Annotated in this window: 50 protein-coding genes and 1 riboswitch (1 of these 51 only partly in view); of the genes, 35 read left to right on the top strand and 15 right to left on the bottom strand. The window is 45.9% G+C overall.

The window, feature by feature from the left end; genetic code table 11:
* The first annotated feature begins 206 nt into the window (after positions 1-206).
* The 4 genes from G3570_RS02320 (at position 207) to G3570_RS02305 (ending at position 4,588) form a co-directional block, all read left to right on the top strand.
* A complete protein-coding gene (locus G3570_RS02320; RefSeq protein WP_165138765.1) occupies positions 207-1,013 on the top strand; it encodes a pyruvate, water dikinase regulatory protein in 807 nt (268 codons plus the stop codon).
* Between the two features lie 92 nt (positions 1,014-1,105).
* Positions 1,106-1,795: a class I SAM-dependent methyltransferase gene (locus G3570_RS02315; protein ID WP_165138763.1), complete on the top strand. Its 690-nt coding sequence runs from the start codon at positions 1,106-1,108 to the stop codon at positions 1,793-1,795.
* A 150-nt stretch (positions 1,796-1,945) separates the two neighbouring features.
* The gene (locus G3570_RS02310) at positions 1,946-2,347 is read left to right on the top strand and encodes a hypothetical protein (RefSeq protein ID WP_165138761.1); all 402 of its coding nucleotides are present in this window, start codon (positions 1,946-1,948) and stop codon (positions 2,345-2,347) included.
* A gap of 102 nt (positions 2,348-2,449) precedes the next feature.
* Positions 2,450-4,588, top strand: a complete 2,139-nt coding sequence (locus G3570_RS02305) for a prolyl oligopeptidase family serine peptidase (protein WP_165138759.1) — start codon at positions 2,450-2,452, stop codon at positions 4,586-4,588.
* 133 nt (positions 4,589-4,721) lie between these two features.
* Here G3570_RS02305 and G3570_RS02300 read toward each other — a convergent pair whose 3' ends face one another.
* Entirely contained in the window at positions 4,722-5,114 is a 393-nt protein-coding gene (locus tag G3570_RS02300; protein WP_165138757.1) for a MotA/TolQ/ExbB proton channel family protein, read from the bottom strand.
* A gap of 146 nt (positions 5,115-5,260) precedes the next feature.
* Here G3570_RS02300 and G3570_RS02295 point away from each other — a divergent pair, with 146 nt between their 5' ends.
* The 5 genes from G3570_RS02295 to G3570_RS02275 all read left to right on the top strand — a co-directional run bounded on the left by G3570_RS02295 (position 5,261) and on the right by G3570_RS02275 (position 10,359).
* A complete protein-coding gene (locus G3570_RS02295; RefSeq protein ID WP_165138755.1) occupies positions 5,261-6,025 on the top strand; it encodes a LytR/AlgR family response regulator transcription factor in 765 nt (254 codons plus the stop codon).
* A 588-nt stretch (positions 6,026-6,613) separates the two neighbouring features.
* Positions 6,614-7,960 carry an OmpP1/FadL family transporter gene (locus tag G3570_RS02290; RefSeq protein ID WP_165138753.1) on the top strand — a complete coding sequence of 449 codons (1,347 nt, stop codon included), beginning with the start codon at positions 6,614-6,616 and terminating at the stop codon, positions 7,958-7,960.
* Between the two features lie 252 nt (positions 7,961-8,212).
* Positions 8,213-9,472, top strand: coding sequence for a type III sulfide quinone reductase, selenoprotein subtype (gene sqr, locus G3570_RS02285; RefSeq protein WP_165138751.1), 1,260 nt, complete (start codon positions 8,213-8,215; stop codon positions 9,470-9,472).
* A 34-nt stretch (positions 9,473-9,506) separates the two neighbouring features.
* On the top strand, positions 9,507-9,824 hold the full coding sequence (locus G3570_RS02280; RefSeq protein WP_165138749.1) for a TusE/DsrC/DsvC family sulfur relay protein: 318 nt from the start codon (positions 9,507-9,509) through the stop codon (positions 9,822-9,824).
* A gap of 19 nt (positions 9,825-9,843) precedes the next feature.
* Positions 9,844-10,359, top strand: coding sequence for a DsrE/DsrF/DrsH-like family protein (locus G3570_RS02275; RefSeq protein ID WP_165138747.1), 516 nt, complete (start codon positions 9,844-9,846; stop codon positions 10,357-10,359).
* Positions 10,360-10,750: 391 nt separating this feature from the next.
* Here the strand turns inward: G3570_RS02275 and G3570_RS02270 are convergent, their stop codons facing one another.
* Positions 10,751-11,281 (bottom strand): NlpC/P60 family protein, encoded by a 531-nt coding sequence (locus G3570_RS02270; protein WP_165138745.1) that lies wholly within the window; start codon positions 11,279-11,281, stop codon positions 10,751-10,753.
* Between the two features lie 94 nt (positions 11,282-11,375).
* Between G3570_RS02270 and G3570_RS02265 the strand changes: the two genes are divergently transcribed.
* From G3570_RS02265 to G3570_RS16460, 7 genes are all read left to right on the top strand, one after another.
* Positions 11,376-12,104 carry a pyridoxine 5'-phosphate synthase gene (locus G3570_RS02265; RefSeq protein WP_165138743.1) on the top strand — a complete coding sequence of 243 codons (729 nt, stop codon included), beginning with the start codon at positions 11,376-11,378 and terminating at the stop codon, positions 12,102-12,104.
* Between the two features lie 32 nt (positions 12,105-12,136).
* A complete protein-coding gene (era, locus tag G3570_RS02260; RefSeq protein ID WP_165138741.1) occupies positions 12,137-13,024 on the top strand; it encodes a GTPase Era in 888 nt (295 codons plus the stop codon).
* A 117-nt stretch (positions 13,025-13,141) separates the two neighbouring features.
* Positions 13,142-14,821, top strand: coding sequence for a M1 family metallopeptidase (locus tag G3570_RS02255; RefSeq protein ID WP_249066596.1), 1,680 nt, complete (start codon positions 13,142-13,144; stop codon positions 14,819-14,821).
* A gap of 236 nt (positions 14,822-15,057) precedes the next feature.
* Positions 15,058-15,179, top strand: a riboswitch (SAM riboswitch).
* Positions 15,180-15,361: 182 nt separating this feature from the next.
* A complete protein-coding gene (locus tag G3570_RS02250; RefSeq protein WP_165138737.1) occupies positions 15,362-16,690 on the top strand; it encodes an O-acetylhomoserine aminocarboxypropyltransferase/cysteine synthase family protein in 1,329 nt (442 codons plus the stop codon).
* A 61-nt stretch (positions 16,691-16,751) separates the two neighbouring features.
* Positions 16,752-17,792, top strand: coding sequence for a homoserine O-acetyltransferase MetX (gene metX / locus G3570_RS02245; protein WP_165138735.1), 1,041 nt, complete (start codon positions 16,752-16,754; stop codon positions 17,790-17,792).
* A gap of 13 nt (positions 17,793-17,805) precedes the next feature.
* Positions 17,806-20,211 (top strand): aspartate kinase, encoded by a 2,406-nt coding sequence (locus tag G3570_RS02240; protein ID WP_165138733.1) that lies wholly within the window; start codon positions 17,806-17,808, stop codon positions 20,209-20,211.
* Between the two features lie 373 nt (positions 20,212-20,584).
* Complete coding sequence (locus G3570_RS16460) at positions 20,585-20,719, top strand: hypothetical protein (protein WP_282958213.1); 135 nt, start codon at positions 20,585-20,587, stop codon at positions 20,717-20,719.
* 233 nt (positions 20,720-20,952) lie between these two features.
* On the opposite strand, the gene G3570_RS02235 is transcribed toward G3570_RS16460, so the two are convergent.
* Together G3570_RS02235 and G3570_RS02230 are read right to left on the bottom strand one after the other, a co-directional pair.
* Positions 20,953-21,984, bottom strand: a complete 1,032-nt coding sequence (locus G3570_RS02235) for a serine hydrolase domain-containing protein (RefSeq protein WP_165138731.1) — start codon at positions 21,982-21,984, stop codon at positions 20,953-20,955.
* 503 nt (positions 21,985-22,487) lie between these two features.
* Positions 22,488-23,357 (bottom strand): GIY-YIG nuclease family protein, encoded by an 870-nt coding sequence (locus tag G3570_RS02230; protein ID WP_165138729.1) that lies wholly within the window; start codon positions 23,355-23,357, stop codon positions 22,488-22,490.
* Positions 23,358-23,900: 543 nt separating this feature from the next.
* Here G3570_RS02230 and mraZ point away from each other — a divergent pair.
* The 15 genes from mraZ to ftsZ all read left to right on the top strand — a co-directional run bounded on the left by mraZ (position 23,901) and on the right by ftsZ (position 39,597).
* Positions 23,901-24,368, top strand: a complete 468-nt coding sequence (mraZ, locus tag G3570_RS02225) for a division/cell wall cluster transcriptional repressor MraZ (RefSeq protein WP_165138727.1) — start codon at positions 23,901-23,903, stop codon at positions 24,366-24,368.
* A complete protein-coding gene (gene rsmH / locus G3570_RS02220; RefSeq protein WP_165138725.1) occupies positions 24,355-25,296 on the top strand; it encodes a 16S rRNA (cytosine(1402)-N(4))-methyltransferase RsmH in 942 nt (313 codons plus the stop codon). Before mraZ ends, rsmH begins: the two co-directional genes overlap by 14 nt.
* Positions 25,293-25,736: a hypothetical protein gene (locus tag G3570_RS02215; protein ID WP_165138723.1), complete on the top strand. Its 444-nt coding sequence runs from the start codon at positions 25,293-25,295 to the stop codon at positions 25,734-25,736. Before rsmH ends, G3570_RS02215 begins: the two co-directional genes overlap by 4 nt.
* Positions 25,733-27,886: a peptidoglycan D,D-transpeptidase FtsI family protein gene (locus G3570_RS02210; RefSeq protein ID WP_249066593.1), complete on the top strand. Its 2,154-nt coding sequence runs from the start codon at positions 25,733-25,735 to the stop codon at positions 27,884-27,886. Before G3570_RS02215 ends, G3570_RS02210 begins: the two co-directional genes overlap by 4 nt.
* A 115-nt stretch (positions 27,887-28,001) precedes the next feature.
* Positions 28,002-29,489, top strand: a complete 1,488-nt coding sequence (locus G3570_RS02205) for a UDP-N-acetylmuramoyl-L-alanyl-D-glutamate--2,6-diaminopimelate ligase (RefSeq protein WP_165138721.1) — start codon at positions 28,002-28,004, stop codon at positions 29,487-29,489.
* Positions 29,489-30,625 (top strand): phospho-N-acetylmuramoyl-pentapeptide-transferase, encoded by a 1,137-nt coding sequence (mraY, locus tag G3570_RS02200; protein ID WP_165138719.1) that lies wholly within the window; start codon positions 29,489-29,491, stop codon positions 30,623-30,625. Before G3570_RS02205 ends, mraY begins: the two co-directional genes overlap by 1 nt.
* Complete coding sequence (locus tag G3570_RS16330) at positions 30,622-31,443, top strand: Mur ligase family protein (RefSeq protein WP_249066592.1); 822 nt, start codon at positions 30,622-30,624, stop codon at positions 31,441-31,443. Before mraY ends, G3570_RS16330 begins: the two co-directional genes overlap by 4 nt.
* The gene (gene murD / locus G3570_RS16325; protein ID WP_249066590.1) at positions 31,371-31,982 is read left to right on the top strand and encodes a UDP-N-acetylmuramoyl-L-alanine--D-glutamate ligase; all 612 of its coding nucleotides are present in this window, start codon (positions 31,371-31,373) and stop codon (positions 31,980-31,982) included. Before G3570_RS16330 ends, murD begins: the two co-directional genes overlap by 73 nt.
* 189 nt (positions 31,983-32,171) lie before the next feature.
* Positions 32,172-33,323: an FtsW/RodA/SpoVE family cell cycle protein gene (locus tag G3570_RS02190; protein WP_249066588.1), complete on the top strand. Its 1,152-nt coding sequence runs from the start codon at positions 32,172-32,174 to the stop codon at positions 33,321-33,323.
* Positions 33,324-33,369: 46 nt separating this feature from the next.
* Positions 33,370-34,482: an undecaprenyldiphospho-muramoylpentapeptide beta-N-acetylglucosaminyltransferase gene (gene murG, locus G3570_RS02185; protein WP_165138715.1), complete on the top strand. Its 1,113-nt coding sequence runs from the start codon at positions 33,370-33,372 to the stop codon at positions 34,480-34,482.
* 6 nt (positions 34,483-34,488) lie between these two features.
* Complete coding sequence (gene murC, locus G3570_RS02180; RefSeq protein ID WP_249066585.1) at positions 34,489-35,907, top strand: UDP-N-acetylmuramate--L-alanine ligase; 1,419 nt, start codon at positions 34,489-34,491, stop codon at positions 35,905-35,907.
* Between the two features lie 41 nt (positions 35,908-35,948).
* Positions 35,949-36,713, top strand: a complete 765-nt coding sequence (locus G3570_RS02175; RefSeq protein ID WP_165138713.1) for a cell division protein FtsQ/DivIB — start codon at positions 35,949-35,951, stop codon at positions 36,711-36,713.
* 18 nt (positions 36,714-36,731) lie between these two features.
* Complete coding sequence (gene ftsA / locus G3570_RS02170; protein ID WP_346267198.1) at positions 36,732-38,012, top strand: cell division protein FtsA; 1,281 nt, start codon at positions 36,732-36,734, stop codon at positions 38,010-38,012.
* A 29-nt stretch (positions 38,013-38,041) separates the two neighbouring features.
* A complete protein-coding gene (locus G3570_RS02165) occupies positions 38,042-38,254 on the top strand; it encodes a hypothetical protein (RefSeq protein ID WP_165138711.1) in 213 nt (70 codons plus the stop codon).
* Positions 38,255-38,259: 5 nt separating this feature from the next.
* Entirely contained in the window at positions 38,260-39,597 is a 1,338-nt protein-coding gene (ftsZ, locus tag G3570_RS02160; protein WP_249066583.1) for a cell division protein FtsZ, read from the top strand.
* A 1,339-nt stretch (positions 39,598-40,936) separates the two neighbouring features.
* On the opposite strand, the gene G3570_RS02155 is transcribed toward ftsZ, so the two are convergent.
* From G3570_RS02155 to G3570_RS02145, 3 genes are all read right to left on the bottom strand, one after another.
* Entirely contained in the window at positions 40,937-42,541 is a 1,605-nt protein-coding gene (locus G3570_RS02155; protein ID WP_165138709.1) for a sensor histidine kinase, read from the bottom strand.
* 307 nt (positions 42,542-42,848) lie between these two features.
* Complete coding sequence (locus G3570_RS02150; protein ID WP_249066581.1) at positions 42,849-43,661, bottom strand: sulfite exporter TauE/SafE family protein; 813 nt, start codon at positions 43,659-43,661, stop codon at positions 42,849-42,851.
* Positions 43,662-43,748: 87 nt separating this feature from the next.
* Entirely contained in the window at positions 43,749-44,528 is a 780-nt protein-coding gene (locus tag G3570_RS02145) for a PhzF family phenazine biosynthesis protein (RefSeq protein ID WP_165138707.1), read from the bottom strand.
* 206 nt (positions 44,529-44,734) lie between these two features.
* Between G3570_RS02145 and G3570_RS02140 the strand changes: the two genes are divergently transcribed.
* Positions 44,735-47,134 (top strand): endonuclease MutS2, encoded by a 2,400-nt coding sequence (locus G3570_RS02140; RefSeq protein WP_165138705.1) that lies wholly within the window; start codon positions 44,735-44,737, stop codon positions 47,132-47,134.
* A 36-nt stretch (positions 47,135-47,170) separates the two neighbouring features.
* Here the strand turns inward: G3570_RS02140 and G3570_RS02135 are convergent, their stop codons facing one another.
* The 3 genes from G3570_RS02135 to G3570_RS02125 are packed head-to-tail and all read right to left on the bottom strand — an operon-like array spanning position 47,171 to position 49,472.
* Positions 47,171-47,905: a uroporphyrinogen-III synthase gene (locus G3570_RS02135; protein ID WP_165138703.1), complete on the bottom strand. Its 735-nt coding sequence runs from the start codon at positions 47,903-47,905 to the stop codon at positions 47,171-47,173.
* A gap of 34 nt (positions 47,906-47,939) precedes the next feature.
* Positions 47,940-49,094 carry a BamA/TamA family outer membrane protein gene (locus tag G3570_RS02130; protein ID WP_165138701.1) on the bottom strand — a complete coding sequence of 385 codons (1,155 nt, stop codon included), beginning with the start codon at positions 49,092-49,094 and terminating at the stop codon, positions 47,940-47,942.
* Complete coding sequence (locus G3570_RS02125; protein ID WP_165138699.1) at positions 49,095-49,472, bottom strand: carboxymuconolactone decarboxylase family protein; 378 nt, start codon at positions 49,470-49,472, stop codon at positions 49,095-49,097.
* 289 nt (positions 49,473-49,761) lie between these two features.
* Here G3570_RS02125 and G3570_RS02120 point away from each other — a divergent pair, with 289 nt between their 5' ends.
* Positions 49,762-51,276, top strand: coding sequence for a hypothetical protein (locus tag G3570_RS02120; protein WP_165138697.1), 1,515 nt, complete (start codon positions 49,762-49,764; stop codon positions 51,274-51,276).
* Positions 51,277-51,278: 2 nt separating this feature from the next.
* Here G3570_RS02120 and G3570_RS02115 read toward each other — a convergent pair whose 3' ends face one another.
* From G3570_RS02115 to G3570_RS02095, 5 genes are all read right to left on the bottom strand, one after another.
* Positions 51,279-52,247, bottom strand: coding sequence for an FAD:protein FMN transferase (locus G3570_RS02115; RefSeq protein ID WP_165138695.1), 969 nt, complete (start codon positions 52,245-52,247; stop codon positions 51,279-51,281).
* Between the two features lie 10 nt (positions 52,248-52,257).
* Positions 52,258-52,758 carry a hypothetical protein gene (locus G3570_RS02110; protein ID WP_165138693.1) on the bottom strand — a complete coding sequence of 167 codons (501 nt, stop codon included), beginning with the start codon at positions 52,756-52,758 and terminating at the stop codon, positions 52,258-52,260.
* A complete protein-coding gene (locus tag G3570_RS02105) occupies positions 52,758-53,318 on the bottom strand; it encodes an FMN-binding protein (RefSeq protein WP_165138691.1) in 561 nt (186 codons plus the stop codon). Before G3570_RS02105 ends, G3570_RS02110 begins: the two co-directional genes overlap by 1 nt.
* 56 nt (positions 53,319-53,374) lie before the next feature.
* Positions 53,375-54,496 carry a TonB-dependent receptor gene (locus G3570_RS02100; RefSeq protein ID WP_165138689.1) on the bottom strand — a complete coding sequence of 374 codons (1,122 nt, stop codon included), beginning with the start codon at positions 54,494-54,496 and terminating at the stop codon, positions 53,375-53,377.
* 163 nt (positions 54,497-54,659) lie between these two features.
* On the bottom strand, positions 54,660-55,724 hold the full coding sequence (locus G3570_RS02095; RefSeq protein WP_165138687.1) for an iron ABC transporter substrate-binding protein: 1,065 nt from the start codon (positions 55,722-55,724) through the stop codon (positions 54,660-54,662).
* A 128-nt stretch (positions 55,725-55,852) separates the two neighbouring features.
* Here G3570_RS02095 and hemG point away from each other — a divergent pair, with 128 nt between their 5' ends.
* Together hemG and pruA are read left to right on the top strand one after the other, a co-directional pair.
* Positions 55,853-57,208: a protoporphyrinogen oxidase gene (gene hemG, locus G3570_RS02090; RefSeq protein WP_165138685.1), complete on the top strand. Its 1,356-nt coding sequence runs from the start codon at positions 55,853-55,855 to the stop codon at positions 57,206-57,208.
* Positions 57,209-57,322: 114 nt separating this feature from the next.
* Positions 57,323-57,671 carry the beginning of an L-glutamate gamma-semialdehyde dehydrogenase gene (gene pruA, locus G3570_RS02085; protein ID WP_165138683.1) on the top strand. The gene runs 1,283 nt beyond the window's last position, so 349 of the gene's 1,632 nt are visible here — the first part of the coding sequence; it begins with the start codon at positions 57,323-57,325; its stop codon lies off the right edge, out of view.

The raw sequence follows: 57,671 nt of genomic DNA, 5'->3' as shown, positions 1-57,671 counted from the left end.
GCTTCTCTGTGACTCTCAGTGGTATAACCGTTACGCTTACAATTTGCCGTCTTAATACCAAACAGCCATTAGCCTCATTAACTTTGCAGTTATGCCGGGGTCTTGTAAATTGCATATGAGGCTCTATAAACCCGCAGACTTCAGGACGTGTTAGGGACGATAACCGGGTTGACAAGAGACCCATCTTTAAAACCTCTGAAAATATCATGCCTGAGATATTTGTCATATCGGATGGTACCGGAAGGACCGCTACCCAAATACTGGAGGCGGCGCTGACCCAGTTCGACCGTGTAAAGGCGAAGATTAACGTCCGATCAAAGCTGCGCACTAAGGAAGAAGTACTGGGAGTAATTGAAGAAGCCAGAACAGCCAACGGTTTTATTGTTCATACGGTGGTATCCCGCAAGCTGAGGGATTTTATTCTCCGTTCAGGACGCCTTCATTCGGTGGAAACCATAGATCTAATGGGCCCTTTAATGGCCCAGCTCACTGATAAATTTGAAAACCTGCCATCAGAAGAACCGGGGCTATTCCACCAACTGAATCGTGCCTACTTTCAACGTGTAGAGGCTATGGAGTTCGCTTTCCGCCATGACGACGGCCGCCGTATTCACGAAATTGACAAAGCTGAGATTGTATTGATCGGTGTTTCCCGAACATTCAAAACCCCAATCAGTATGTACCTGGCTTTTAAGGGTTGGCTGGTGGCAAATGTACCTATTATTCCGGGTCAGAATCTGCCTTTTGATGCTTCGATTCTTTCGAGTGGAAATATCATCGGCCTTCAGACAGACCCAAAAAGCCTTGTACGGATCCGGCAAACCAGACATACCCATTTCGGCGGAGTCACAAAAGATTATGTTGATTTTGAAAAAGTGCGGATGGAGCTAATGCACGCCAGACAGATATTTGGCAAACATGACGACTGGACAGTTATCAAAGTGACCAACAAACCCATTGAAGAAATTGCCTATGAGATACTGGAAGTTATCAAATCGGGAAAAAGGGAGTAATACTAAATATGACTTACACCTCGTTTCATTTGAAGTTGTCACAAGTACTCTTAAATTACATACCGGATACCCGTTATTAAACCCTGATTAAGATGTCATCAAAGCCTGAGTTCCCATACTATTCGGTTACGAGTACATTACATATTGCAGCAATCCGCCTCCGCACACTCATAGTGAACGGTCTGTGGATCATGTTGATATTCCTCACCGCAACCGGATGTGCACGTGCCCAGAGTTACTCGTCAGATGTGAACTGGCTTATCAAGGTTCTGGATATCAAAGAGGGCTCTCATGTTGCTGACATTGGAGCCGGTGACGGGGGACAAACCCTTGCAATTGCGCGATATATAGGTGAAAAGGGACATATTTTCAGTACTGAGCTTGGAGAAGATTCAGTTGAAGAATTAAGAGAAGAGATTGAAAATTCGGGGATGAATAATATTGACGTGCTGGAAGCTCACAACACCCACACTAACCTGCCTGAAGAGTGTTGCGAAGCTATTTACATGCGCAGGGTCTATCACCATATCACAGACCCGGCCTCCATGAATAAGAGTCTGTACCGGACGTTGAAGCCGGGAGGGAAACTGGCCGTCATTGATTTTGAACCGAGAGGTAGAGAAGCCGAAGCCGGAGGAAGGGCTTCGGGCAGCTCACACGGGGTGACTTTGGAAACCGTTGTGAAGGAGCTTCAGCAGGCAGGTTTTGAGATTCTTAGTCAGGAGCAGCGATCGGGCAGGAATGTATATGTAGTTGCCCAGCGGCCGGAGGAAGCGGGTTAAGGGTATATTACCCTTTATGTTTTACCACTAAGTAACACTAAGTTTATCAAATCCCTTATACCCTATACCTTATACCTCAACCCACCTTGTATCCTATCCCTTCTTTTGCTACCATTGAGTTGAATATCAATAGAGTTGGCTTTATTCATTATGAACAAGCTCCCACCATTCGCACACGGTCTCTTTGATTATCTAACGGTAATCTATTTCTTCGTGGCACCGTCTCTGTTTACACTAACACCTACTGTGGCAACCATCTCCTACCTGCTGGGTGCCGTTCATCTGATGCTGACCCTCTTCACCAATTTTCCCCTTGGAGTAAAGAAAATCATTCCATTTCGGGTTCACGGTTTCATAGAGCTAATCGTTTCAGTACTGCTCATGATCATGCCGCTGCTTATGGGAGAATCAGTCACCTTTTACGACTCCCTATTCTTTATCCTGACCGGGGTAGCGATTTTACTGATCTGGATACTCAGTCGGTATAAGCAGAAACCAAAGCCTCCTATTGAAACAAGTACAGAAAACCCATCGGAAACCGAATCATCCTGAGAGTTTGTAGCGGGCCGATACACCGTATACCCGGTATAGATCTCAACCATTTTTTTACTACATTTTGAAAATGTTTAGCCGTCAAACAAACCTCTCATATCTATGAAGAAGAAAACACTTTCATCCCTCCTGTTGATCTCCCTGCTGTTTATTTACTGCAACCGGCTACCGGGTCCCTCAGGTGTCGATATCCAGTATCCCGAAACCAAAAAGGTAGATACTGTTGACACCTATTTCGGAACGGAAGTAGCCGACCCTTATCGCTGGCTGGAAGACGATAACAGTGCCGAAACGGAAGCATGGGTTGAGGCCCAGAATGAAGTGACCTATTCCTACCTGGAAGAGATCCCCTTCCGCGATCAAGTTGAAGAGCGAGTAAAAGCGCTATTCGATTACCAGCGAGTCACCGCACCAAACAGGCACGGCGATTACTATTATTATTATAAGAACGACGGGCTACAAGATCAGAGCGTGTACTACCGCACTATGGATCCTGATAGTGATAAGGAAGAAGTCTTCCTGAATCCCAATGAGTTCTCGGAAGATGGTACCATATCCATGGCGGGAACCTTCTTTTCGAAAGACGGATCATTGATGACCTACCTTATTTCAGATGGAGGTTCAGACTGGCGTAAGGCTATCACACTGAATACTGAAACAAAAGAGATGGTAGGCGACACGCTGACCGATCTTAAGTTTACCGGTGTATCATGGAGAGGCAATGAAGGTTTTTATTATAGTAGTTACGAGCGACCGGAGGAGGGAGAAGCTCTTACCGCTGCCAATCAGAATCATAAGGTCTATTTTCACGAGGTGGGTACATTACAATCCAGCGACCGGGTAGTATTCGGGGATGAAGTGCGGCGACGCATTGTCTCCGCCTATCTTACCGAAGACGAGCGATTCCTGGTGTTATCAGCAGCCCAGGGTACCAGCGGCAACGAACTCTATATCAATGACCTGGACAACCCTGAATCGGATTATATCCAAATTATTGATGATTTTGAAAACAATCACCAGGTCATTCATAGTGACGGGGATCGACTACTTATCTATACAAATCGGGAAGCTCCCAATTACCAAATCGTTGAGACAACCATTGATGCACCCGAACCGGCCAACTGGGAAGCGCTCATACCTGAGTCTGAAAATGTCCTTAATAATGCTTCAACAGCAGGTAGTTACCTGTTCCTGAATTACCTGGAAGATGCAAAGTCAGCTGTACAGCAGGTTAACCTTTCAGGAGAATATGTAAGGGACGTGGAACTGCCTACCATCGGTTCTGCGAGCGGCTTCAGCGGGGAAGCTGATGATGAGGTGCTCTACTATACCTTTAATTCGTTTACTTACCCGAGAACTGTTTTCCGGTATCATATTGAATCAGGTGAATCGGAGCTGTTCAAGCAGCCCAATGTAGCTTTTGATCCGGATAGGTACGAGACCAAACAGGTGTTTTACGAATCCAAAGACGGCACCGAAGTGCCTATGTTCATAGTTCACCGCAAAGGAATGGAGCGCAATGCCAACCACCCGACACTGCTTTACGGTTACGGTGGTTTTAACATAAGTCTGACTCCTTCTTTCAGTACCGACTGGATTTCCTGGCTCGAACTGGGCGGTGTCTTTGCCATGGCCAACCTGCGTGGTGGCGGTGAATATGGAGAAGAGTGGCATGAAGCGGGCACCAAGATGCAGAAACAGAATGTCTTTGATGATTTTATAGCGGCCGGAGAATACCTTTTGCAGCAAGACTATACGCGTTCCTCCAAACTGGCGATCATGGGCGGTTCTAATGGCGGACTCCTGGTTGGTGCCACGATGACACAGCGTCCGGATCTGGCCGGCGTTGCCATACCCCAGGTAGGGGTTATGGATATGCTTCGCTATCACAAATTCACTATCGGTGCGGCCTGGGCTTCTGATTACGGGCGTGCGGATGAGTCGGAAGAGATGTTCCATTACCTGTATGATTATTCTCCCTATCATAACCTGGAACCTAATACCGAATATCCCGCCACACTGATTACCACGGCCGACCACGACGACCGGGTGGTACCGGCACACTCTTTTAAGTTTGCCGCGCGCTTACAGGAATACCATTCAGGAGATGAACCTGTGCTGATCCGAATCGAGACCCGGGCCGGTCACGGGGCAGGAACGCCGACCAGCAAAGAGATCGAACAGCTGACCGATATTTACTCTTTTATTCTATACAATATGAATGAGAAACCTGAAGAGTAAGGGAAAAGAGGTATAAGGTATAAGGATAATGGGTTAAGGATTAAGGGCTGTACCAAGCGTCCTCGCTTGGTACATTACCCCGTGATTTGCCTTGTGAATAATACTTGAACCCACTTCACTACTCTCCCACTATTTACTGAATCTGCTGACTAGTGCTGTTCTTGACGGTATAATCTAGACCCAGCCAAAGCAGATATGAGATCAAGAAGATGATCATCCCATACATGGTGGAAATCATGGATACTTTCAATCCGCCCATCAATATTGCCGGAGAAACATCACCGGCCATCTCTATCGCTGAGAATGCCTGGTATAAACCCAGCAATTGCGTAAATATCCCGAAGACTAAAGAGAAAAGTCCCAACGATTTAATATAAGTCAACCGGTGCCTGAAAGTAGTCTCATGTTCTACATTCCCTCGGCTAATTTGAATAAATTGGTATACTGCTATGGCGCATATAATTAGTAAGAGTAGCGTTAGTATGCCCATAAACAGTGGTCCGCCGGCGAAAAATAAATCAGTCATAATAGTTTTATTAAGTTGCGATTGTACTATGACTCAATGTATATCACAAGGTGGTTTTCAGGCAATGTAGAAACCCGGTTTAAACCTGCATTCTGTCGAAAAAGTATGCTTTAAAGGGTATATTTGTGTTTTTTTGAGAAAAATTGATGCTCAAATTACGTACTCATATCATTTTCTGGCTTGCCGTTACCGTACTGCTTACGGTTTTATTCGGCAATGTTTTTGAGAGCTATATCCTCTCATTTTACTTCGTTTCCATGTTGCTTCCCGTAGCGGTGGGTACTTCCTATTTCTTCAACTACTACCTGGTGCCCAAATTCTTGCTTAAACAGCGTTATATCAGATTTACCGTGTATTTCCTCTACCTGCTTATCATCTCAACCTACCTGGAAATGTGGGTGATCACAGGCTCTTTCGTACTGCTGGCTGATCTCAATTACAGAAGCCTGAGTCCGGTGGTAACCAATATTTTCGTACTCGCCATTATCCTTTATTTCATAGTGTTCCTAAAGGCCTTTGTACTGCTGGTCAAACGTTCCTTCAAAATGCAGGACAAATCAAAGGTACTGGAAGCTGAAAAAAACAAAATGCTCAAAGGCTTTTTGACGGTACGTGCCGACCGCAAGCAGACTAATATTCCCTTTGATTCCATAGACTATATTGAAAGTGTAGGTGATTATATAAAAATTGTTACCGATTCTGATGATCCTATTCTAAGCTATGAACGGATCAGCCACATCATCAAAAAACTGCCCGAACATTTCCTTCGCATTCACCGCTCTTTCATTGTCAATGGCCGAAAGGTCGATATGTTTTCGAAGAATGATTTGAACGTAAATGGAACAACCCTGCCCATCAGCAGAACCTATAAAAAGAGGGTTAATAGTAAGCTTACAAGGAGAAAGAAGTAAGAGATCCAATCGCAAGTTCATAGGTAAAGACCTGACAGTGTGATAAACCAGTACCTCACATTTTTAATGACCGCGTCTCTCTAAGTTATTCGCAAAATCATTATTGAGGTGTGAATTAATAAGCACCTTCTCCCACTCGTACTCATTGGAGGTTTAGTGTGGCACTATTTGTGGTGGCTGCCTTATTGAATAAGATAAAGGTTAAGGAATATCAGGTTTCAATTAATCTTCAAAGGCTTTCCTTTTTCCTGATAAATGGTAATCCGAGTATCATTCTAAACGACCTATCATACTTCAGGAATGCAAGATTCCTGCTTAGAGCTCTGAAACAAAGAGCTGAAATTGAAGCCACTCCTGTAAATACTCTGTTGCTTCTATCAATTGTTTGGACTTGCAGTTCAGAGGGGTATCCATTGAAAATAGCAACAGGCAGTTTCCGACCTCTCAATTCTTATCAATTCTCCAATAAAATCTACTGTATCAAATGAATTTTAAGAAAACCAACCTAAACCGGTTAAGAATTTTACAACTGTACCAATTGAACCCAAAAGATTACCAACATTACATAAACACTAAGAGGTATCCATTATGTATTTACTGAGAATAAGAAATAGCACAAGTTCACTACTCAAGCAAATCCTGGTATTGTTTATATCGATGCTATTCGCAATTTCAACATATGCCCAAACCGGTCACGTCATGAGTGGTGTGGGAGCCATCGACCAATCCATGTCCGGAGCCGGAACAGTAGCTCTGCCCCTTGATGGATTAAGCGGTCTGTATGCAAATCCGGCAACATTAACCCATTTCGAGGGAATAACTTTGGATGTTAGCCTTCAAATTATGAGGCCTAGCGGCACCCTATACTCATCAATTCAGGAAAATGCATTTGGCCCAAGTTTCCCCAGCGCAACAATTTCGGGATCAACCGAAAGTACCGCAGGTCCCTTTCCAATTCCTGCTATTGCATTAACCTACGTGCCTGAAAAATCAAATTGGGCATTCGGTTTTAGTGCTTACGGGGTCGGGGGTTTTGGTGTAGATTATGAAATGACTCCGACAAACCCCATCACCACACCCCAAGCCCCCAGCGGCTTTGGGTTCGGAGCAATACCCTCTGAATTCCAACTACTACAGGTGGCACCCAGCATTGCCTACAGAGTAAACAACAAGCTTTCTATCGGATTTTCCCCACTGTTAAATCGTTCCTCCCTGGAAGTAAATCCATTCCCCGCAGCAACTCCCGATGATGGAAACGGGGACGGGTTTTACAGTTATCCGGATGGCCCTAAGACATCTGCCCTGGGTATCGGCTATTCTATTGGTCTAAACCTCAAAAACATAAATAACTTCCATTTTGGAATCTCCTACAAAAGCACTCAGCATTTTGCTGATCTGAACTTTAATTCATCTGATGAAACAGGAAATCCAAGAGAATTCAGCTTTAACCTGGACTACCCCTCTATACTTACAGGAGGTTTAAGTTATACCGGAATAAACAGACTTTTGATGGCATTTGATGTTAAATACATCGACTTCTCACGAACTGATGGTTTTAATAGGAACGGATATGATGAAACTGGTGCCGTACAAGGTTTCGGATGGGAAAGCATATTTGTCTACACTGCCGGTTTGCAATATGAGTTGACCCGGAAACTTCCTATTCGATTTGGTTACTCCTACAATCCTTGTCCAATTAATCATGACGACTCGTTTTTCAATGTTTCCGCCCCCGCTATTATTGAACATCACATAAGTACTGGTGCTTCATACCCGCTATCTTCTAAAATTCAGCTAAGTGGCGCCTTCCAATATGGGGTAAAGAATAGTACTCAAGGGCAATGGATAGGTCCACAGGGAAGCATGGCGGGTACGGAAGTCAAAAATGAACTATCAACTTCCATATTCATATTCGGACTCAGTTTTGACTTGTAGTTAATATCTGAGTTACCAAATAACCTGCTGCCACCTCAGGCAGCAGGTTAGCTATAGAGTGTTATTAAGCTTTTACAGTATTGATTAATCTCTAAAAGTACCGGTATTAAATCTGTAAGTAATTGCACTACAGAATATTTCTACAGCACCTCGCAACCCAGCGAAACTGATAGAATTAGATTGTTTGAAAACAAATTACCTGGAAAGAATTGACGTATAGATTACGTAAGATTAAAAGTTGCGAGGCCCACTATGAAAAAATTACTCATTTTAGGTGCAGGTATGGCCGGCACCATTATGGCCAATAAGTTCAGCAGAGTTCTGGATGACAGACGATGGCACATCACCCTTGTTGATAAAGACGATACTCACTACTACCAACCCGGCTTTCTCTTTATCCCTTTTGGCATCTATACGCAGGAAGATGTAATCAAACCCAAGAATAAGTTCTTCCCAAAGGATGTTGAGGTTCGCTACTCTGAAATTCAAAAAATATATCCGGAAAAGAATGAGGTAAAACTCGAGAACGGCGATATTTTAGATTATGATTACCTGATCATCGCAACCGGTACCGAAATCCGTCCGGATGAAATTGAGGGAATGACCGGACCACTTTGGCAGAAATCAATTTTTGATTTCTACACACTTGAAGGCTCAACGGGACTGGCAGAATTTCTAAAAAAGTGGGAAGGCGGAAGATTAGTCGTCAATATTGCTGAAATGCCCATTAAATGCCCTGTAGCACCCTTAGAATTTGTTTTCCTTGCCGATGATTATTTCAAAAAAAGAGGCATGCGCGATAAAGTTGACATTACTTTGGCAACACCTCTGCCTGATGCCTTTACCAAACCGGTGGCTGCACACAAACTGGGTGATTACCTTGAAAAACGGAATATCCATCTGGAAACGGAGTTTGCCATAGGCAGAGTAGACAATGAGGAGAAAAAAATAGTTTCCTGGGATGAAAGGGAAATTCCTTTCGATCTTTTAGTGGCTATACCGACCAATATGGGTACCCGTGCGATTGAACGCAGTGGAATGGGGAATGAATTCAACTATGTGCCCACCGATCCTCAAACACTTCGAGCTAAAGAGTGGGAAAATATATTTGTTATTGGAGATGCTACCGACCTGACATCCTCAAAAGCAGGCTCTGTAGCACATTTTGAAGGAGATATTCTCTTTGAGAATTTTATGGCTGTTGTAGAAGGACGAGAACCCGAGGCCCATTTCGACGGACATGCAAACTGCTTTATTGAATCGGGTGACGGTAAGGGATTACTTATCGATTTCAACTATGATACTGAACCTCTACCCGGAAAATTCCCCATTCCTGGCATCGGACCCTTTACCCTGCTGGAAGAAACAGCCATCAACCACTGGGGAAAAATGATGTTTAAATGGATTTACTGGAATGCCCTCATAAAAGGTAAGGAACTGCCGGTTCAAACTAATATGAGCATGAAAGGGAAAAAGGTTCCTGAAGAAGCAGAGTTTGTCGGCGCCAAATAATTTAAAAATGAAATAAACCTATAGAGGTATCATTATGTCAACAGCAACATTAGCCAATAAAACCCTGGAAATTGATGCGGAGGGTTTTTTAAAGGATCATACCCAATGGAACAAAGATATCGCCCGCGAACTTGCTGAGCAGGAAGGTATTTTTGAACTGACTGATCGACACTGGACAGTCATTGAATTTATGCGCAAGGAGTATGAGGAGAAGGGCGACGGTCCTTCGATCAGAAAACTTACCAAAGAGAGCGGGGTTCCAACCAAAGAGCTGTACCAGCTTTTTCCTAAAGGACCAGCAAAGAAGGCTGCTAAAATAGCCGGGATACCCAAACCAACAGGATGTATCTAAGATCATAAAGAGGATTATCATGAATAGTGCAGAAACCAAAACTTCACCTAACGGAACTCCGAAAGTAAAAACCCAACCTATTGAAAAGGTATCCATTATTATCTCTCGTGGATCACTGGATAGCGTATATCCCGGATTGATTATGGCAAACGGTGCTCGAATGGAAGGCATAGAGGCCACCCTCTTTTTCACTTTTTTCGGGATGGAAGCGATCATTGACAAGAAAATGGATAAGCTGAAAGTTGCAACGGTGGGAAATCCTGCCATGCACATCCCGACATTACTAGGCGGTTTACCGGGTATGTCTGCTTTTGCTACCCGCAAGATGAAACAGGAGATGGAAGAGCTAGATATCCCTCCCGTGCGTGAATTCATAGAGATGATACATGATACCGGCGCTGATATCTACGCCTGCAAAGCCAGCGTAGATATGTTCCATCTTACCATGGAAGATTTCTGTCCACAGGTCGATGATATCATCTCCGTGGGCAGGTTTTATGAACTCTCGGAAGGAGCACAGATTATATTTACCTAAGAGAATTCAGTTCTTATTAAAAACAGACAATGGAATGGGTCTTGCCTACGCGCTTTGCCATCTGCAAGAAACCTATTCCAGGTAATAAAAAGGGAGTACGGAAGTGCTCCCTTTTTTTGAGAACGTTAACAGGGTAGATTAGCGACTATTCAATATCACTGTGGAGCAGTGGTTGAGATCGATAGACAAACTAATAGATACACACCTCCAAGGTACAATAGAACCTTGGAGGTGTATTAAAATAGCTGCCTTCCCATTAATGGTACTAGCGAGACGCTAGCACCATAAAATATAAATCCGTGCAAATTCGAGGCAATAACCACCCTGAAGTTTCCGTGAACGTCCCGCTTGTGAGGTTAAAAATTTTAGACTGTGTGGCTTCGAATCTCTTTTAAAGTACCCTGCGAGCCGCCAGGTACCTGCTCGACCAGTAGTATTCTTTCAGACTGCTGATCATAACCCCCTTGGAGGTGGATGCATGCAGAAAGTCTTTACCCTCCGTAATGATCCCCACATGGAGAGTTTTTCTGCCGGTCCTGAAAAAGACGAGATCGCCTGTCTTTAAGGAAAGACGACGAATACCTGTTCCTGCATTTAGCTGAGTACGGGTATTGGAAGGCAATTCCAAACCGAAGTAATTCTCAAAAACAATTCTGACGAAAGAGGAACAGTCAACACCGCTGGAGCTTGCTCCTCCGAGAACATATGGAGTACCCTTCCATTCCCGGTAGGCCTGCATAAGCGTAGAACGTGCTTCGTTATAAGACGAAACAGAAGCCGCCATGGGTGGAGATGAGACATCGGGGTTTTGCCCACCGGATGTTGTAGAAGGCGGAGCGCCGGTACGCGGTACCACACCACATCCTCCTGCAAAAAGGAGAATTGCAGCGAAGGAGATGATTTTTTTTGGGGTAATGGTCATACAAATTTGGGTCAATAATGCATCTAAAACTCTCCTACAAATAATCTATATTTAGGCCTTCAATAACAACCGATAATTAATTCTACAGAATCCCATGCAGCTTCTGGTAAATATTGATCACGTTGCAACCCTCAGAAACGCCCGCGGCGAAGGGTATCCCAGTCCTGTGGAAGCCGCTAAGGTATGCGAGGAAGCAGGAGCTTCAGGTATCGTTTTTCACCTGCGCAAAGATCGCCGCCATATACGTGATGAAGATGTGTATGCACTTAAAAAAGCCGTCACCGGCACACTCGATTTTGAGATGGCGGCCACACACGAAATGATTAATATGTGTCTTGAGGTAAAACCTGAGCTTATTACCTTGGTCCCGGAGAGCCGTGAGGAACTTACTACCGAGGGCGGACTGAATATGAGTACCCATTTTGACGATTTCGAACAGCGTGTTTTCCCAAAAGTGCAAGGCAGCGGCATCGAAATCAGCCTGTTTCTGGACCCCAATCCTGAGGATATTGATCTGGCCGGGAAACTCGGAAGTGATGCCATAGAACTTCATACCGGGACCTATGCGAATGCCCAGACCGAAATAGCACGGACCCACGAACTGGAACGTTTGAAAGAGGGTGCCGAACAGGCTCATGATCTGGGCATGAAAGTGAATGCCGGACACGGCTTGAACCTCGACAACCTGGATGAGTTCGTCAGTACCGTACCCCATCTGAATGATGTAAGTATCGGACATGCGCTGATCTCCACTTCCCTATTCAAAGGTTTGCATAACACCGTCGAGTCATTCCTGGAAATCATGAATAAATATAACCACTAAGTGCACTTAGTGACTAAGTGTTAAAACAGAGTATGGCAGAACAAAAAGAGCAGCACAAATCAGGCTACATAGCTATTCTGGGGAAGCCCAATGCGGGCAAATCCACTTTGATGAATAGAATTCTGGGCAGTAAAATCTCTATTACCACCCATAAGCCTCAAACCACACGGCACCAAATCCTCGGTATCCATTCGGAGGAAGACCTGCAGATTATATTCCTGGATACCCCCGGCATCATCGATCCGAGGTATGAGCTGCAGAAAGCCATGATGCGACTGGTGGACCGTGCCCGCAACGATGCCGACCTTATTTTGCTGATAGTCGATGTAGAGGAACCTCAGATCCCGAATCGTATCTTTAAGGCTTTCGCTTCGTTGCAAAAGCCCGTAATGCTGGTCGTCAACAAGCTGGACAAAGTTTCAAAGCCGGGTGCCCAGGCCGTAGCTGCCGAATTGAAAACGAAATATGATTTTGAAGAGACCGCATATGTTTCGGCCCTGACCGGTGAGGGAATTTCTGAATTGATGAATACGATTAAAGAAAGACTCCCGGCCGGACCTCCTTTTTATCCGAAAGATATGCTCAGCGAACAGCCGATTCGATTTTTCGTGGCTGAGCTAATCCGTGAACAGCTTTTTCTGCAATTTCACCAGGAACTACCCTATTCGTGTACGGTAAATATTGTACAATATGATGAACGCGACGACCTTGATTATATCGATGCCGAAGTGATTGTGAACCGTGAATCGCAGAAAGGCATGTTAATCGGAAAGGGCGGCAAAGCTATCAAGAAACTCGGGAAAAACGCTCGGGAGTCTATTGAGCAATTTATCGACAAAAAGGTGTATCTCGACCTTCATGTTAAAGTACGCGACAAGTGGCGCGACAACCCCAATATGGTCAGGAACTACGGGTATTAAATAAATATTGCCCTGCTTTTTACCACTAAGTTATACGAAGAATCTCTGTGAAACTCTGTGCTTCTTTGAGTACCTCTGTGGTACAGTCATGCACAAATGATAGAAAGATTTATATTTATGAATAAGTTTTTTATAGCTCTATTACTAGTCACATCATTTCTCTTTATTCCAAACGCCAAGGCTCAATTATTACAGGAGCAAGACGAGTTTTCCAAGGCTGACAGCCTGCGGGGCAGCATCACTGCCGAGCGAGCCTGGTGGGATGTCACCTTCTATGACCTCAGCGTCAACATTTTCCCCGAAGACTCCACCATCAGCGGCTACAACCATATCACTTACCGCGTAACCGATTCCCCAAAGGATATGCAGATAGATCTTCAGCCGCCGCTTGAGGTAGATCAAATCCGTCAAGACGGGAACAACCTAGACTTTACCCGTGAAGGGAATGCCTTCTTCGTTGATATGCCAGGAGAGCTAAAAAGAGATTCCCTTTACACCATATCGATCTACTATCAGGGCAAACCCAAAGTCGCCGAAAATGCCCCATGGGACGGAGGGTTTGTCTGGGCGACAGACTCTCTCGGTAATCCCTGGATTGCCACGGCTAACCAGGGGCTTGGAGCCAGCGTATGGTGGCCGACCAAAGATCACCAGTCAGACGAACCTGACAGCATGGATATCAGCATTACTGTGCCAAAACCGCTTGTAAACGTTTCCAACGGGAGACTCAAAAGTAAAACCGTCCACGAAAATAGTACAACCTATACCTGGCATGTGAGCAATCCCATCAACAATTACAATGTGGCTGTAAACGCCGGCAATTATGTAAATTTTACCGAAACCTATGAGGGAGAATACGGTACGCTGGACTTGAGTTATTGGGTCCTGGAGCAGTATCTGCAAAAAGCGCAGGAACAATTCAAGCAGGTCAAACCCATGATGAAGTGCTTTGAAGAATGGTTCGGTCCCTACCCATTTTATGAAGACAGTTTTAAACTGGTTCATACCCCCCACCTGGGCATGGAGCATCAAAGTGCAGTTGCCTATGGCAATGCTTTCCGTAACGGCTATCGAGGTACGGACCTATCGGGTTCAGGGTGGGGTTTGAAGTGGGATTTCATCATCATCCATGAGGCGGCCCATGAATGGTGGGGCAACAATATCACCACCAATGATATTGCCGATATGTGGGTGCATGAAGGTTTTACCAGCTACGCAGAAAATATTTATGTGGAATGCCGGTTCGGTAAGGAAGCTGGTGCAGAATATGCCAGGGGGTTGCGCGACCGAATTAAAAATGAACAGCCGGTGACCGGGACCTATGGTCTGAATGATGAGGGTTCGGGTGACATGTACTACAAAGGCAACAATATGCTGCATACGCTACGCCAAATTGTAGATAACGACTCCACCTGGAAAAACATCCTTCGAGGGCTTCAGGAAACATTCCGGTATGAGACCGTAAACGCATCGGAAGTGGAACGCTATATCATCGCACAGTCAGGCAAAGACCTCGACGATGTTTTCGACCAGTACCTGCACTACGCGGAAATACCCGTTTTTCAGTATTATTTTAAAAACGATCGCCTCTACTACAAGTGGAAGGCCGATGTAACCCATTTCGATATGCCTATGAAGGTAGGGAACGGTGATGGCCGATTTATTTTTATCTATCCAACATCAACAAGGTGGAAAAGTAGCGACCTGGATCTGGATGATTCATCGGACTTTCAGGTTGACCCAAACTTTTATATACAAACTGAGCGTCTTGGAGTATCAAATGAGCAAGACTCTTAACATTTTTTTAAGATCGACTCTTGTATGATCTTAAATAACATTGTATGTTAAGTGCAGAATTTAAAACCACTTATGAAAGAACTGTTAGAAAATATAAGCCCTTGTTGTTGTTCCATGTGTAGGCAGAAGGAATACACCGGGGGATAGCTTTTTCATAAGTCTGTTTGAGTTTACAAAGTCCCTCGGTTCTCGCCGAGGGACTTTTCTTTTTATTGTTCTTTATAAATTTGAAAGTACTCTTATCGAGAAAGGCAGAGGGATCAGGCCCTGTGAAGCCTTAGCAACCATTTCGCAGTCTTTTCAATAAGCTGCGGGAAAGGTGCTACTTCCTGCTCCATAACGTGGAGAAAGATAAGCAGTAAGGTTCGGTTTCTTACAACCAAAGCCTCTTCTGAAATCTTCCCACGTATTATGGACACAAAGATTTCGGAAGAGGCTTTTTTATTGGCGAAGATTTTGAAGAATGCCTTTTGGGGCGTCTAAACTCAGCTAAAGAATTGTATTAAAATTAACAGTCACAAAAAATCAATCATAAAAGCCATGAGTAACAACGGAGAAGAAAGAAACCTAAAATTTGAGACATTGCAGCTGCATGCCGGTCAGGAACCAGACCCTGCAACCGGTGCACGAGCAGTTCCAATCTACCAAACTACATCCTATGAGTTTGATAATACCGATCATGCAGCAGATCTTTTTGCGCTAAAGGAGTTCGGTAATATCTATACCAGAATCATGAATCCGACCACTGATGTGTTTGAAAAACGCATTGCTGCGCTGGAAGGCGGAGCCGCAGCAGTAGCCACCAGTTCCGGACAGTCGGCACAGTTTTTAACTATTGCTACCATCGCACAGGCCGGTGACAACATCGTATCCACCAGCTTTCTGTATGGCGGTACTTACAACCAGTTTAAGGTGACGCTGCCCCGCTTGGGCATCGATGTCAACTTTGTGAAAGAAGATACACTGGAAGCTTACGAGTCTGCCATAGATGAGAATACCAAGGCGCTGTATGTTGAATCAATCGGTAACCCCAGAGGAAATGTGCCCGATTTTGAAGGACTCAGCAATATTGCACAGAAGCATGGCATACCCCTTATAGTCGATAACACCTTTGGGGCGGGTGGTTCTATTTGCCAACCAATTAAGCATGGGGCCAATATTGTCACCGAGTCGGCTACCAAATGGATAGGAGGACACGGAACCAGTATCGGCGGTGTGCTCGTGGATGCCGGTAACTTTGACTGGGGCAATGGTAATTTCCCTTTGTTTACCGAACCTTCTCCTGCCTATCACGGGCTTAAGTTCTGGGAGACATTCGGTCCCGATGGTCCGTTCGGTAACATAGCGTTTGCCATTCGAGCGCGAGTAGAAGCACTCAGAGATTTCGGATCGGCACCTTCCCCCTTCAATAGTTTCCTGCTACTTCAGGGACTGGAAACCTTGTCGCTGCGTACCGAGAGACACTGCGAAAATGCACTGAAACTGGCCAAATGGCTTAAAGAACAGGATGCTGTGTCTTGGGTTAACTACACCGGTCTGCCTGACCATCCCTATCACGAGCAGGCAAAGAAGTACCTGCAACCGGGTAAATTTGGTGCGGTTCTTACGTTCGGGGTAAATGGCGGATTTGAAGCCGCAAGGACCTTCATTGAAAATGTGGAAGTTGCCAGTCACCTTGCCAATGTCGGGGATGCCAAGACACTGGTCATTCACCCTTCATCTACTACGCACCAGCAGCTTAGTGACGAAGAACAGACTTCCAGTGGTGTAACGGGTGACCTGATCAGAGTATCGGTAGGTATCGAACATATCGATGATATCATTGAAGATTTTGAGATTGCTTTCAGCAAAATCAAGGTTACAGCTTAAATAAGTCATCCCGACCCGCCAGTAGGTGGATCGGGATGACAACTAATATTTGTAATAACTGATGTCAGAAGTTAAAACGAAAACATTTGATAACCCCTTGGTCACTGAGGTCGGTCATAAGATTGCGGACCCCACAGTGGCCTACCAAACCTGGGGCAAACTGAACCGTCACCGGAACAATGCCGTACTGGTATGCCATGCTTTAACCGGCAACACCAAGGCTGACGAATGGTTCAGCGGGCTTTTCGGAAAAGGGAAAACCCTGGACCCGGAGCGCCACTTTATTATATGTCCCAATGCATTGGGCAGCTGTTATGGGTCAACCGGACCAACCTCGATTAATCCGGAAACCGGTCAGGTATACCGGGCCGACTTCCCGAAAGTGAATGTGCGCGATATGGTTCGCCTGCACCAGCGGCTGCTCGACTCGCTGGGCGTACAGGGTGTTGAAACGGTGATCGGTGGTTCCCTGGGAGGCATGCAAGCCCTGGAATTTGCCATCATGGATCTACGGACCCGTTCCGCCATAGTGATCGGTATGGGCAAAGCCCATAGCCCATGGGCAGTGGGTATCAGTCATACCCAGCGACAAGCCATCTATAGTGATCCGAACTGGAAGGAGGGTTATTATGATGAGGAACATCCGCCTGAGAAGGGGCTCTCACTGGCGCGGATGATTGCTATGAACAGTTATCGCAGTCCCAAAGACTTCGAATCTAAATTCGGACGTCGACTGCAGGAGAAATCTGACATTTTCGAGGTGGAATCATACCTCAATTACCAAGGGAAGAAGCTGACCGGTAGGTTTGATGCCGTATCATATGTGCGTCTGACCCAATCCATGGATGCTCATGATGTGGCTCACAATCGCAGCACACATGAAGAAATTCTCGGGGGCGTACGTCCACCCGTACTGGTCATCGGCATTGATTCCGATATGCTGTATCCAACTCATGAACAGAAAGAACTGGCAGACCTGTTGCCATACGGGGAATATGCCGAAATCACCTCACCGTTCGGGCATGATGCGTTCCTCATTGAATTCGAACAGATCAACCGGCTAGTTCACACATTTAAAGAAGAAATTTCAATCCGTCTTTAATTCATAAACAAAGATGTCACAGACACATATACTAAAATTCGGGGGAACCTCACTGCAGGACGCCTCCTTTATTAATCGCGCCGTGCAGGTCGTTAAAGAGAAATCGAAAGAGGCACGTACGGTTATTGTGGTTTCAGCCATCTCTGGCGTAACCGAAAGGTTGTTGGCCCTCTCAAACATTTCCCCGTCCAAGGCAGATAAAGCAAATAAAATTCTCAAAGAACTCAGAAAAGGTCATACGAGTCTGCTCACCAGATTGGGAGGTTCAACGAAAGAGAACTTTGAACAATTAAATGCCCTGTTTGACGAACTTCGAGCAGTTTACTTTAATGAGGATCTTAGAACTGAAAAACACAAAGCATGGCGAGACCACATTCTCTCTATCGGAGAACGTGCTTCGGCTCACCTGTTTGCATCAGTACTATCGGCGAGACAGCTGCCATCCGTGCCGGTTGAGACCCAGCACTACGTGAAAACAGATAACACTTTCGGTGAAGCGAATATCATTCCGGGACTTACCCGTGAACTGCTGAACGAAGCTTTGCAGTCGCTCGATAAAATCGCAGTGATCACCGGTTTTATCGGTTCTACACAGCAGCATGAGATCACAACACTCGGTCGCTCCGGATCGGACTATACTGCAGCCTTGATTGCCGACGCATTGAATGCCGATCATATGGAGATATGGACTGATGTGGACGGCGTACTTACTGCCGACCCCAAAATAGTACCTGAGGCCAGAAATCTTGAATACCTCAGCTTCGAGGATATCGCAGAGTTGTCGGCCCATGGCGCAAAGGTCATTCATCCCAAAACCATCAATCCAGTACGGAAAAGTGATTTAACCATCCGTGTTCGCAATAGCTATAAACCCGAACAATCGGGTACCTTGATCAGGCGAGAGCATCAGACTAACGGCGAATTTCGCTCCATCACAGTGACGGGGCCATTTATCTATTTTGAAGTGCCGGATTCCCTGGCGAGTGAGATCTCCCGGTTATTGGATCAACCCGAACTTCCGGATTCAGGATCTGACGGTTTCAGCATCTCGCGCACCTCGCGTTTTGAGCCGGCCCAGTTTGTTATGAAAAATGAACTCTACGACACCCTGGAAAAACCGTTACAGGAGCTAGCGCGGAGAGAAGATATAGAACTGTCAGTATCCCGGGATCTTTTCCGTGTAAATACATTCACTAACAAACTCAAAGAGAGTGACCGGGCAGTAACACAGATCCTGCAGCTCCTGCACCGCAAGGGTCTTCGTCCGAGACGCATCCACCGGGAGAATAACCGACGCTATTTTTCCCTGCTATTTCCTGAAGAACAAGCACGAAGAGCCGCAAATCTGATAAACGAATACCTGATTTCCGACTCCAATAGGACGGATATTTTCCTAGCCGGGGTTGGAGCTGTTGGCGGCAAGCTGCTTGAACTGATTGATGAATTTGAATCAAAGGAAGTTTCCTTTAATGTAGTCGGGATCTGTAACAGCACCCATACCTTGTGGAATAACCGTGGACTTCATAAGAGAGACCTGGAAGAACAGCTTGCCAAAGGAAATGAAACCGACTGGCAGGAAATCATTCAAAAACTTACAGACGGTGACTGGCACCACACTATATTCGTTGACGCTACCGGCAGCGAGGAAGTTGCAAGACTCTACCCCGATTTTTTGGAAGCAGGTATCCATGTTGTAACACCTAGCAAACTGGCCAATACTTTTGAACAGTCTTATTATGACCGGTTGAGAGAAAAAGCTTCTGCTAAAGGAGTCTCATTCCGATATGAGACTAATGTCGGGGCGGGTCTTCCAATCATATCCACCATCAATGATCTCCTGGAGAGTGGAGATAAAATCCTGGAATTATCCGGTGTAGTTTCCGGAACCATGACCTACCTTTTTAATGAGCTGGAAAAGGGGGTATCCTTTTCTGAAGCTGTATCGGTTGCAAAACAAAAGGGTTACGCCGAACCCGATCCTCGTGATGATCTTTCCGGTGAGGATGTAGCACGTAAATTCCTGACACTGGCTCGTGAATTAGGTCTGCAGCTGGAAATGGAGGATCTGCAGGTTGAGTCACTGATACCTGAACCATTGAAAGAATTGGACAGGGAATCATTTCTGGAGAGACTTTCTGAATTTGACGAATACTGGAAAGAACATATGGATGAGGCTGCATCCAAAGACGAGACCTTACGCTATACCGGGAAGCTAAAGGATGGGAAAATCACAATTGGCGTTGAAAGCCTGCCTTTGAACTCACCCCTTGGTCAACTAAAGGGTACGGGTAACATGCTGAGGATTTTCAGTTCGCGATATGCGGAAACACCGATGATCATCCAGGGAGCCGGTGCCGGAAGAGAAGTCACCGCAGCCGGTGTATTGAATGACATTTTGAAAATTACTAAGGAACAGTAAAAGTACTATTACACAAAGAGACACAGAGAAGCGCGGAGATTCACAGAGTTAATTACCTGCTCTTGCTTTGTTTAAAATGTACGAAGAAAATTATTATACAGAGCCACTCTGAGCAACTCTGTACTTCTTTGTGAAACTCTGTGAAATAACCCTCCCCCTCTTATAGGAGTTCTTAATCTTGGTTAGATCGCTCTCATATACAAGCATCTTTCCCTGAAGGTCTTTTTATTTATACCAGAGCTTAACTGGTTAGACAACTGACAAGAGAAAACCAGCTATTTGATTTAATGATTAAGACCAAATTTATGGTCCAGGTTCCGGGCAGTGAAAGGTTCGGTACCTTTATTCGAAGAGCAATAAAACAGTTACCATTATGGAAAACACAGAGAACCTTGCAGTACTTAAAAACGAGTTGAAAGCCATTTGTGAGCAGCTTACAAAACAGATGGATCAGATTGACGCTACTGCAGCAACCAAAGATTCACAAGAAACGAAAGTGGCCTGCTAAATATCATCTACAGGCTATTGCTTTATACTATACCCGGTTAAGTAGAGTCAAGTTTAACGGCTAAAGATTTGACTCTACCAAATAGGTCGGCCTGAACAGCCGGCCTATTTTTTTATGGAACACGGAATACACGGTTTGAACAGATTTGCACAGATCTAGTAAGTGGTTATAATAATTTTGTCCGCGGTTACCTGCTACATCTGTGGCTTCCGTGTTCTATAAAAGCTTTACCATTATCGCGTTCCAGGGTACTTTTCCAGCACTCCCCCAATGATTTCATCTGCAAGCAAGTCAAAGACCGGTTCTTTATAGCTTCGATCCTGGGTGGCATTTGCCAGCGATGACATCATCACCACAACTCCCTGCAGTTCCGGTATGATAAAAATATACTGTCCGCCATATCCCCAGGCAAAATAGGTGTCGTATCCTGCAACCTTGCGGTTCCACCACATGTAGCCATAGTCATACGGATTATAATTGCTGCGTGTGTAGGTTTTGAACGAGTCAGCCAACCACTCTTTTGAGATAATACGATCGCCATTCCAGGTCCCGCCATTCAGCACCATCTGACCCAGCTTCAACATAGCCTCCGGGGTCAAAGCCAGATTGTTGCCTCCCATGTAATATCCCTGCGGATCCCTATCCCAGCCACCCGCCTGTATATTAAGTGGACCGAATAGATATTTTTCGGCAAATGCCCTGGTTGACATGCCGCTTGCTTTGGTGATGATTACCGATAACAAGTGGGAAGTGCCGGTACTGTACCTCATATCACCACCGGGACGGTCGTCCATTGGCTGGTTCAGGGCAAAAGATACCCAGTCATCACTGTTGACCCAGGCGCCGTAGTTGTAAAAGCTGGTGGTTTCTAATCCGGTCTGCATGGTGAGCAGGTTTTTGATTGTGATCCTGTGTTTTGCTGAATCACTGATGCTCTCAAAATATTCCGGCAAGTATTTGCTGACACGATCTTCCACGCTTCCAATATATCCTTTGTCAACCGCTATACCGGTCAGCAACGATATAATACTCTTGGAGGCTGACTTGGTATTCATCGCCCTATTGGAGGTACCACTACGAAAATATCTCTCAGTGATCAGTTTGCCATCCTGCTGAATAAGCAGACTGCGAAGCGAGGTAATATCCCGGGCTTCAGCCACGGCGTTTTCAATACCTGCCGAATCAACCTCAGGAATCAGAGAAGAGTCGGCTTCCTCAATACCTGCACTCTGGGCCTGCAACCCCTGCAATGGGGAACATACCATTATTGTGAAGAAGGCTAAAAAAACAATAAATAATTTGGATGATAAGTACTGCCGGTCATTCATAGAACACTGCATTTTGGTAAACTGATCAGTGAAAGTAACGAATTTTCCCCGGAAGAAATTCTTCCGTCTTGTAAAAGCTTTTCACTTTTCATTTTTGCAATTAAGAATAGCAAAAAAACCATCTTTAGATCTTCCTAATCAAGGTTAGATAGCTCTTAAAGAACAGCATCTTTATTCAGGTTATATGATATTGGTACAAGCTTAAAACAAGCGACTTCAAGAGGTTCGATACCACTTTAATCATCTACAGGCTATTGACCTCATTTGCGCTTTGCTAACATCATCAAAGATAATATAGGTTTCGGGGGAGCGATACGTTGGCGTAAAGGCCGGTGGTAACACATCGGCCTTTTTTATTTAATCTGAAATAGCGCATACATACATTAAGCCATGTATTGGTAACGGGTTTACACAGTTATAATCACCTGCAATAGTTCAAACTAATCATCCCTGGCAAAGGCCCATTGCACCAGGTAGTCATCCAGCTTCTCCTGGGGTATCAAAGCCGAATCGAGATTTAGTATTTCGTTGATCTCAAAATTCCTGCGGCAACAGCAGTCAAAGAAAAATTTTAGCGCTTCCATATCTTTTAAAATGACTTTGCCGATAAAAGACTCCAGCAGTTTCTGCTCCCGGGCGTGTTCCATGATTTTAAACAATAGTGCGGAGTCATCGCCCCCCAGAAAAAGCCTGACGCTATCCATCCAATCCGAGCCGGTGAGCTTATCGATGGAAAGTTCGTAATGGAGCGGGGTGAGTTTTTTTAGTAGCTGGGAAGGAAGTTCAAAGGGTTTTGTAATGTTGTGCTCTATTATATATAGCTGGCGCAATAATCCACCGAGGCCTCGTCGTACGGTCACGTGTCCTTTAAACGCACCGAAGGTATACTCTTTCTCATCCTCCCGCACATGCATACGCAAATCGGTGATAATCTTAGAAGTTTTTTCTCTGAAGACCAGATAGTAATAAGCTTCGTGCTGCTTTTTGGCGTGGTTGAACTCGGGCTTATGATCTCGGATGAGTTCATTCTCCCGAAGCAAGGCCTCCTCTTCCGATGGGTGTTCCTCCAGCTCTAAGGCGTGAATCATACGCACAAGACGGATGACCTTCCGGGACTCTCTGCCCGGCCGGGCACGCCGATAGGTCAGCAGTCGGCTGCGTAGGTTCTTGGCCTTACCTACATAGAGCAGTCTTCCGGCCGAACCGTACATCTTATAGATGCCGGGTACCTTGGGCAGCTCATCAAAGAAGGCCTCACCCAGCCGTTCTGTGAGTGGGTTCTCACTTTCAAATAAGGGTTTGTACTCCATCCGGGGAATAATCGAACCTGGGGTTTGAATCCAAGATAATACAAACAGTGACAGAACTTGTCACCCATTAATGAAAGGTGGCTTGTATTAGATCTTTTCCAAGCGCCTTGTTTTAACATAGAACCCTCCAAGGGTTGAATAACCCTTGGAGGGTTCCTTGACGCTACCAGGATGGTGACTGTGAAATCAATCTACGGGGCAGACCTCCAAGGTTGGCTACCCTGGAAGTCTGTTATCTACAATTACTTCCCGTCCAAGAAACTCCCCCACACTCTACCACGATCTTCCCACATCCGGTAAAAACATTCTAATGATACCGTTTAAAGACCCAAAAAACGTACTCTATCTTATTTAAAAGCTATTCCAAACCCTGTGATCCCCCTACTCCTTTCTCCTTTTCTACCTTTTAAAGCATCTTTTTCAAAGAAAGCCTTGACATATTCCACCCCTTTGGGGTACATTGTGGGGAGAAGTGGGAGAATGTGGGAATTCTTGATCCGCTCAAGTTATCGATAACTATTTTCGAATTCTGGGGAATTCTTTATGCCTAGTTTCAAAGGCCAATACGAACACAGCGTAGACAACAAAGGACGCGTTAGCTTCCCGGCTAAACTGCGTAAAGCACTTTCTCCCCAGGCCAACGAAAACTTTACCATCTTAAGAGGACTTGAGCCCTGCCTGTATGTATATCCCCAGGACGAATGGCAAAAGGTAGAGGATCAGCTTTCCCAAATCAATAGTTTTACCAAAGAGGGCCGCACCGTTAAGCGAAATTTTCTGCGTTTTGCAGAAGACCTCTCCCTGGATAACCAGAACCGTATTGCTCTCCCTTCGCAACTAATGGAATGGGCCGACATAGATGGCAAAGCCATTTTTATCGGCAGCGGCGAACGCATTGAAGTGTGGTCGCCGGATAAGCTCGATGAAGTCGATTCCGGACTTAGCTTTGAATCGTATCAAGAACTTTTTGAGCGCGTGATGGGTGACCATGATACCAATGACCAAACATGAAACAGAATACAAACACGTACCGGTACTGCTGAATGAGTCCGTAGAGCAGCTTGTCACGGATCCGGGCGGTATCTATGTGGATTGCACGCTTGGCGGTGGAGGCCATGCCTTGGAAATTCTGTCTCATTTAAACAATAATGGTCAGCTGATAGGTATTGATCAGGATGATGAAGCGCTGGAAGCCGCACGCACACGTATAGGAAATGACTCACGTTTTAGTTCCATAAAAGGCAATTTCGGGTACCTCTCCAGGCTATTACCCCCAGAGATACACGGGGAGGTATCCGGAATCCTTCTTGACCTCGGCGTCTCCACCCACCAAATTTCCCAGGGAGAACGAGGTTTCAGTTTTCAGGAAGACGGTCCGCTGGACATGCGCATGAGTAATCTCAGAGGCGTGAGCGCACACCAGGTCGTTAACGAATATTCCTACGAAGATCTTCGCGACATCATCTTTCATTATGGCGAAGAACGACTAAGCCGGCAGATCGCAAGTAAAATTATTGAGGAACGACCTGTAGAGACCACCGGTGAACTGCGCGATATTATTGAATCGGTTGTACACGGTCCCCACCAGATAAAAAGCGTAGCTCGCGTGTTTCAGGGAATCCGGATCGAAGTTAACAGAGAACTGGACATGCTTCGGGAAGTACTGGAGCAGTCACTGGAAGTGTTGAAGATCGGCGGACGTATCGTCGCCATCTCCTACCACTCCCTGGAAGACCGTATTGTGAAACGGTTTTTTAAAGCGGGTAATCACCAGGGAAAAATTGAAAAAGATTTTTACGGTCACGAACTGACCCCTATCAAATCACTGAGTAATGGCATTATCAGACCGACTGACGAAGAGGTTGAAAGAAATCCCGCTGCAAGAAGCGCGAAGATGCGGGTAGCCGAAAAAATCGATCAGCCGGAGGTGCAAACATGATTGTTAAATCTCCGCTGAAAGAGAGAAAAACCAAACCTAACGTACGCAAGAGCAAACCAAAACGTACGAACGGTACTTCAAAGTCTAATAAGTATGTCAAGGTTAACGGCAATGGCACTGCAAGCCATGGGCGTCGTATTAAAGAGAAAAAGAAAAGCAGAATCTCCCTGCCTAAAGTAAAGCCCTGGAAGGTTGTTTTAGGTGCCTTCATTATCGGCGGACTTGGCGTACTCTATCTGAACCATGTTTTTGCCACCCAGGCCCTGCTGCAGGATGTACAACAACTTGAGCGAGAGTATAATCAGGCCAAGAGAATGCACGATGATTACCGGCTCACCTATGACCGTATGATCGGACCGGCTGAAATTTACGATAAAGCCAAATTACGAGGCTTTATTAATGGAGGCCCGGCCGAAAAAATCATCGAGGTGGAAGAATGATGGACGAACGCTCCGCCATATTGAGCCGCATGTTCATAGTCTTCGGACTGGTATTACTGATTCCCTGTGCTATTGTACTTCAGCTTCTACGTATAAATTTTCTTGAGGGTGAAGATCTTCGAAAACTGTGGAGCGAGCAGGCTATTGACAACATTTCCATACCGGCACAGCGAGGAAATATCTATGACGAAGACGGCAGCCTACTGGTCACCAATTCTGTTGCCTACAAAGTGGCAATTGATCCCCGGCTGAGCGGCCTCACCCGTGACCAGGTGCGAGAATTAGCCTCCACACTTTCCAAACATACGTTGCGGCCCGCCTCTTACTTCCTGAGAAAAGTAGACCGCGCACCTAATCGATCGCGATATGTGGTGCTGGCCGATAATGTGGATACGGAAGCCTACGAAGCTATCCGGGCCCTAAATAACCGTGCGGTAATCCTGGAGGAGGAGTATCAGCGGAGGTACAGTTTCGGATCCCTTGCATCCCACACCCTTGGTTTTGTCAATCACGAGCTGGAAGGTATGATCGGTCTGGAAAAAGAGTATAACGATGAACTTAAAGGCAAAGACGGTGTACAACAGGTGCGACGTGAGCGTAACGGGAGCATCTTTGCCTATGTAGGAGCACCGCGTAAACAGCCTAAACAGGGAAATTCCCTTTACACTACGATTGATTCACACATCCAGGCTATCCTGGAAGAAGAACTTAAAGCCGGGATCGAGCGTACCAAATCCACCTACGGTTCCGCTATTGTCATGGATCCCCGAACGGGAGCCATCAAAGCAATGGCGAATTATCCCACATTCAATCCCAATTCGCCTGCCTCCTCAAAACAAGAGAACCGCAGGAATTTTGCGATTTCGGATATGATCGAACCCGGCTCCACTTTTAAACTTGTTGCTGCAATAGCAGCCGTTGAACAAAACAAGGTCAGTTTTGATGAAACATTCGAAACTCCCGAAGACGGGACCATGCAGATTCACGGGCAGTGGATGCGCGACCATGATCCCCTGGGTACCCTGACCTTTCCCGAGGTAATCAGCAAATCCTCCAACGTCGCTACGGCTGAAGTTGCCATGCGGCTAAGCAAAGACTCCTTTTACCAATATGCCAGAAATCTGGGTTTCGGCACTCCAACCGGTATAGACATGCCCAATGAGGAAACCGGTCGCCTGCAAAAACCGTATGAATGGAGCCAGGTTACCCTGCCCTGGATGGCAATCGGCTACGAAGTACAAGTTACCCCAATTCAACTGGCACAGGCTTATGCGGCTTTCGCCAATGAGGGACGGATGATGCGTCCGTACCTGGTAGAAAAAATTACCGATGCACAGGACAATGCGGTATGGCAGCATGATCCCGTTGAGGTACGCCAGATTGCAAAAAAATCAACCATCGAGAAATTATACCCCGTATTTAAAGACGTGGTGTCTGATTCAGGAACCGCCGAATACGCACAGGTAAAAGGTCTTTCTATAGCCGGGAAAACCGGGACCGCTCAGAAATTTATTGAAGGACGCTACCGGACGGAGTATCGATCTTCGTTTGTAGGTTTCTTTCCCGCCGAGAATCCCAAGTACGTCTGTCTTGTAGTGATGGATGAACCCCAAACCTATCCGCCGTATGGCGGGTATATTGCCGGACCCATTTTCAGGGAGACGGCCAAGCGTATCGCGGGACTGGATAATGAAATTGAAAAGCAGATTATCAACAGTGACCTGACCGAAGAATTCTGGGCCAAAACCCCGGAGGTCAGGAATATGAACCTGAAAGAGGCAGAATCCGTGCTCGAGCATCAGCTTCTTGCATTTAATACCCAAGGCAGCGGTGATTGGGTAGTTGATCAGGACCCTCAACCGGGTACCGAGATGCAGCGCGGAGACGAAATTACTATTACTCTGGCAGCCTCAAAAGTGGCTACCGATACCAAGGAAGTGCCGGAAAGTTACGCTGTAATCCCGAATGTGGGAGGTATGAGCATGCGTAAAGCATCTCTCCTCATCAACAGCCAGGGATTTGTGGCAAAAATGATCGGTTCCGGTACCGTCTACACTCAGTTTCCGCGGCCCGGAGATATGATGAAGAAGGGAAGGACCGTGACGGTTCGCGGTAAGGCAAAATCCTTGGAAACCATTGCAGGCGAATAGCCTGGTACAAATAGCTCGTTTATTAAAGCATTGAATTACTGAATCAACAAGTGCCGGCTGCCATTTGGCCCGGTTCACTGGATAACTACAAAGTAAAATAGAAATAGATTAAACATTGACCTTTAACGAACTCATAAAACTTTGCAAGCCCTTGGATGTTTCCGGTCCGGAACCGGAAAAGCTGGGCCCGCTTACGCAGGATTCGCGTGAGGTCGGGGAAGATTCCGTCTTCATTGCCGTGAAAGGATTTGAGGTCGACGGTCATATGTTTATCGAAAATGCCATCTCCAAAGGCGCCTCTGTTGTCATCTGTGAGGATTCCTACTATTCTGATGAGGATGTTTGCATCATTGAGGTTGCGGATACCCGTTCTCTGGTAGGTCCGCTGGCTCAGGCTTTTGAAGGTTATCCTGCCCGTGAACTGAAAATTATCGGTATCACAGGTACCAACGGCAAAACAACCGTTGCGACCCTGACCTGGCAGCTGCTTATGGAGATGGGCGGAGCGCGACCCTCCTTACTAGGAACTGTTGCAAAGCGCATTGACGACAAGGTACTCGACAGTCTTTTGACAACGGCCGACCCCATAGAGTTGGCTCGTGATATGCGAAGTATGGTGGATGCCAATTCCACTCACCTGGTCATGGAGGTTTCCTCGCACGCTATCGATCAGAAAAGAACCGCCGGTTTTGATTTTTCGGTGGGCGCTTTTACCAATTTAAGCCACGATCACCTCGATTATCACGAAAGCTGGCAGGAATACGCCAAAACCAAGAAGAAACTATTTGACGGGTTGAATGAAGATGCATGGGCTGTGATCAACCAGGATGATGAACAAGGCAAGTTCATGGCGCTCGACTGTCCTGCACAAATAATTGATTTCAGTTTTAAGAAACCTATTACGTACGATTGTAAAGTTATTTCCAATTCCTCTGAGGGATTGAAGCTTGAAATTGAAGGCGTGGAATTTGAGTCCCCTCTTGTGGGCACCTTTAATGCCTATAACGTGGCGGAAGCCATTTTTATCTGCAAAGCCCTGGGATATGAGTTTACCACTATTGCCCGGGCACTCGCTAATGCAAAAGGTGCAGCCGGACGTCTGGAACGCGTGGAAAGTGAGCACCCTGAGAAACAGCCGACCGTGCTGGTTGATTACGCCCATACCCCGGACGCCCTGGAAAACGTATTAAGTACGCTATCCGATCTGAAGACGGAAAAACAGAAGCTCCACGTCATTTTTGGCTGTGGCGGAGATCGCGACAAGACCAAGCGCCCGAAGATGGCTGAAGTTGCCGAGAAGTTTGCCGACATCATTACCGTCACCTCCGACAATCCCAGGAGTGAAGATCCTGAGGAAATCATCGACCAGATTGTGCTCGGTTTTAATGCAGATACGGAAGTGAGCCGTATTAGTGTCCGAAAAGAGGCTATTGAGCATGCTATTGCACAGGCCGATGAACACACTATGATTCTCATAGCAGGCAAAGGACATGAAACCTATCAGGAAATCAAGGGTAAGCGACACGACTTTGACGACCGTAAAGTAGCCTTGGAGGCACTCAAAAAGCGTAACCACAACTCAAAAACCGGAGAGGTGGCCTGATGCTTTTTGAACTCATAGACTGGCTTGAAAAAACCTATGCCCCACCGGGCTTCAGCGCTTTCGCCTTCATCACTACGCGAAGTGCGGTTGCCGCAGCCATGGCCCTGTTTATCAGCCTGCTGATCGGGGGTCGTATTATACGATGGCTCGAGAAGATGCAGCTTCGTGAGGTGATTCGTGATGATATCGGTCTCGACAGCCATCTAGGCAAAGCCCATACCCCGACCATGGGTGGCATGATCATATTGCTGGCTGTACTTATCCCCACTCTGCTCTGGATGCCTATGGATAGCATCTACACCTGGATGATTGTACTGGTGACGCTGATTCTGGGTATCGTCGGATTTATCGACGATTACATTAAAGTAGTGAAGAAAGATAAGTCGGGACTCAGCGGACGCTTCAAGCTGGCCGGACAAATAACAGTCGGCATCGCATTGGGTAGTGTACTGTATTTCTGGCCGGAATTTCAGGATTTCAACACTCTTTCCACCGTACCCTTTTTGAAGAATGTAAATATTGATTACGCCGTATTCGGTGAATCCCTGGGATGGATCATCTATATCCCGGTAGTGGTATTCATCATCACGGCTACCAGCAATGCGACGAACCTTACAGACGGCTTGGACGGCCTGGCTGCTGGCACTTCTGCCATAGCCGGGCTGATCCTGGGCATCTTTGCTTATGTATCGGGCAGAACCGACTTCTCAAGTTTTCTCGACATACTCTACCTGCCGGGAGCCGGGGAACTGACCATCTTTTGCGCTTCCATGGTTGGAGCCTGCATGGGTTTTCTTTGGTATAACACCCATCCCGCAGAAGTGTTTATGGGAGATACCGGCTCGCTTGCTATCGGAGGCGGTTTCGGTGCTCTTGCCCTGATGATTCACAAAGAACTCTTGCTGCCAATTATCTGTGGAATATTCTTTTTGGAAACACTTTCGGTCATCATCCAGACCAGCTGGTTTAAGTATACAAGAAAGAAATATGGAGAAGGAAGGCGTGTCTTTCTGATGACTCCCATCCATCACCATTTTGAGAAAAAAGGATGGTCGGAGTCAAAGATTGTTGTGCGTTTCTGGATTATTGCGGTATTGCTCGGAATTATCAGTCTATTAACCCTGAAGTTGCGATGAGAGAAGTTGAAAACAGACATATCGTCGTAGTTGGAGCTGCTCGCAGCGGTGTTGCGGTTGCGTCTTTGCTGCATCGTAAAGGGGCCCGGGTATTTGTTACCGATAACAAGGAATTATCGCAAAACTTCAAGAATCGTCTGACCTCAGAAGGTATTGAATTTGAAGAGTCAGGTCATTCGGCCAAGGCAAGAGAAGGAGAATTTCTGGTGATCAGCCCCGGAGTACCAACACGGGCACCCCTTGTGCAAGAGTATCTAGAAGACGGAAAAGGCGTCTTCTCCGAAATGGAAGTAGCAAGCTGGTTTAACCGGAGCCCTATGGTGGCCGTAACCGGCAGCAACGGTAAAACTACAGTGGCAAGCTGGATGGCTCATACATGGAAAACAGCCGGCAGACCGCATATTCTGGCAGGAAACATCGGATATGCGTTCTCAGACCAAGTGGAAGAGTCCACAAAAGAGAAGGAAGCTATTTTAGAAGTAAGCAGCTTCCAGCTCGATCATATTGATTATTTCCACCCACATATAAGCCTGTTGCTCAATATTAAGCCTGATCACCTGGACCGTTACGAAAACAGCTTGGAGAAATACGCAGCTGCCAAATTTCGAATCACGGAAAATCAGGATGAGAATGACTGGTTCATCTACAACTATGACGATCCGATGATCAACAGTCATGTAGAAACTCTTAAAAAAAAAGTCGATGCCCGCGACTGCTGGGATTTTCAACCGGCAGCGAATTACAGATGGGCGCTTTCGTTCGCAACAGCAACATCATCATACGAATCAACAACAAAGAAGAAGTGCTTATGCCAATAAATGAAATAGGTTTGAGCGGAAATCACAATCTGAATAACGGACTGGCTACCGCCCTTGCTGCCCGTGCTGCAGAGATCAAAAATGATGTGATCCGCGAGAGTTTACGCACTTTTGAAGGTGTAGAACATCGCTTGGAACATGTTCGCACGGTTGATGGTGTCAAGTATATCAACGACAGCAAGGCTACCAATATCAATGCCGTCTGGTACGCCCTTGACAGCTTCAATACCCCGATGGCCCTGATACTGGGCGGCAGGGATAAAGGCAATGACTACAGCGAACTGGTTGATCAGATTCGTGAGAAGGTGCATACCATTATCGCTATCGGCGAAGCACGTCCGATGATTGAAGAACAGCTAAAAAATGTAGTACCCCATTTTGAAACAGCCGAATCCATGAAAGAAGCGGTTCGATTTGGGAAAAAATATACCAAGCGCGGTGAGATCGTGCTGTTAAGTCCGGCTTGTGCCTCATTCGATATGTTCGAGAATTATGAGGAACGCGGAAATGAATTTAAAAGAATAGTCAACGGACTCTAAAGACTAAATACCTAATAACGAACATCAAATGACAAACAAATTCGAAATCCGAAATTCAAATGATCGAAACATAGCCGGTTTCGTATTTCGGACATTCGGATTTCGAATTTGCTTGAACATTGAAAACTGCAAATTGAACATTATCACAACGTGATCTTCACTACTCCAAATAAAAATATTTCATCCATCATGGGCACCAGCCCGGATGACATTGATACGCCCAAGCAGGGAAGCGACCGTATTCTGCTGGTATCAGTGATCATCCTGATGGTATTCGGCATACTGGCCGTCTACTCATCCATCGCCTATTTCGCGGAGTCGAAACAGACTACAGCTGGCAGCATGGTACTGGGACACACCTTGAAACTGGGAATCGCATTCCTGGTACTGCTGATCTTTTCTAAAATTGACTATCACATGTTGGTGAAGTTCAGCCGCTTTGGCATGGTGGTAAGCTGGCTGCTGCTGATTGGAGTGATGATTTTTGGCAATGAAGTGTTCGGGGCCAAACGATACTTAAATATAGGTGGATTCACCTTCCAGCCCTCTTCCGTAGCAGCGGTAGCCCTTCTGGTACATGTAGCTGTACTACTGGATGAAAAACAGGAGTATATAAAGGATTTCAAAAAAGCATTTCTTCCCATCATGTTCTGGGTGGTCATCACCTGCGGACTGATCGGACTGGAAGATTTCAGCAGTGCGGCCATCCTGATGAGCATGAGCCTTCTGGTCATGTTTATAGGCAGAATCAGCATCATGCAGCTGAGCACGCTGGTGGTAATCGGATTGATAGGTGCTTCAGCTCTGATACTTCAGTCACCTGAGCGCCAGAGCCGTATTCAGCAGTACGTAGACCAAATTGTAGATATCAACAGTGAAGAGTTTAATGGTGAGGAAGGCTACCAGGCGCAACAAGCGCATATAGCTATAGCCCAAGGTGAAATTTTCGGTGTGGGAATCGGGAAAAGCACTCAGCGTGATTTCCTGCCGGCTCCTTATAACGATTTCATCTTTGCTATTATCGCCGAGGAGTATGGGCTGATCGGTTCCATCACCCTGATCTTCATGTTTACACTCATTTTCTTCAGGGGGATGGCGAAGATTGCCAAGAATGCCCCCGATGTATCAGGAACCCTGATTGCCGTTTCCTGCACCCTCATGATTACGATTTATGGATTTGTAAATGCAGGAGTGGCAAGCGGCCTTCTGCCTGTAACCGGCTTGCCTATGCCCTTTGTGAGCTACGGGGGTACCAGTACCATGACGGCCGGCCTGATGATTGGCATTTTACTGAATATTTCGAAACACGACCGCAAGAAACGAGCAGTGTTTTATGCATAGCACGACAAAGGACATATCATCACAAGACAAACCAGCCACCACTGCTATGAGTAGCCCACGGGTGCTCATAGCAGCCGGTGGAACTGGTGGTCATGTATACCCTGCCATTGCTATAGCAGATGCGCTTAAGGAATTCAATGACAATACAGATATTCTGTTTATCGGAACCAAGGATCATATGGAATGGGATGCCGTGCCCAAGGCAGGTTATGATATAAAAAGTATCTGGATCAGCGGTTTTCACCGGAGATTTACTCTGAAGAACATACTGTTCCCTGTAAAATTAGGAAGCAGCCTGGTTCAAAGCTGGGCCATACTTTCGCAGTTCAAACCAAATGTGGTTGTCTCCTGTGGTGGATTTGCCTCCGGACCGGTAGGATGGGTCGCTTCCAAAAAGGATATCCCCCTGGTGCTGCAGGAACAAAATAGTTTTCCCGGAGTGACTACGCGTCTGCTTTCTAAAAAAGCACGAAAAATATTTACAGCATTTGAAGATGCAGACCGGTATCTCCCGGCTGAAAAAACGGAGGTTGCCGGCAATCCAACACGGAAAAACCTTGTAGAAGCTGAAACTGGAGAAGCTTACGAACATTTTGCTTTCAACCAGGCCAAAAAGACACTGCTAGTGCTTGGAGGAAGCGGCGGAGCCAAAAGTATCAATGAAGCCATGGCTGCCAATATTGATGAACTGCACAATGAAATGAGTTTGCAGATCATCTGGCAGTGCGGATCAAGGTATTACGATCAGTTGCACACAGAACTGCATACGGATAATTACGATGATCTTCGCCTTGTGGATTTCCTGCATAACATGCCGGAAGCCTATGAAGTGGCAGACCTGGTGGTAAGCAGAGCAGGTGCTCTATCCTGTTCCGAGCTGGCACTTACCGGCAAACCAAGCATACTGGTACCATCCCCGAATGTTGCGGGAGATCATCAATCCAAAAATGCACAATCTATGGCCCATGAAGGAGCTGCTGAAATTCTCGATGACAGCAAGGCAAAAGAGACACTCGCTGAGCTGGTAAACAAACTCATATTTGACCAGGAAAAACTTAAAGAGATGCAAAAGGCGGCATTGAAACTGGCTAGGCCCGACGCCGCTTCAGATATAGCACGGGAGATACTTGAAATTGCAACCAAAGAGATAACCGGATAACAAGGAATGAGCAAACAGATTCAAACACAACCAATTTTCGGACGAACCCGCCATATACACATGGTCGGGATCGGGGGAATTGGTATGAGCGGCATGGCCGAGATTCTGCTTCAAAAGGGCTATACCGTAACCGGATCTGATGCCAGGGAGGGCGATACCATCAAACGCCTCCGAGAACTTGGTGCCAAAATATACATCGGCCACGATGAAAAGAATATTGAAGGAGCCGATGTTGTGGTTTTCACAAGCGCCGTTAAGGCCAATGAAAACTTAGAGACCAAGGCTGCTATTGAGGCCGGTATTCCGGTCATTAAAAGAGCTGAAATGCTCGCCGAGCTGATGCGAATGAAGTACGGAATCGGCATTGCCGGAACGCATGGCAAAACCACTACAACCACGATGGTTGGACATGTGATTCAGGACGGAAGTTTTGATCCCACCATTATGGTTGGCGGTAAGGTTCACAGCTTTTCAGAAACCAATGCCGTTGTAGGTAAAGGGGACATTATCATTGTAGAAGCGGACGAATTTGACCGTACCTTCTTGCGCCTCAGTCCTTCTCTGGCAGTGATCACCAACATTGAGGCAGAACACCTGGATATTTACGACAATCTCGAAGACGTCAAAAACGCATTTGTTGAATTTGCCAACAAGGTGCCGTTCTATGGGGCCGTGGTACTTTGCCTCGATGATCCCAATGTAAGGAGCATCATCCCGGAAATTGAACGACGTACTATTACCTATGGACTGACGCCACAAGCTAAAGTCAGAGCTAGAAATATTGAGGTGAACAATTTCTACAGCACTTTTACGGTACTAAACGACGGAGAAGAGATTGGTGAGATCAAGCTGGAAGCTCCGGGCGAACACAATGTCAGAAATGCCCTGGCTGCTGTTGCAGTGGGACTCGAACTGGACATTGATTTCAAATATATCAAGTCCGGCCTTGAGCGATTTCAGGGTGTCTTCAGAAGGTTCCAGCTCAAAGCTGATATTGATGACATCATTGTGATCGATGACTATGCGCATCATCCAACAGAGGTACAGGCAACCCTAAAAGCGGCCCGCAACGGTTGGAAAGAGCGCCGTATTGTTGCTGTATTTCAGCCACACCTCTATTCCCGCACCAAAGATCTGTATCAGGATTTTGGATCATCATTCTTTGATGCTGAAGTCTGTGTCATAACTGATGTATATCCCTCACGTGAAGAACCCATTGAAGGAGTAGATGGCAAACTCATCGCCGATTCGGCAAGGGAGTACGGGCATCGCCAGGTTTACTACGTGGAGGATAAACAGGATTTACCGAATAAACTCAAAGAAATAGCACAGGCCGGTGATGTCATCATTACGATGGGTGCCGGTGATATATACCGCTACGGTGAAAAATTTGTGGAAAGCCTGAAGTCAGGAATTAAAACGTGAATTGATAACAAAGCAGCACCTTAGTGGCCGCTGCAACATTTATGTCAGAAAAGAATCCACATAACGAGAATCGCTCCAAGGCTTCTGTCAAAAGCTTTAATGCCATTCCATGGGTAGCAGGGGCTGTACTCATTCTGGGCCTCGCCATCATCGGCGGGATCTATTGGGACCGGAATATGACCGTGAAGGATGTTCAATTTGAAGGACACTATTTCGTCACCCAGGAAGAACTGCAAAAGAGTGTTGATATACCGACGGGTGTAAAACCGGACAGTCTGGATTTCATCAGCATCATCGAAAAGGTTGAGAGGATCCCTTATGTGAAACAAGCCGATGTTCAGGTAGAACCGAGTGGAAACCTTGTTATTGAAATTACTGAACGACAGCCTATTGCCTTGCTCGCTGATGGTAATGATAAAATTTATGTAGACCGGGATGGTCTCCGGCTGAAACTCATCCTCGGCAAGGCAGTGGACGTACCGATTCTATACGGTTTTAAAGCCGGTCCAATGAAAGACACACTGAAGAGCAAAGCATTTTTATCGACAAGAGATTTTTTGCTTGAAATGGAACGCCAAAATGTATCCAATGCAACCATCAGTGAAGTTGCCTGGACCCGGGACGAGGGTATTGTAGCTCTTACCCATGAAAATGGCGTAAAGCTGGTATTTGGCAAAAATGATTTTAAAACAAGGCTTCGTAATTGGGAAGCCTTTTACGGAGAAGTGATTAAAACCAAAGGCATCGCAGGTATGCGGGCTATCGATCTCCGTTTTCGCGGTCAAATTATAACCCAAGAAAGTTAAATAAACACCTAACAGTACGTGGACAAGGAAAAGATTATGGAAGAGAAGGATAGAATTGTCGTTGGACTCGATATCGGAACAACCAAAGTGTGCGCGATCGTAGCTTCTATCGACAGCCAGGATCGCATTCATATTCTCGGTGTAGGAAAAGCCCCCAGCGACGGTTTGAATCGCGGAGTGGTGGTCAACATCGACAAGACCGTGAATGCCATCCAAACGGCCATTGAACAGGCCCAGCTTGCTTCCGGCATTGAAGTCAATTCGGTTAATGTGGGTATCGCCGGTGACCATATACGAAGCATGCGCAGCAAAGGCGTCATCACCATCAATAATCGAGACAATGAAATTACAGTTGACGATGTAGAGCGGTTGCTTGAAGACTGCCAGCGCATCATGCTGCCAACCGATCAGCAGATCATCCACGTCATACCACAAGAATTTGTAGTTGACGGCCAGGACGGTATCAGTGATCCGGTCGGTATGAGCGGCAAACGCATGGAGGCCGAAGTTCACATTATTACCGGACTCGTCTCTGCCGCCAAAAACATCTATCGCTGTGTAGAACGCGCCGGATACCAAGTTGCAGATATCATATTAGAACCCCTAGCTTCTTCCTACTCCGTGCTTGATGATGAGGAAAAAGAAGCCGGTGTTGTGCTGGTGGATATTGGTGGAGGTACAACCGACGTAGCTATTTTCCAGGATAATACCATCCGACATACCGCAGTAATCGCTATTGCCGGTAAGAAGGTAACCGATGATATCCGTGTTGGACTTAGCGTACTTGACGATCAGGCGGAAAAACTGAAGCGTAACCACGGGGAAGCCTACATTGACCTTATTGAAGAGGACGAAGCTATTACCGTACCCGGCATCGCGGGACGTCCCCCAAAGGAGATTACCAAAAGCATACTAGGAAAGATCATACAGGCCCGCATGGAAGAGATCCTGGAGATCGTGGCCATCGAAATCAAACGCAGCGGATATGCCGAATCACTCAGCGCCGGACTCGTTATTACCGGTGGCGGTTCGCTGATCAAAAATATTTGTCCACTAGCCAATGAGGTACTGGGCATGGATGCAAAAATCGGGAAACCGCTCGGTTTAAGCGGTGGACTCATTGAAGAAGTAAACAATCCGATTTATGCCACCGGTGTCGGTTTGGTTATGCACGCCATCAGAACAGGCGGCAGCGGACAGAACCAGGTAATGGTTCCCTCCTCAACAGAAGGAACCAGTGTAGAGAAGGTGATGAATTCCATTGCTGACCGCATGAAGAGTTGGTTTAAAGAGCTCTAGACATTCATACGAACCATAAGCAATCACTTATGAAAACAAAGACGCTTAACAGAATTGATGAACTGGCCAGACGCAACACGATCAGTCTGGACACTAATGAGCGTAGCGATGATAAAATATTTGAAGCATCAGAAGAAGAGAACTTGAGCACTCTCAGGTCCTTTGAAAATAAGAGGACGCTGAAAGGTTCAAGAGAAAAGAACCAGCAATCGAATAAATCAATAGCAATCATAAAGGAGTAAATATTATGGCTAACCTTAACTCTCGTTTTAGTTTTGACATCGACGGTCAGGACAATGCGAAAATAAAAGTAGTTGGTGTTGGAGGCGGAGGAGGAAATGCCGTCAACAACATGATAGATAAAGGGCTAAGCAGTGTAGAATATATCGCACTGAATACCGATGCCCAGGCACTTAAGAACAGTATGGCGGACATCACCACCCAGGTCGGGACTAATCTGACCAACGGACTTGGTGCCGGAGCCCGTCCCGAAATTGGACGTGAGGCCGTTGAAGAAAATCGTCACGAAATTGAAGAAGCCATCGAAGGCGCTGATATGGTTTTTGTTACGGCCGGAATGGGCGGCGGTACCGGAACCGGGGGTGCTCCCGTGGTTTCAGGCATTGCCAAGCGCAAAGGCATCCTGACCGTTGCCATCGTAACAACCCCATTCCTCTGCGAGGGACCGAAACGCATGAAATATGCCCTCGAGGGAATTACCGAACTAAAAAAGAATAGTGATACAGTCATCGTCATTCCCAACGAGCGACTGTTGGATATTGCCGATGAGAATACCACGCTGATGGAGGCTTTTAACAAAGCCAATGAAGTACTATATAACGCCACACGCGGTATCTCAGATCTAATCCTGATGCCGGGTCTCATCAATCTTGACTTTGCCGATGTGAGAACCACCATGCTTGACGGTGGTGCTGCCATTATGGGTTCGGCAACAGCTACCGGTGCCGATCGTGCTGAGATTGCCGCCCGCGAAGCGATCAACTCGCCCCTGCTTGACGGAGTAAGCATACGCGGTGCACGCAACGTCCTGGTTAATATATCCTCAGGTGCCGATCTCGGCATGCGTGAAACCACCACGGCAACCAGTATCATACAGCAGGAAGCCGGAGAAGACGCCGAGATTATCCTGGGTACGGTACTGGATGAAAGCTTCGATGATGAACTGCGGGTAACCGTCATCGCAACCGGTTTCGATCTTGCCGATAATCGCAAGGAAGCTCGAGTTGCGCCAAACTCCGGTTCGGAGAAGAAGAAATCTGCCGATGCAGAGGAGAAAAGCAGTTCGCTGAGTATGCCCAAGGCCAAAGACTTTACCGGACAAACCCGGTACTCGTCAACCAATGAGCCATTCTATAAGGGCGAAAAAAACCTCAAGAACATGGATTCTCCCGCTTTCCATCGCCGTGGACTCAAGAATGTGCGTCCGCTTAACGATGAGGAGGAAGAGCAGGAGCGCGAACAGTCCAAGCAGCAGCAGGGCGACACGTTGCTGAATAATCGCAGAGAACGCATTGATAAGACAGATACCGATCAACCGGCCTTCCTGCGAAAAATTATGGATTAAGTGAGATGATTACTCTTAATGATTGCTATTTAAAATATATACCGGCTGTAATAAAGCTGCCGGGTATTATGCCGCAAGGCAGATAAGAACTTTTATACATCCGGCCTTCTAACCCGGGCCGGAGTAGATTGCTAACTCTAAAGGACGTCCTTTGATCGGGACGTCCTTTCTTTTTTCCTCGGTTTGTTTAGTAGCAAATTTGCAAAGAAAAAAAACTCACATTGTCTGCTTCCGGCGCTCTGCTCCGGAAGCAACAGGGCAAACGTTAATTACAAAGGAGAACAGCTTGTTGAGCGGATAAAAGCAGATATTCAAATTTGATTAGCCTCAAATAATATTTACAAACATTAATTTCATCTAATATTAGAAATCGTTAATATTTGACATATCATTTACAGGCTGTTATAGAATAGACATGATATCAGCTAAAAGCTTCGGGACAACTGAATATAGTGGCTATTTACTGACTTTACCTCAGGCAACCCGCTATTCCGACACTGCAAAAGACGACCTTGGGAGTTTAATTCCGGGTCTGTTCTTTGCTCTTCAGAGCTCCTCATCGTGCTTCAAGCTGCGTTCATCTAGTTTACAGCCATTTTTCCAGACAGTTTTACTACCACTTTAGCTGTCTCTTCTATTCACCCCTATTGAATAGAATAACAATCTATTGCTAACTCTCTAAAGGATGCCCTATGATCGGGGCATCCTTTCTTTTTTAGCACAGTTTTGTTCATTGGTGTCATCCCGAGACCTCTATGGATATCATCAGTTATGAGAAGGTGTTGCTCCTAGGATGCGAATGAGATCCCTACACTTACGGTCGGGATGACAAAGAATCTTGTTCTTTGTTTTTTGTGCTCCTTAACTAATTGTAAGATATGTAGCCTTCGCAGCAGAGCGGCGGAAGGAGGTATTTTGTTTGTGTCAGAGAATACACTTCCAAGAAGTGTCGCCGGGCTAAAACCGATCAATGAAATTAGGCTGGGTTTATGAATAGATTAAAAATTGCCCCAAGGCTGAATCTCTTCAAAGGTAAATACTATCCGCAGGGGCAGAATGCCCTATGATCGTTGCATCCTTTTGTTGGCACAGTTTTGTTTTTGGTGTCATCCCGAGCCCCGTCGAGGGATCTCATCCGTTCTAAAAGATTGTAGCTGTTACGATTAGGATGAGATCCCTCCACTTACGGTCGGGATGATAAAAAGTCTTATTCTTGGTTTTATGCTCCTTAACTAATTGTTTTCTCTGCTTCCGGTGCTCTGCTCCGGAAGCAATCCAGCAATGTCATTCCGCAGCAGAGCGGGGGCAATGAGACATCATCTGAAACAATAAAATTGAATCAGGCCTCTACCAACATATTATCCGGAATCATAATACTAAAGGCCGGCTTCTCACGATCCACTATATCGAACTCACCCTGCAGCTGCCTGACCAGCGTCTTAACCAGCTTGATTCCCAGACTCTTTTGGATCATCATATCAAAACTATCAGGCAATGCAGCCCCATTATTACGAACCCTTAGAAGAACCCCATCCTCCTTTTTATCAAAATCGATAATTATGACACCGGTGGTACGGTCACGGAAGCCATGAATAAAGGCGTTTACCATAAGCTCATTCATAATCATGGCCAAAGGCACTGCCTTATCAATATCCACGATCACGTGATCGATATTGAGCATAACATCAATCTGCCTGTTTTCATCCTGGAATCGCTTTTGAAGACGGTTTGACAGCTTAACCGCATATTTTCTGACATCCAGGTTACGGAAAGATTGGGACTGGTCCATTGTTTCATGAATCAATGCGAGACACGAAATTCTGGAATAGGAATCCTTCAATATTTCTGATATGGACTTATCCACATCATTTTTCAGCTGCAGTTCAAGGAGAGCAAGAATCTTGGTAAGATTATCCCTCATGCGGTCATGAATGGTATCAAGGAAGAGGTCACGTTCACTCAGGGCATCCCTCAGCAGCTCTTCGTTTCTTCTCAACTGTTTGGTTTTTTCATCCACCTGGCTTTGCAGCTGCTGGTTCCAGCTACCAACCAGATAGATCCCTCCAATTCCCAGCGAAACAACCAACCCGATAGATATCCAGGAAATGATCTGGAGCGACTCATTGGTTTGCAGCAAACCATTGCCAAAGCTAGGCTGAAGCGTTGCCAGCTGGGCATTCAATGCTTCAGTACCCAGCATCTTTGCCCCGCCAATAAACAGGAGCAGAACTACCGCAACGCTGGCTATGGCACTGTATATCCAATTCAGCGATACCTTCGGATTCGGGATATCCGTAAAATACTTATCACGCAACCGATAAATCACTGGTGTAAACAGGTAGAGAATGGGAGCCGTAATCAGCATGGACTGCAAAAACATGCCGGTCCACCAGCCTTTCCAAAGCAACGTGGTCTTATAGGTTTCCAGGTTGAAAAAGTCACTCCAAACAAAAGATCCCAATGAACTGGCCATGGCTGCAAAGAAAGAGATCATCACGTAAAAGACGAAACTTTTCAGATCCCTGAGCGCCGGGTCAAAAGAAACACAGTAGTAGGTAATGCCGTAAATACCGAGTCCAAGTATGAAAGCCACCCCAAAGAGCAGACCCCAATAATAGGTCATTCCCATGCTGAAGGTGATGATAAAAGCGGAAAGAAATAGAGGTATGAATCCCCATTCAAATCCCAGCCAGAACAGCATAAGGGTGCCCAAAATTAGAGGCGGATAGAAAAGGAAAAAAAGACTGGTCGCATCGCTCCCACTCTCGATCAGCATAAACTCCGACGGGGCAATCCATACGGTTGACATGATGCTTAGCGTTATCACTCCAATCCATAAACTCAGTACCAGAATGGTTCTTCGATTCGCCAGCGTGTATTTCGATAATATAAAATCAAGCGCAAGGGGTATCCAACGCCTGCTACTCTCATTGCTTTCCGACATAATAACCTAATTTTTATTTTGTATCCCTGTAAATGATGTACTTCTTTTCAGCAATATTAGAATTTTCTAATAATTAAAAAAATAAATTTTTAACTGGTGCCACTTTTAATTGAAGGAATTGACATAACCATCGAGAAATGGATCCTCTTGTAGCATATGAATCTACACTACAGAATTGGTGAAAAGGCAGGTTAACCACACAATCTGTGCAAACTGATTCAGTTCACACAATGTCCTAGAAAATAGGATAGAAAAAGCCGTACCTATATAGAAGGGGTAAACCGAATCATGTATTTCGGGTTTATCATTAATAAACCTCAGAAAGAAGCTTTGCAGCCATAGCCAGTGCCAACACGGAAAAGGCAAACTGCAGGAATTTTCGGTCAATTTTTAGATTCAGCATAGCACCAAAAAACCCGCCGGCTAATCCCCCGATCGCCATGGGCAGGGCGGCGCCGAAATCAACACTTCCCAGACTGTAGGAGGTCATCCCTCCCCCGCTTCCGGTAAATGTCAGCTGCATCCAGCCGGACAATGAGATAAATACGATAGCCAGAGAAGAGACACTGACTGCTTTTTTAAATGTTTTTTTATAGTAAAGGTTTAACATAGGAACCATCACCCCTCCTCCTCCGATTCCTGCAAGTGCAGCTACAAAACCACCCAAGCCACCGGTTACCAGAGACTCTCTCCATTTCAGTGGTTCCCGATCATCAAATGCTGCTGTTTTTTCCTGGCGCCCCCTCCTAATGAAAATGTAGGCCACATAGATTAGCAGGAGACTAAAGAATATGGCAAATACCTGCTGGCTGTAGTACTCAGAGGTAATCACCCATTTACCTGCGGTTACTCCGACGGTTCCCAGCAATCCCACCTTTAAACCATCCGCCCAATAAAAATTTTGCTGCCTGAATTGGCGAATTGAACTTCCTGCGGCAGCAATAAAGGTGCAAAACAGAGAGGAACCTATGGTCAAAACTACCGGATTTTCAATCCCCGCATCACTGAATACAATGAAGAGTATGGGGGTAAAGAGGATGCCGCCGCCAAGGCCGAATAGTCCGGCCAGGATTCCGGCTACGATTCCGAGTAATAGTAAGATTATAAACGTAATTTCCAAGGAGAGAGAAATTTAGTTTCATTTATCATCAAGTCGTAACACTGAGTTTCACAAAGCATTACAAAGCTACACCAAGATTCATCATTTCTAGATCTCTATTATTCCTTCAAAGTAGGTAATTGCCTCACCGGAAATTTCCACCCGCTCACCAAGTACCTTACAGTGTACAGTGCCGCCGCGTTTCGATACTTGTCTGGCCAGCATTTTTTCTTTTCCAAGTCTTCCTGACCAGTACGGGGCCAGCATAGTATGAGCTGAACCGGTTACAGGATCTTCATCAACGCCTACTGCAGGGGCAAAAAAGCGGGATACGAAATCAAATTCGTTGCCGGGTGCCGTGACGATGACTCCTCTGGTTTCAATCCGGTTGAGTTGAGGTAAGTCAGGCTCCAGATCTCTTACCTGACCTTCATCCTTTAGCACAACCAGATAATCGGTCGCCCGGTATATTTCATCGCTTTCTGCGCCTAAAGCCTTTAACAGCGCATCGGCATCGGCAACCCTCTCTCCCACGGAAGCAGGAAAATTCATAACCAGCAAACCTTTTTCTTTACGAACGGTTAGAGGTCCGCTGTTGGAGCTGAAGGTTATTTCAGAATTGTCAAATTGTAAATGTTCAAAAAGAACATGTGCCGAAGCCAGTGTGGCATGTCCGCAGAGGTCAACCTCCGAAGTCGGTGTAAACCAGCGAATGCGGTAGCTTTCTTCTTCTTGAACAAAATAGGCGGTCTCGGAAAGATTATTCTCCATAGCAATTTGCCGGAGCTTCTTATCGGGGAGCCACTCTGAAAGCGGACATACCGCTGCCGGGTTGCCTTCAAATAATTTGCCTGCAAAGGCATCGACCTGATAGAGCTTTTGTTTCATATTCAACGTTACATTTATTATCGCTGTTGAGTTAAGAAATATTTGCCTCTTTTCAAATTCACCTTTCCGCCCAAAGAAGCTTATATTTGAACGCTTATTCAGTAAACATCGATTTATGTTAATATTTTCGGTGAAAGGATTACTAAATGGTTCTTGGTACACTTAAAACATTTTAGTCGGCCGGACAGATTATAACAGATAAATAAATGCATTTACAGCCGAACAGACTTATTGAGAAGATTGGCTTCAATGCCATCAGGGAGGCAGCTGCTAAACAGGCGCGTTCTTCCATCGCTAAAGACAAGCTTAACAAATTAATGCCCTCTTCCCGGAAAGAGGAAGTGGAAAAGAACCTGGCCTCCACCCGTGAAATGATGAACTTGCTTCAAAACGAGGCCGCCTTTCCCTTGAACAACCTACATGATGTCAGGGATTTTTTGAAAACGTCTAGTGCCGAAGGAAGTCTGCTTCCGATGGATGCATTCCTGGAGATACTGGAACTGGCAGTGACGGCACGTAGAGTGAAATCTTTTATCAAAGACCGGGAGGAAGACTATTCTGAACTCAAAGAAGTTTCTATTGGCCTTATCCCTTTGAACAATCTTGAGGAGGAAATCCGCAGTATCATTACTGAAAATGGAGAACTGAGAAGCGATGCCAGTGATGCGCTCAAATCCATTCGCGGCCGACTGAACAGAAAGCGAAATGATTTGCGCAACACCATCAACAAGGTCATGAGCCGCGCCGCTAAGGAAGGAATGGCTTCGGATGAAGGACCTACCATACGGAGCGGCAGAATGGTTATTCCTATTCAGGCGGAGTACAAACGGAAGATCCAGGGTTTTGTGCACGATGTCTCCTCCACAGGGCAAACAGTTTATCTTGAACCGGTTGAAGCCTTAAACATTAACAATGAAATTCGCCAGCTCGAATCGGAGGAGAAACGTGAAATTGAGCGCATACTTCGCCAGCTTACCAATCATGTTCGAGCTGACAGAGAATCTATTGAACAGAATCTTGACGTTCTGACCAGCCTCGATATAATCGCAGCCAAAGCCCAGCTTGGAATTAATCTCGACTGTTATGTCCCGGTCATCTGCGACAGTTCCAAACTCTATCTTAAGGATGCCTCCAACCCAATTCTGAAACTGAAAAATCTTGGACTCAAAAAAGATCAACGGGAAGATGTTATTCCGCTTGACCTAGAACTGAATGAAGAGGAACAGTGCCTGGTCATCACAGGACCCAACGCCGGGGGTAAGTCAGTAGCCATGAAGACGCTGGGTCTATGCGTAATGATGACCCAGTCGGGATTTGCCATTCCTGCCAAAGACAGTACCGAACTGCCTATTTACTCAGGCCTGTTCGTAGATATGGGTGATGACCAGTCGATAGAAAATGATCTCAGTACCTTCTCCTCCCGTCTGGAGTGGATGCGGGATACCCTGAAAAAAGCAGACCATAACAGCCTGGTACTTATAGATGAAGCTGCAGCGGGCACGGACCCGGAGGAAGGAGGTGCCTTGTTTCAGGCCCTTATCGAACTGCTCATGCAGCGAAAGGCTAAGATACTGGTCACCACTCATCACGGTTCGCTGAAGATATTTGCACACGACCACCTGAATGCGGTAAACGGGTCCATGGAGTTTGATCAGAATACCCTCTCTCCCACCTACCGGTTTAAAAAGGGTGTGCCGGGCAGCAGTTATGCTTTTGAAATTGCCCAGCGCATGGAGCTGGATGACACACTGCTCAGTAAAGCCAGAACCCTGCTCGGTGAATCTAAAAGCAATATGGAAACGCTGATCAGCGAACTGGAGACCAAAAGTCAGGAGGCCGAGGAACTCAAAAGAAAATACGACAACCTAAAGGAGCAGACCGAAGCGGCCCGTCATAAGTACGATGAAAAACGATCGGCCATTGAGAAGGAGAAGGAGACTATCCGTGAAAAGGCCCTGCAAGAGGCTAAACAAATAATGCAATCAGCAAACCGAAAAATTGAGGAAGCGGTAGAGCAGATTGTTGAGAAAGGTCAGAAAGATTCGGAAACCATCCGGGAGGCTCGGAAAGACGTTGAGAAGCATAAGGATGAGGTAGAAGAACAACTCAGCGAGCTTGAAACAAAAAGGAAAGAACGCAAACAGGCCTCAAAGGAACCCCCGAAAGAGGGAGATACGGTTCGTCTCGAGGATGCCAATACCACAGGTGAACTGGTTGATGTAGACGGAAATAAGGCTGTGGTCATGGCCGGGGGACTTCGACTGAAAACCGACTATGACAACCTGGTCAAGGTTGAAGATGCTTCCAAGAAGAAAAAGAAGCAGCGTGTGACCGTTAATATCATGAACCGGGACACCTCTTCGGTGGTGAGGACCCGTCTGGAGGTCAGGGGCATGAGAGGTCCGGAAGCAATGAAGGAGGTGGAGTATTACCTGGATAATGCACTGGCTGCCGGATTAAATGAGGTTCAGATTATACACGGGAAGGGAGAGGGAATTCTTAAGAATATGATTCACGAGTACCTGGAAAAACGTAAGGATGTGCAGGATTTCCACCTGGCACCAATCGAACAGGGCGGTGCGGGCTGCACGATTGTGAAACTATAACCACTAAGACACTAAGAGAACTAAGTGTCTTAGTGGTTATAATAATTCGGCAAGAGATACCCAGCTTCCGTCAGCCTCATCATCCACTTCAATACCATTTTCTGAAAGTTTCTTCGAAATACCCTTATCTGCAGAAATAACCCGGACAGACTCATAATCCAGCTCGGGGAAGGCTGCAAGCGTTCGGGTAACCGACCGTCGGGAATGAAAAAGAACGGCCTCCGGCTGTTTCTCAGCCAGTTTTTGACGGTAAGACTTCAGATCAGCCTCCTCCGGACCCTCCAGGTCGAAAAGCTCCAGTTCCTTAACAGGAATATCCAGCTCTTCCAGGAAACCGGGTATCTCTTCTTTGTGATGTGAACCGCAAGGATAAAGTGTTGCTCCCATCCTGCGCAACCTCAGCATAAATTCAACCAGGTTGATGGATTTATTGCCGGCATAGGTACAAACAGCCGGAACTCCAGACTCTTCTAAATAAGTGGCTGTATCTTCATCCAAAGTAAGATTCAGTATTTTCCTGACCTCCTCTATCTTACCCATTGACTCGACTTCCCTGATAAAGAATCTGGCATTCCGAATGCTGCCATGAACAATATTCTTAAACTCCGAAAATTGGGAGAAGGTCTCTTCGATGTCGGTTTTATTTTTGACAGGGACGTAGATCTCCAGAGGAAAATGAAAAACTTCCATTTTCTTCTCCTTAAGCAACTGCCTGATCTCTTCCGAATCCTCTTTTGCAGCAGTTAATAATACGGTAGTACCTGATGTCATAAAAAACTGTAAACTGAACGGTTATTGATTATTATTAGAAAGTGTAGCCAATGCCGACATAGATCCGGCTGACATCCTCAGAAAAGCCCATCTCTCCCCGTAAGATAAAATCTGGATTGAATAAGGAGAGGGCTCCTCCAAAGCCAATGGTCTGTTTATAGCCTTCAAACAGGTCGGCAGCATTATCTTCCTCGGTGAATACACGTCCCGCATCGGTAAAAAGATGCACACCAATTTTTACGGCATATTCGGAAAATGTGAACATCCACGATCGCAGCTCCAGGTTATAGGATAAAGAAGAGTTGCCCTGGAACCGGTTGAGAGGATATCCTCTCAGGCTGAAGTCATCCCCAAGAGTCGAAAGTTCCCAGTAGGGAACGTCCCCGGCAGCATGACGGGCTTCCAGTCTGTTGGCGATGGTGAGAAAATCGAAGATGTAGAAATACTGTCGCATATCCAGGCGAAAGGTCGTAAGGGCGTACTCACTGGCGAATTTGGGTGCAAAACGCATTTTAAACTGAACCCGATTGCCTGATTGGGGATCAAACTCGTTATCCCGATTCTCCCAGACAAATCCTGCACTCAAATAATTGACGAATCCGCCATCACTCCCATTAGGCATCCGCCGGTTAAAGCTGGAATTGTCCTGGCGAATATAGGGAATCTGGTATCCTGTCCCAAGACCGCCAAGAATGTCAAAGCGGGAATCGACATCCCTATACAACGGCTTTCGAAAGGCGAGATCCAGGCTCAGGTTAACTGACTCAAAAAAGTAGTATTCCTCATCCCAGAGCTGCTCACTATAGGTGGAATTATTGCCTGTACCAAAAAAACTGTTGTTTGCCAATCGGTTAAAAAAAAGCTGGTAAGAGCTACGGATATTCCTGCCGAAGGTTTGGGTCTGTTCATACAATCCTTCAACCTTCGCAAATCCTTTCGTCGAGGTCACCGCCGTTGTCTTGAGGTAATTATTAAATGGACGGATATTTCCGGTATAATCATAGCGGCTGTATAGTATGCCGCCCATCAATCCGATATCTGAACTGTAGCCTGCCACCGGCACCAGCGCCTGTTTGATGGAGTCGCTGCCCGCCGGTTTCGGCAAAAACTGTGCATTGGCCGGACCTGCCTGAGATAGCAGTATGGGCAAAAGAATCAGACAAATGAACGGTAAACGACGTTTAGTCATCTAATTACTTTTTAGAGTATTCTCCTTTTCCAAAAGCTCCAGGGTAGCAACTGCATGGCGTAAGTGGGGAATCACGATGCTTCCCCCTACAACCAGGGCCACATTTAATGCGTCAATGATTTCATCCTTACTGAATCCCGATTCCGCACATTGCTCCAGATGATAGTCGATACAGTCGTTGCAACGCAGCACTGTTGATGCCACCAATCCCAGCAGCTCTTTGGTCTGCATAGGCAGTGCACCGTCTTTATAGGTATTGGTATCAAGATTAAAAAAGCGCTTGATCCCCAGGTGGTCAAGGTCCAGTATCTTTTCGTTCATTTCGGCTCTTTGCTTTCTAAACGCATCCAGCCTGTTTTCTTCCTTTGATTCACTCATATTCATTGGTCATATAGATTTTTAAAACCTCAAAAGATACCACTTATAAAGCATAACTTTTAGTTGTTTACAGCCATAGAGTATATTTCAGAAATACTCTGAAAATCCCTCTGATACTCCCTAAATGATTGTTTATAATCTTATTCGGTGGTAAATCCGTTTACAGCATTATTCAGTAATCAATCTAGATTTACTGTGGCAAGTTGCCCAATAAATTTCTTTATCTTTTCATTTTTTTAAATAAGTTCAATGAGTCTGATTCGATTGGAAATTAACCATAGATCATAAGGTGGCTCGTACCAAAAAACCAAAACACAAGCTTGCCGTTGTTGGTGACAGCATAACGCAAGGATTTCAAAACGGGGGTATTTACCGTACGGACATTAATTTCCCGGCTTTTCTCAACCAGTGTTTTGAACCGGAGCCCCAATTTGACCAGCCTCTCTTCACCGCTCAGGGCGGTATTCCCTTAAATCTGGAAGTTCTGGTTCGGGGGTTATCCGATGAGTTTGGAAGTACTCTGGAGTGGAATGAATATCTTCCGGCTATGCACCATCTCTATACCACTCTGAGAAGGGTCAAAAATTACTGGGAGGGAAATATCAAAGATCTCAAACGAGATCATCACACCCCATACCATAACCAATCGGTTTGGGGATTTTCTATCAGTGATGCATGGAAAGTTACCGAATTGAAGAGTCGCGAACTTATTGAAAAGCAGTCTGAAACCTACTCGGTATTTAATGTACTGCCCGATCACGCCATGTATACCACAGCGCGACTGACTCTAAACCCTACCCTGGGCCAAAAGTTTTCAAATAACACCCTGTTGGATAATGTAAAGCACCTTCAGGAAAACGGTGGTATTGAAAACCTTATCGCCACCATGGGGCATAATAATGTCATTGGCGCAGTTACCGACTTACGTTTTAACTATTCCGAAGATGATAACCTGGAATCTTTTCCATCCGAGCGAAATTTTACGGTTTACCGCCCGGAACATTTTGAAATGGAGTACCGAAAATTTGCTGAAAAAGTGAGTCAGATAGGCGCAGAACGTGTAATTACCCAAACCATACCCTATGTGACCATACCGCCTGTCACAAGGGGGGTTAATGAAGACCGCTCGATAAAAGACACCACCTATTTCGATTACTATACCCGTTTCTGGATCTGGGACAGCGATTTTGATCCGGAACGCCATCCCTACCTCACGCGGGAACAGGCTATCAAACTCGACCGCCATGTGGATAACTATAACAATGTAATCAGGGAGGTTGCCGACGAGTATGGGTGGATTACAGTGCCTTTGAATAAATACGTCAGCGCGATCGCCCGGCGCCGCAGAAAAGGAGGGATCACCATACCCTATCCCGAAGATTTTATACAAGCCCTGAAAGCAAATGAGGCAACCTCACACCTTGTCGATGAGAACGGCAATCCCGGCATTTCTACTGACTATCTTCGCCTGGATAATGAAACCGGAAAGGTGTATCAGGGCGGTATATTCAGTTTAGACGGTATCCATCCTACCACCATCGGTTATGGACTAATTGCACATGTTTATTATGAAACTATGGAACATCACGGGGTCAAGTTCCAAAAGCCTCTGGACTGGAATAACATTATAAATAACGATAGTCTGGTCACTAACCCTCCCTATCTGCTGGTAGAGCTTCGCAATCTGTTGCGTTTTCTTTCTATGGGAAGACAGGAGCGTTTCCTACGTATCGGAACCGGCTTATTGCAGCAGCTCATGGAGACCTTTACTCAGCAAAACGTGTCGGCAGCGGAGGAAGAATAAACTTACTTAATGAAAATTGTCTCCACTTCTCCCGGAGCTTCTGCACCTAAATAAGATGCCGTTGACCAGGCATCTGCCATCATTGCAGAAGCATGTATGGCAGTAGCAGATGCCACCGGTTCAACCGGTCTGGCTGTTTCCGGATTTAGCAGGTGTCCCCAGGAGGCACCTTCGTTCTCACGGCGGTTTTCGTAGGCTCCGCTGGTACTGAGTGCACGCTCTTGCAGGTTTATACTCTCCTGAAGGGGCTGCCCTGTACCGGGATCCAGAATCTGAACTTTCCAGCTTTCCCCATCAAGCGGCTGACCGAAACAGTGAATATCACCGCTGAAATTTATATAAGCAGCCCTGATGTCACTTCGCTTCATCTCTTCAATTGCCTTGTCAAGAGCATAACCTCCGGCTACCCCGCCTAAATCAACGGCCATGCCCTTCTGCTCGAGATAAGCCCGGTTGCCGGTGATAGAGATCTTCTCCGAACCTATGAGCTGTTCCAGCTTTCGAAGTTCTTCATGGGTCGGTTCTTTGATAAGATCACCCGGTTCCTTTCTGAATCCCCAGGATTTCATTGCAGGCTCAATAGTTACATCGAATAATCCCCCGGTTGATTCACTAATTTTTTTGGAAAACCCTAAAACCTCAAGAGCATCTTCCGATATCGAAACAGGCGTCCGTCCTGCTGATTTACCCAGTACCGCCATCTCACTGTCATCGCGATACATAGAAAGTTTTTTATCCAGTGAGCGAAAAACATCCACAGCCTTGCGAATGGCCTCATAGCCGGCACGTTCAGAATCCGCAACAACTTCAAAGCTTGCAACGGAGCCCATCACCAGACTTTGTCTTTTAACCGTTACAAGTCCAGCGCCATTTTCCTTGAAGTATTTAGGAATAGCGGAGGCGCCTCCGAAACAAGCACCTAGACCGCCGGTAATCAGATATCTTAAAAAATCTTTCCTGTTTAGACTCATATCTTCAATATTATTTTGCCTGACTTCTAAGACACTCTTTCATGATGACGATACACATCCAGCCGTAGCATGCAATCATCAGGGTTCCGCTCAAAATCACTATATAAACGAAGGGTTCCCACAGGTATCGTACAATCCACAAACCGCCGAAAGTGAGGATTAATGAAATCAAAGGTTCTACCGCTATACTTATCCTCAGCCAGTCATGCTTGCCGGCCATGAGATAGAGAAAGCCAACTATGACAAATAACGAAGACAATCCTAAAATGTGATTGTGCGTCGTGGTAAGCATCTCCTTTAAAGGTTTTGGAAACTTGAGTTCCTCGGCCTGCTCTATACGATCTTCACTGACCCCCTTATATTGTTCCACTACGCCCTGAGGCTTGAGGTGAGTAGTTACTTCGATGAATATGCCACCGATCACAACCCCGACAAAGGTCACACTAACAAACATCAGAATTAGTTTTTTTACAGCGGGTGGCCAGCTATGCAAGGGTGGAAGAAAATCCATTACTCTAACCCCACTCTGTTTACGATAAGCATGAGATCATGAACAGCATTGGTAATGTTTCTGGCAGATATGGTAGCACCGCTTATATTTTGGATGGACCTATTGAATCTAATTTCTTCGGCTTCATCCATCCCCTTGAATTGTTTTCTAAAAAAGGGATAATCTATCTCATACCCGTAGCTTTCCCGGTATGTCAACACATCAATATCTATAATCTCCTTGTTGGAGTTGACATACAGTACGTAAGAAAACTTCTCTGATTTGCTGGGCGCGATATCAGGAATAATAAAAGTCTTTGATTCGCCATTCTCCACGACTCCCACATGGATGCTGTCAGGGATGCTTCTTTTGAGCTTGAATTCTTTCTTGATGGGATCCTTTGATTCGGCAGGCACCAGGATTGTATTCCAGGACGGTGCTTGTTTTGAACCCGTAACCGCTTCAATCGACTCCGTTAGCTTGGCGCTTTTTACCTTGTCCGGAGCAACCTGGGCATACCCAGAAAATGGAAGCACTCCCAGAATACAAACTGCAAAAACAAGTTTTCTTAACGGAATCATACGGTCAAAAATAAAAAGGGAGAATCTATTACAAATTCTCCCTTCAAAATAATAGTTTAGAAGTTATAGCCCACTCCAAAATTAAGTTGCTGGATATCCTTTATACCAGCTGACTGCAGTAATTGATAATCGGCTTTAAAAGCGACTCTCGGTGCCGGCTTATAGGTGAAGCCAAAGGTGTATTCATGACGCTCGTTTTCCGCATTGTCAATAATATTCGCGGTTGAGAGTTGGGTGTCATATACTTCCCCACGTGCAAACAATATAAGCTGTTGTTCGGTATCGGCATCACTCAGACGTAACAAGTCGTAACCGGCTTCGAGATACCCGCCGTATTGGCTTTCACCGATATCATTGCCGAATACATTGTTAACGTCCTCGGCATTTGAAATTCCACTATATACAGCAAGCAGACGTGCTTCAAATCCGCTATTTGTATAAATAGCGTGACCTTCAATCATATTGATCCTTGCTCCCTCCATGGCATTACCGAATTGGCTGTCGGTGGAGAGATCAGAGTAAAAGTAAGAGGCTCCGACTGTAAGGTTCAGATTAGCTCTGTAGTCAAGACGACCGGTCAGTGCCCAGTTATCGGTGGACGATTCGTAAGCTTTTTGCCGTGCGCCTCGGATGCCTTCATCTCCGGTTATTCCGGAGGCGTCAAGACCTGCCATCAGATACGCTTCATAACTGAGTCCGGATCTGGTTCTCCCATAAATACCAATACCGGATTCTCTCCAGGTACTGGGTATGATATATTTTTCTACATTCGGTCGCTCAACGCCATTGAATGTAGGTGGTTCATGGATGGGATTGACAATGCCTACAGGCACCAGCATAATACCGGCTCGAACACCCAGTTCAGGCTTGTAGCGCAAATCGACATATGCCTGTTCCAGTGCTACTTCTCCCTGTCCGTCATTAACGAAGGTATGTTCAATTTCCAACTCTGAACGGAACGCAATCCAGTCGTTAAAATCATAACCGGCATACAGGATGAAGCGATGAAAATCGAATTCGCCGGGTCCCTGGTCCCCATTGGCGTTATAAGTAACATCATTGTAGTGAAGCTCACCATAGCCACCTATGGTTGCTCCCTGCCCTTGTTGCGCATTAGCATGTTGTGAAATAAAAAAAGATAGGAGTAATAGGAAGGATACTTTTTTGAGACAGCCCATGAAACAATTCTTAGATTTAGTGATTATTTTTGTTCGTTCTAATTTAGAACGGAACTAAGTTAAGGAGCACTAATCCTGATGTCAATAATTATTTAGAATAATTCTAAATAGTGTAATCAACATCATTATTATGCCCCAAACAGATAATCAGGCCTCATTTTGATTATATAAGTCCGGCTTCTCGTAGCAGATTTAGTGTTTCTTCCAGCTGCTGAAGTTGCTCATAATTATAGTCCGGACTTAGCTCAAATGCTTCTTCCTCATCCAGCATGAATTCCGGCAGGTTTACTCCTTTGGTTACAGGATATTCGTTAACGGACCTAGCTGCATATTCCTGGGCTTCCTTAGAGAGTAAAAAGCTCAGAAACTGTTGTGCCAGTTCAGCATTATCAGCTGTTTTTAGCTGTCCGGCTCCCGTAACCAGCGCCAGGTTTCCGATGTCTCCTTCTTCAAAATGATAGGTTTCATAATTAGCTTCCGGATCAGGTTCCGGCTGTCCGTAATGCTCATAACCCTCGAAGTACCCTTCAGCTCCTCCATACTTCATTTGAATGGGGTAGTAGTGGTTGGTAAGCGCGATATCAATTTCCCCAGCTGCTACACCCTGTACCATCGGAGTATTCGAATTATATGCTTTGGGGTTCAGTTGCTGCATCTTCAGCAGCCATCTTCGGGTGTCCTCCTCTCCCTGAGTAATACGCATAGCTGTAATAAAATCGTAAAAGCTTGAATAGGTCGGTGTCCATCCTACCCGGCCTTCAAATTCTTCCATATCCGGCAGATCCATCACGGAGGCAGGCAGGTCGGAAGGGTCTACATTATCCGGATTGTACACCATCACTCTGAATCGCACCGTAATGGGTATCCATTTTCCTGAAGTAGAACTATAAGCTGCCGGCTTTGCAAGCAGAGAATCAGGCAAGGTAGTCAGAAGGTCCTGTTCAGTGGCATTGGATAAGGCCCCAGTTGTGTTGGCCCAGATCACATCGGCGGGACTTTTATCACCCTCCTCATTTAGGATGGCAAGCAATTCGGCATCGTTGCCGTATCGAACCTTAATGTTGGCGCCGGTCTCTTTCTTAAATTGATCAACCAGATCATCGACCAGGGCTTGGCTGCGACCGGAATAGACTATGAGTTCATCGGCCGATTCTTGAGAACAGGAAACAATACTCAGCGATACAAGTAACGCCAAGCAGACAGACAAAAGTGTTTTTAGAGTGTTCATAAACGCAATCTTCACTTAGTATTAATAATCCAGCTTTATCATTAGAGCTTATAATGCGGACGAAATCGCACAATGCTTACTTAGATTAATTCTAAGTAAGGCACCAAATGTATTGAATTTCTTTCAGAATGACTAACAATAAATCATCGGTAGGAGTGCTGGGAGCAGGTATAACGGGACTTTGCGCTGCCTACAAACTTTCCAGGAATGGAGTTGATGTTACGGTCTACGAAAAGAGGGATATGGCTGGCGGATCCATACGTACCGTGCAAACCGGTGACTGGCTCACGGAGCATGGGCCAAACACCCTAATGGTTCGTACGGAAAAAGTGTGGGACCTGATCGATGAATTGGATCTGAATTCCAAAATGATGGAAGCGAACCGCGAAGCCCGTAAGCGATTCATCGTAAGAAACGGCGTGCCGAAGCCACTCCCCATGTCCCTCTGGGATTTCATCTCAACGGATCTTTTCTCAGCTTCCGCCAAATTCCGGCTCTTCAAGGAGCCCTTTATCCGCGGTATTGAGAAGGATGACGAGAGCATTGCGGCGTTCATGAAGCGACGATTCGGCAAGGAGGTGGTTGACTATGCAATAAACCCTTTTGTAGCCGGAATTTATGCCGGCGATCCCGAGAAGCTTTCCATAAAACACACATTCAATAAGCTCTTTAAGCTGGAGCAAAACTACGGCTCAATAACCAAGGGCATGCTTAAGAGCGACAGGAAATCGTCTGCCAGGAAAGCACTCATATCTTTTGAAGGCGGATTAAATGCCCTTACTCAAAAGTTGAGTAAAAAGCTGGGCAACTCTTTGAAACTAAACCACAGCATCAGTCAGATTCAATACTCGAATAACAAGTGGCAATTGCAATTTGATGATCATGACCGTGCAGAACATGACCTTATCATATCCTGCCTGCCCGCGCATGCCCTTTCTTACGTGATGCAGGAAGTACTAGCCGCACCTTTTACGGAAAAACTAAAAGATATTCCATACGCTCCGATGAGCATCATCCATCTGGGTTACAAAAAAGATCAGGTACAGCATGCCCTTGACGGATTCGGATTGCTGGTGCCGGAAGTCGAAGATTTTAAGATTTTGGGTACCCTCTTCTCTTCCAGTCTCTTTCCAGGCCGTGCGCCGGAGGACCATGCCTTGCTGACCACCTTTATCGGGGGATCCAGGTATCCCGAACTGGCGCATCTTGAAAAAGATGATTTGATAGAAAAAGTTCAGCATGAACTCGACCGCTTACTGGGGATTTCCGGAACTCCGGTCTTTACCGATCACACCTACTGGAAAAATGCCATCCCTCAATATGAAGTCGACTATGATACCTTTTTGGATACCATGAAGATGATAGAAAGTAACTTTCCGAGTCTTTTCATTACAGGAAATATCCGCGGTGGAGTCTCCGTACCGGACTGCATAACTAATGGAATTGAAACGGCAGAAAAAGCCGTCTCGTTATTGAAGGGATGACATTAGTAGAGTTTATAGCATAATTTTTCAGGAAAATATTTCATACTTTCAAGGCTGACAATTTCCGGATAGTAATTTGAATTGATTTATCACTAAACAAAAAAGTATTCAATTATGGCTAACGCGTATTTTGAGATCAGAGAACCGAAGAATGAACCGGTAAAATCGTATGCTCCCGGCACTCCGGAGCGAAAAGAATTGAAAAAAGAGCTGGAGAGGCAGAAGTCCCAGGTTATTGAAATACCGGCTATCATTGGTGGGAAGGAAGTAAAGACCGGGAGAACAGAAGACGTGAATATTCCCCATAACCATAGCCATAAGCTGGCAACAGTTCATCTTTGTGGAGAAAAGGAAGTAGACATGGCCATCGAATCAGCTCTGGAAGCACGTAAAAAATGGGCGGCGATGCCCTGGGAACACCGCGTTTCCATCTTCAAAAAGGCAGCCGACCTGCTTTCCGGAC

This window comes from Halalkalibaculum roseum, from assembly GCF_011059145.1.
In the GTDB taxonomy this organism is placed as follows: Bacteria; Bacteroidota; Rhodothermia; order Balneolales; family Balneolaceae; genus Halalkalibaculum; species Halalkalibaculum roseum.
The sequence above is the reverse complement of the archived record's forward strand: the minus strand, read 5'-3'. Positions and strand labels throughout refer to the sequence as shown.

Excerpts from the sequence above, each read along its gene's own strand:
- G3570_RS02100 (WP_165138689.1), bottom strand. The coding sequence starts at position 54,496 with ATGGGCTGTCTCAAAAAAGTATCCTTCCTATTACTCCTATCTTTTTTT.
- G3570_RS02215 (WP_165138723.1), top strand. The coding sequence starts at position 25,293 with ATGATTGTTAAATCTCCGCTGAAAGAGAGAAAAACCAAACCTAACGTA.
- G3570_RS02135 (WP_165138703.1), bottom strand. The coding sequence starts at position 47,905 with ATGACATCAGGTACTACCGTATTATTAACTGCTGCAAAAGAGGATTCG.
- G3570_RS02190 (WP_249066588.1), top strand. The coding sequence starts at position 32,172 with ATGGGCACCAGCCCGGATGACATTGATACGCCCAAGCAGGGAAGCGAC.
- G3570_RS02255 (WP_249066596.1), top strand. The coding sequence starts at position 13,142 with ATGAATAAGTTTTTTATAGCTCTATTACTAGTCACATCATTTCTCTTT.
- mraY (WP_165138719.1), top strand. The coding sequence starts at position 29,489 with ATGCTTTTTGAACTCATAGACTGGCTTGAAAAAACCTATGCCCCACCG.
- G3570_RS02145 (WP_165138707.1), bottom strand. The coding sequence starts at position 44,528 with ATGAAACAAAAGCTCTATCAGGTCGATGCCTTTGCAGGCAAATTATTT.
- G3570_RS02290 (WP_165138753.1), top strand. The coding sequence starts at position 6,614 with ATGTATTTACTGAGAATAAGAAATAGCACAAGTTCACTACTCAAGCAA.
- G3570_RS02280 (WP_165138749.1), top strand. The coding sequence starts at position 9,507 with ATGTCAACAGCAACATTAGCCAATAAAACCCTGGAAATTGATGCGGAG.
- murD (WP_249066590.1), top strand. The coding sequence starts at position 31,371 with ATGGGCGCTTTCGTTCGCAACAGCAACATCATCATACGAATCAACAAC.
- G3570_RS02230 (WP_165138729.1), bottom strand. The coding sequence starts at position 23,357 with ATGGAGTACAAACCCTTATTTGAAAGTGAGAACCCACTCACAGAACGG.
- G3570_RS02210 (WP_249066593.1), top strand. The coding sequence starts at position 25,733 with ATGATGGACGAACGCTCCGCCATATTGAGCCGCATGTTCATAGTCTTC.
- G3570_RS02115 (WP_165138695.1), bottom strand. The coding sequence starts at position 52,247 with ATGAGTCTAAACAGGAAAGATTTTTTAAGATATCTGATTACCGGCGGT.
- mraZ (WP_165138727.1), top strand. The coding sequence starts at position 23,901 with ATGCCTAGTTTCAAAGGCCAATACGAACACAGCGTAGACAACAAAGGA.
- G3570_RS02110 (WP_165138693.1), bottom strand. The coding sequence starts at position 52,758 with ATGGATTTTCTTCCACCCTTGCATAGCTGGCCACCCGCTGTAAAAAAA.
- era (WP_165138741.1), top strand. The coding sequence starts at position 12,137 with ATGGCAGAACAAAAAGAGCAGCACAAATCAGGCTACATAGCTATTCTG.
- G3570_RS02305 (WP_165138759.1), top strand. The coding sequence starts at position 2,450 with ATGAAGAAGAAAACACTTTCATCCCTCCTGTTGATCTCCCTGCTGTTT.
- G3570_RS16460 (WP_282958213.1), top strand. The coding sequence starts at position 20,585 with ATGGAAAACACAGAGAACCTTGCAGTACTTAAAAACGAGTTGAAAGCC.
- G3570_RS02130 (WP_165138701.1), bottom strand. The coding sequence starts at position 49,094 with ATGACTAAACGTCGTTTACCGTTCATTTGTCTGATTCTTTTGCCCATA.
- G3570_RS02315 (WP_165138763.1), top strand. The coding sequence starts at position 1,106 with ATGTCATCAAAGCCTGAGTTCCCATACTATTCGGTTACGAGTACATTA.
- G3570_RS02300 (WP_165138757.1), bottom strand. The coding sequence starts at position 5,114 with ATGACTGATTTATTTTTCGCCGGCGGACCACTGTTTATGGGCATACTA.
- hemG (WP_165138685.1), top strand. The coding sequence starts at position 55,853 with ATGACTAACAATAAATCATCGGTAGGAGTGCTGGGAGCAGGTATAACG.
- G3570_RS02165 (WP_165138711.1), top strand. The coding sequence starts at position 38,042 with ATGAAAACAAAGACGCTTAACAGAATTGATGAACTGGCCAGACGCAAC.
- G3570_RS02250 (WP_165138737.1), top strand. The coding sequence starts at position 15,362 with ATGAGTAACAACGGAGAAGAAAGAAACCTAAAATTTGAGACATTGCAG.
- G3570_RS02310 (WP_165138761.1), top strand. The coding sequence starts at position 1,946 with ATGAACAAGCTCCCACCATTCGCACACGGTCTCTTTGATTATCTAACG.
- G3570_RS02155 (WP_165138709.1), bottom strand. The coding sequence starts at position 42,541 with ATGTCGGAAAGCAATGAGAGTAGCAGGCGTTGGATACCCCTTGCGCTT.
- G3570_RS02240 (WP_165138733.1), top strand. The coding sequence starts at position 17,806 with ATGTCACAGACACATATACTAAAATTCGGGGGAACCTCACTGCAGGAC.
- metX (WP_165138735.1), top strand. The coding sequence starts at position 16,752 with ATGTCAGAAGTTAAAACGAAAACATTTGATAACCCCTTGGTCACTGAG.
- G3570_RS02095 (WP_165138687.1), bottom strand. The coding sequence starts at position 55,724 with ATGAACACTCTAAAAACACTTTTGTCTGTCTGCTTGGCGTTACTTGTA.
- G3570_RS02125 (WP_165138699.1), bottom strand. The coding sequence starts at position 49,472 with ATGAGTGAATCAAAGGAAGAAAACAGGCTGGATGCGTTTAGAAAGCAA.
- G3570_RS02235 (WP_165138731.1), bottom strand. The coding sequence starts at position 21,984 with ATGGTATGTTCCCCATTGCAGGGGTTGCAGGCCCAGAGTGCAGGTATT.
- G3570_RS02320 (WP_165138765.1), top strand. The coding sequence starts at position 207 with ATGCCTGAGATATTTGTCATATCGGATGGTACCGGAAGGACCGCTACC.
- G3570_RS02105 (WP_165138691.1), bottom strand. The coding sequence starts at position 53,318 with ATGATTCCGTTAAGAAAACTTGTTTTTGCAGTTTGTATTCTGGGAGTG.
- G3570_RS02140 (WP_165138705.1), top strand. The coding sequence starts at position 44,735 with ATGCATTTACAGCCGAACAGACTTATTGAGAAGATTGGCTTCAATGCC.
- ftsZ (WP_249066583.1), top strand. The coding sequence starts at position 38,260 with ATGGCTAACCTTAACTCTCGTTTTAGTTTTGACATCGACGGTCAGGAC.
- rsmH (WP_165138725.1), top strand. The coding sequence starts at position 24,355 with ATGACCAAACATGAAACAGAATACAAACACGTACCGGTACTGCTGAAT.
- G3570_RS02270 (WP_165138745.1), bottom strand. The coding sequence starts at position 11,281 with ATGACCATTACCCCAAAAAAAATCATCTCCTTCGCTGCAATTCTCCTT.
- G3570_RS02175 (WP_165138713.1), top strand. The coding sequence starts at position 35,949 with ATGTCAGAAAAGAATCCACATAACGAGAATCGCTCCAAGGCTTCTGTC.
- G3570_RS02295 (WP_165138755.1), top strand. The coding sequence starts at position 5,261 with ATGCTCAAATTACGTACTCATATCATTTTCTGGCTTGCCGTTACCGTA.
- sqr (WP_165138751.1), top strand. The coding sequence starts at position 8,213 with ATGAAAAAATTACTCATTTTAGGTGCAGGTATGGCCGGCACCATTATG.
- G3570_RS16330 (WP_249066592.1), top strand. The coding sequence starts at position 30,622 with ATGAGAGAAGTTGAAAACAGACATATCGTCGTAGTTGGAGCTGCTCGC.
- G3570_RS02265 (WP_165138743.1), top strand. The coding sequence starts at position 11,376 with ATGCAGCTTCTGGTAAATATTGATCACGTTGCAACCCTCAGAAACGCC.
- murC (WP_249066585.1), top strand. The coding sequence starts at position 34,489 with ATGAGCAAACAGATTCAAACACAACCAATTTTCGGACGAACCCGCCAT.
- murG (WP_165138715.1), top strand. The coding sequence starts at position 33,370 with ATGAGTAGCCCACGGGTGCTCATAGCAGCCGGTGGAACTGGTGGTCAT.
- G3570_RS02275 (WP_165138747.1), top strand. The coding sequence starts at position 9,844 with ATGAATAGTGCAGAAACCAAAACTTCACCTAACGGAACTCCGAAAGTA.